Source organism: Caenibacillus caldisaponilyticus, from assembly GCF_002003465.1.
Classification (GTDB): Bacteria; Bacillota; Bacilli; order Bacillales; family Sporolactobacillaceae; genus Caenibacillus; species Caenibacillus caldisaponilyticus.
On sequence record NZ_BDDQ01000046.1, the window covers coordinates 1 to 44,769 of the forward strand.

A 44,769-nucleotide genomic window follows, 5' to 3' on the forward strand; every position below is an offset into this window, starting at 1 on the left:
ATCAACGGATCGTCGGACCTGGAGAAACCATCTCCTACCGAGGAAAAACGTACATCCTCGACGTCCCAAATTCCAGTCCAACCATTCCGGCCAAAACGCCGGTGGAAGTCCGAAAAACGCTGGATGGCAGACTGTTTGTCTGGTACAAAGGTAAGCCCTACCCCTTGATGGAAGCAACCCGGAACAAAGCGGCAAAAACTCCTGAAAAGAAAAAGGAGAGCTCAGAAAAGAAATCGTACAAGCCAGGACCTGATCATCCTTGGCGCAAATATAGGCCCACGAATTCAAAGGAACTGAAACCGGCTTGAATGAACTGAGGTCAAAGTAAATATATCAGTGACATATTCACTGACGCGTTAGTATGACATTTTCACTGACGCTTGACAGGGGTCCACAGGGAATTCCATCCCCGAACGGCCTTTTATTTATTTTTCCTCAAACGGCGGAAAAAATCGGTCAGCAATGCGCCGCACTCCTCGGCCAACACCCCCGGAACGACTTCCGCCACATGATTAAACCGGCCGTCTTGCAAAAGATTCATCAACGTGCCGGCGCAACCGGCTTTCGGATCGGCGGCGCCATAGACGACGGTGTCGACGCGCGCTTGGATGATCGCGCCGGCGCACATCGGGCACGGCTCCAACGTCACGTAAAGCGTGCAATCGCAAAGCCGCCACGTGCCGAGCCGTTCGCTCGCTTTTTGGATCGCCAACACTTCCGCGTGGGCGGTCGGCTGCTGTGTCGTTTCGCGCAAATTATGGGCCGAAGCGATCACTTCGCCGTCCTTGACCAGGACCGCGCCGATCGGCACCTCGCCGATCACTTCCGCTTTTTTGGCTTCGTCGATCGCCAGCCTCATGTATAATTCGTGATCGGTCATTGTAAGCTCCTATTCGTTCAACAAAATCGCAATCGGTTCAGCTGTAATTTTATTGGCAAAATACGATGTTGGCAAGCGGCGGCACGTCACCATCCTCCGCGTCTTCGCTTTGGCCGCCAAAAAACGTGCGAACCAGCGCTTATTAAAGGCTCTCATATGAACAGAGGGTTCCGTTCAATCCGGCGGAAGACCGCTGAGCAGAACGGCGCACAACCTTGACGTCCGCCGGCCATTTTTCCTAAATGATACACCGCGAACCCTTGATTCAACCGCGCCGGTTTTCATCGAACAAAAAGGACGGCCGGTGACTCCGGCCGTCCTTTTCCTAAACCAACGGGTTCGCTATTCCGCTCATCCGTTTTTTTCAATGGCAAGGGCGCGATCGTTTTTTATAATGAGCGGGAAGAAAACGACACCGGCGCAGATGAAGCAAACGCCCCACAAGAACGTGCTCAAATCGGACGTGCCGGCGATGATGACATAAATCGAATAGGCCATACCGAGAAATCCGACCAGCCCTTCCCGCCAGCGTTCGCGTCCGGTCGCCAAACTGCCGTCGATGACCCCCTTGACTTGAAATATAGTGGTCACCAAATACGGAAGCAAATAGGCCAAGGTTGCGATCGTGATAATGAAGCTGAAAGCGTCGGCAATCGATTTGGAAATCGTCGACAGCAAAAGGAATTGCGTCGCGATATTGGTGATCGTAAGCGACTTGACGGGCGTCCCTTTGGCGTTCTCCTTGGCAAAGGATTTCATAAACAAACCTTGTTTGGCCGATTGATATGGCACTTCTGCGCTGAGCAAGATCCAACCAATGGTCGAACCCAAAAGACAAATGATGGCGAGGACGGCGAGCAAATATCCCCCCGCAGGGCCGATCGCTTCCGTCAACGCGTCAACGAGCGGTTTCGAGGACGCGGTCAAGCGTGAATGGGTCAAAGAGCCCATCACCAAAAGCGTGATGGCAATATAGATCAGCATCGCGATCAAAAGACCGGCGATCGTCGAGCGCTTGACATCGATCATCCGCTTCGCCCTTGAGGAAAAGACCACCGCCGATTCAACGCCGACAAAAGCCCACAAGGTGGACAACGCCGCGTGGTTCAGCTGCCCCAAAAGCCCGACCTTGGCTCCGGTATCCGCATCCGTGATCGGTTCCGCAAAAGGAATGAGGTGACTGAGCTGAAACGTCGTGAGCGTCGCGAAAATGAAAAGCACGAATCCGGCGACCTTGGCGAACGTCGCCACGAAATTCACTTTACCCGCGCCTTCGACGCCGTTTAAAATCAAATAGTTAATGCCCCATAACAGCGCGGAGCAAACAAGAAACGTGACGAGCCGGCCGACGGTAAGCCGGATGCCATAACCTTCGGCGATTAAGGCGTCGCTGTTCAATATCGGGAAAAAAGTGGACAGATAGCCCGCCAATGACGTGATGACCGCCGCGTTTCCGGCAATGTTGGCCACCCAATATCCCCATGTCACAAAGTAACCGGACAATCGCGACAAATTCGTGCCTTCAGGGAAAATTCCCGTGGCATATACTTGCGGGCCCCCCGTCATATCCGGTCGTTTCACCGCGAGATGACCGAAGACCAGAGCGACGAACAAGATGCCGACACCGGTAAACATCCAAGCCAATAATACACCGGCGGGGCTGGCCGCTTTCGCCAAATCGCTCGGCAACATGAAGATTCCCGAGCCGACCATATTGCCGACCACGAGCGCCGTTAATACCCAAAATCCAAGTGATCCTTTCGCCATGGTCAATCTCCCCTCCATCGGAAAATGAAATATCCCGATCCACAAGCCGGTGGATGCATTTACTTTAATAATTTATTTCTCTAATGTACTAAAGCATAACACCGTTTTTTATTTTTTTCAACCGCTCTTCGGCCAAAAATTGATTGGAACATAATGGTTGCCGGATCAAATCTCCCTGCCGCGGAAAAAATGTTGAGGAATCCATGCGCGGAAAAAGAAAAACTCCTGAAGAGCGGCAGCCCTTCAGGAGTTTCAAACAAACAGAGGAAGTTATTGGCTTGTTTCCTTCTCGTCATTGGAAATCCCGAGGACATTAATGATTTTGAAGAAAAGGCTCAAAACGATCGCGGCGACGGTGGCCAACCCCATGCCTTTCAATGCGAAGTGGCCGATTTGAATCGTCGTCCCGCTGATGCCGATGACCAGCACAATGCAGGTAAGAATTAAATTTTGCGAACGGCCGTAGTCGACGTTGGATTCGATCAGCATGCGGACGCCCGATACCGCGATGACGCCGAACAGCAACAATGAAATGCCGCCCATGACCGGCGTCGGAATGGATTGAATCAAAGCCGCCAGTTTGCCAATGAACGACAGAACGATGGCAAATACGGCGGCGCCGCCGATGACCCACGTCGAATAGACGCGCGTAATCGCCAAAACGCCGATGTTCTCGCCGTAGGTCGTATTCGGCGTCGAACCGACCAAACCGGACAGGATCGTCGACAGCCCGTTGCTGAAAATGGAGCGGTCGAGACCGGGATCTTTAACCAAATCTTTACCGACAATGTTTCCGGTCACGATAAAATGGCCGATGTGCTCGGCAATCACAACCAGAGCCGCGGGAAGGATGATCATGGTGCTCGGCCAATCGAAATGCGGTGTGTAAAACGTCGGCAAGGAAATCCACGCGGCCTGTTTGACGCCGCTAAAATCGACCAAGCCGGCGATCGCGGCGATGATATAACCCGCGATGATGCCGATTAATATCGGAATGATTTTTAAAAAACCGCGGAACATGACCCAACCGACAACGGTGATGATCAACGTCAAAACGGAGACAGTGACCGCCGTCGGATCCGGGCTCCAATGCGCGCCGGCATCAGCTGGCTTGATGAATCCCGCCATTTGCGCCGCCGTCGGCACGAGTTCCAAACCGATGACCGCGACGATCGCACCCATCGCCGCCGGCGGAAAGATGACATCGAGCCATGCGGTGCCGGCGAGTTTTATGATCAAAGCGACGAGGACGAACACAACACCGACCGCAATGAATCCTCCGAGGGCGTCGGAATACCCGTGATCATGCAAAACGAACGTCACCGGAGAAATGAACGCAAAACTCGAACCCAAATATGCCGGGACCTTGCCTTGACAAATGAGCAGGTATAAGAGCGTGCCGATGCCGTTCATGAGCAAAATCGTCGCCGGGTTGACATGAAAATAAATGGGGACGAGGACGGTAGAGCCGAACATCGCGAACAAATGCTGCAGGCTCAGCGGCAAACTTTGCACGAACGGCGGACGCTCATTGACTTGAATCACACGTCCTGCCACGCGAACAACCTCCTTTGAGCAAAGATCTCGGTTTGTACACATCTCGTTCATTATAGCTTAACAATACTTAAGTAGGAATCCTTTTTTTGTACAACGATTTGGAAAAACGCATAAAAAAATGGACCGGGTTCGGAAAAAGAACCCGATCCGAATTTGAAGTTTCAGTCGCGGGACAGCGCCCCGATAAATTCGAGAATGTACAAGAAAAGGTTGACGATATCCAAATAGATGCAAACGACGAGCGCCGGGATGTCGCGCTCTTCAAATCCTTCGATCGTGAGCCGGCTGAAATCAAACAGCGTATAGCCGACGAAGATGAAAATGCCAAACGCGCTATAAATGAGATGCGCCGTGCCCGAAACGGGAAAGAAGATCTGCAGGATGCCCATGCCGATCAACGCGAGAAGGGAAATGAACAGGAAGCTTCCCAAAAAGCGGAAATCGCGCTTCGACACCATGGCATAGATGGCCGTTCCGCCAAAGGCGAACGCGGTGATGCCGGCCGCGCGCAAGACGACATCGCCGCCGAGCGTGCTCACATAATAGCTGATCGCCGGATACAGCGTCAGACCGGAAACAAACATGAACGCGAACATCAATGAATAACCGATCGCCCGGCGCTTGCGGGCGAACGCCATCATCACGATCATCACGATCTCAACGATGACGAGCGGGAAAAACAGCCGTTGCGGCACGTTTTGTCCGAAATAAAGGCCGGCCGTCGCCACCGCAATCCCCGCAAACAACGCGGTAAAAAATTTGGCATAGGGACGTTGGCTCGTTCGGATTACGGATTCCATTCTGAATCCACCCTTTCATAGGAATCGTCTACAAGTTATACGAAATGACCGCCTGATGGGTTTCTAAGGCGTTTCATCAAAAAATTTCGTCATATCCGTCTCAAACTCATTATAAACGATCGGAGCGCCGCACACAAACGGTTTTCACCGAACGGCATTGAAAAGGCACATGTAGGAGAAACCGCCGCCTGCATCAAGGCGCGCCACGGAACCGCCGGAACGCCCAATCCGAAAGCTCATCCTTCGACGCGGTCCGCCGCGTAGCAGGACCTTCGTCTTTTCAATTCCCGTTTTCGCCCACACCTTGCATTTTGCGGAAGACGCGCCCGACCGGCTTTTTCATGGAATATATTTTAAAGCCCTCGCCTCAAACAAAAAAAGCAGGAAGCCTTTACGGCTTCCCGCTTTTGATTAACTGAACGGAACTCGCTTGCGCGTTTGAATTTGCAGGATTTTGTTGTGCAAACTCTGTTCCGTTTCCCCATTGACTTGGTGGAAGGAACGCTTTGCATTGGCTCTAGGGGATTGAAACGGGTCCTTATATAAGGACGCCGCCGATATCCGGTTGTCCAACGTCAGTCCCTCTTTTCAGTCTCGTGGTCGCTTCTTGCCTGATTGGACAGGAACATGCGAGCCATCGGCCGATCTCTGATCGTGCCGTCCGGCCGCTTCGATGAAAAAACATCCCGCGCCCTCGGTTGAATGGTGTTTTCACTTTGGACGGAGTATTGCTTTTCACCGCGATCCACCATGCCTGATTCCACCTTTCGCATGGGGTATTCTTATTTTGCTTAAAAAGCGGTGTTTTATTTATTCCAATTTTTTCATTCTCGTACGCGGCACCGGATCGACCACAGCTCTTTCATTTAAAGGGATTCATGCGAATCCGCGCGGCAAAAGAAGACGGCCATCCAAGACAATCGAAACGCTCATAACGCCGACTCCCTGTTGGAACCAAAACACTTGCGTCACTTTGCCGATTCCAGCTCTTATCTTGAGCGTTTTTCCGATATTCCGAGTCCTAAATTATAAAAACGCGGTTTTCTTTGCGGACGTCTTTGACCCTTCGGCGACCGTCAAACCGCACCCGATGGGAAACCCTCGAATGGGGCACTCCATGCTTTTATCTTTTCATCGCTATACCGCGTCCTTTGATTTAAAGCCGGATGATTGGAATGCCCCGGGCGTCGGATAAAATTGCAAAAAGGGGGCCTTTGCACACTTTCATACCTAGATTTTCAAAAATGGGTTGGATCTTTAAAATAAGTGCGGCGGCCCGAAATGGCAAATGAAAAAGCAAGGGACTTCTGCGCGAAATCCCTTGCTGAACCTATGTTTATGGCGACCCCGGCAGGATTCGAACCTGCGACGCACGGTTTAGGAAACCGACGCTCTATCCCCTGAGCTACGGGGCCGAATTTTTAAGCATAAAAAACGGACATAGTTAATTATACAAAAAGCATCCGGCTTTGAAAAGACAAGCTCAACTTTCGGACCGAAAGTTGAGCGATTTTGCCATACTTTATCGTTTAAAGGGAAAAAGCGCTGAAAAGGACAAACTTAAAGATTTGGCAAGCGCTACCGCTTCTGACTTGCTCAAATCGCCGGCAATCGAGACGATGTCTTCCCCTTCCACGTAATAAAGAGATGTCTTGCCGTTTTGCGAAGAAATTCTGGCGCTATGGTTTCTGATTTTGATTTCGTCAAATCCTGCCGGCGGGCTTAACGGCTCTTCCCACGGATAACGGGCGATCGTAAATGCCTTTTTACCATCCGTAAACACCCAAACGGTGTATTGGTCATCGATGCTGTCGTCTGCGACATAATAAGATTTTAAAGGAATATTTATCCCTTTCTTATCACGGATGAGGTCGGACGCATTGATTGGCAGATCCATATAACCCTTTATTTTCCACGTTCCGTTCTGCCTCTCAAGAAAGGCGAAATTATACCAATCGGTCGATACCTTCGGCACTTTTAAAGCGACGATGGCGTAATTCGCCAATTGGCTACTCCATTTTATGGATTTCTCTGTCGGCTTTTCGATCGTTCCGTCGGATAATTCCCATTGGATTTCATTTTTGACGGTATCGTGAGGGGTGGCGGTTTCCGTCGAGTCGTTGGCGATGATTTTTTTCAAAATCACATGTGAACGCTGGGTCGACTCATGCGGATGTTGCCGGTTTTCCTTTCTTTGCGGCGAGGTTTCCCCCATTGAGTGGGTCGAGCACCCGACCAATAATAGAAGGAGCACAAGCAAAGCCATTTTGTTTTTCAAGCCGAACGCCTCCAAATTTAAAGCTCAAGGTCGAACGCGCGCTTCTAATCCGCGAGATCAGAATATCTTTTTTTAATTATAATTCTGAAAAAAACAAAGGGCCAACGGTTTTTTCGAGGATTTAAAATATCCCATTGCAGTTTTATTTGCACCGGTATCCCTTGATACACCGTTTGCCCAACACAACAAAAAAAGCAGCCCTTTGCGGACTGCTTTTTCTTCGATCATCGATGGATTATTTTTTTATAACATTCGCAGCTTGCGGGCCGCGGCTGCCTTCAACGATATCGAATTGAACTTGTTGGCCTTCTTCCAAGGTTTTGAAACCTTCTTCTTGGATGGCGGAGTAGTGGACGAAAACGTCGTTGCCGCCTTCCACTTCGATGAAACCGTAACCTTTTTCAGCGTTGAACCATTTTACTCTTCCGTTTTGCATGTGAAACCTCCTAAAACCTTGCGCCTTGCGCAACTGAAATTCTAACCATTCAACCACTTACATAAGGTCCATAAAGCAGTCAGGACCTCCGCATGGTGCAGGAAATAAAAACTACTACACTTCATGCGAAGGTCCTTCATTCTTACTTCCGCGCGCTTATATAATATAGTAAAATGGTTGATCTTACTTTATCACATCGGGCAACCGATGTCAAACACTTAAAAAAGTTTATCCATTTCCCCCGATCAAACGCCATTCGTCGCCTGGTTGGAACAGCCAAAGCGGGCCGCTACCGAATCCCTTCGCAAACCATTTTACGCTCCCCATGCTACAATTATTCATCGATCGCGCATTGAAGCATAAGTCTCTCCGGTAAAATTCCTCCTTTTTGCCCTCATGCGCGCATGTTACAATAAGTTTTGTGACACCGGCGCAAGTCTTGCCGCCGGGTCTGTCGATTCTTTTATGGAAAGCAGTGATTCCTTTGGCCACACCATATATCGCCGTTGAAGGTCCGATCGGCGTCGGGAAAACGACGCTCGCCCGGGCGATCAGTGAGGCGTTTCATTTTGAATTGATTGAAGAAATCGTCGAGGGCCATCCCTTTTTAAAAGCCTTTTACGAAGACATGGAGCGGACAAGCTTCCAGACCGAAATGTTCTTTTTGATCGACCGATTTGAGCAGTTAGAAAACGTCGCCCGCTTGTTGGCAAACGGCCGGCCGGTCGTCAGCGACTACCACATCGCCAAAAACCAATTGTTTGCCGCGCAAACGTTGAAAAAACGCCATCTGGAAAAATTCAATGCCGTTTTCCGCCTTTTGACGGACGATTTGCCGAAACCCAACATCGTCATTTATCTGAAAGCGCGACTGGACACTTTGCTTGAGCGCATTCAAAAGCGCGGCCGTCCCGAAGAGGCGCATTTAACGGTCGACTATCTAAAACGCATCGTTCGCGCTTATGAAGAATGGGTGCCGCGGTTTGCCGCTGAAAACCCGTCCGTTCAAGTGCTCACCATCGAAACCGACGATTGGGACATCGTCGGCGATGCACAAACAAGAGAAAACTTTTTGCACAAGCTTAACACCTTAATAAATGAGGCGTTTTAATATGAACGAAGTCACAGGAATGTTCCCGAAAAAAGCCTTGATCACGATCGCCGGCACGGTCGGCATCGGCAAAACGACGTTTGCGAAGGCGCTGGCATCCAAGATCGGTTATCAAACCTCGCTGGAAAAGGTCGACGGCAATCCGTATCTGGACGATTTTTACCGCGATTTCAAGCGCTGGGCGTTCCATTTGCAAATTTATTTTCTCGCCGAACGCTTTAAGGAACACAAGCGGATGGAAGAATCGCCATACGGTTTTGTCCAAGACCGCTCGATCTATGAAGACACCGGAATTTTTGCGCGGATGCATTATGAAAAAGGCAACATGTCCAAAACCGATTACGAAACCTATACCAGCTTGTTTGAAGCCATGGTGATGACGCCTTATTTTCACAAACCCGACGTGTTGATTTATTTAGAAGGGTCGTTTGAGAAAATTTTGGAACGCATCCAGCTGCGCGGGAGACAGATGGAAAAAGCGACGCCCGTTGACTATTGGAAGGAAATGTATGACCGCTACCAAGAATGGATTGACCGCTTCGACCAATGTCCGGTGCTTCGCGTCAACATCGATGAATATGATGTGAAAAACGATGAAGGCAGCTTGGATCCGATATTGAACAAAATCGCCGGCATTTTAAACAAGCCGGCGGCCCGTTAAACCCGATACGAAAAAAGCCATCCGGAATGACCGGATGGCTTTTTACAATCTCCAATTGCGCGATGGGTGTTCATGATGGTTCATGGCGGAGGAGGAGGGATTTGAACCCCCGCGGGCCGTGAAGCCCCTGGCGGTTTTCAAGACCGCTCCCTTCAGCCACTTGGGTACTCCTCCGCGACGAGAACCATCTTAACACAATCGTTGTGAGGAATCAAGCCTTCTCCACGAGGAGTCGGCCCCGCTCCGGCTTCCGCATGGCCGACCCCTCAACGGTGCGCATCGCCATTCGTTGCAAGCGGTGCCCCGCGTTTGTGCCGGCAAGAACCGCTCCCCGTTCATCCGAAATGGCCGCACCGATTGGACGGGATCCTTCATCCCCGCTCATTTCGGCTCGATCCGTTCAATGCCGCGCATGTACGGCCGGAGCGCTTCCGGGATGACGACGCTGCCGTCCGCCTGCTGATAATTTTCCAAGATGGCCGCGAACGTCCGTCCGACCGCGAGACCGGATCCGTTTAAGGTATGGACGTATTCCGGTTTTTTATTCGGTTCGCGGCGGAAACGGATGCCGGCGCGCCGGGCTTGGAAATCTTCAAAGTTGCTGCAGGAAGAAATTTCGCGATACGTGTGATAGCTCGGCAGCCACACTTCCAGGTCATATTTTTTCGCCGCGGCGAACCCGAGATCGCCGGTGCAAATGCTGACGACGCGATACGGAAGCCCGAGAAGCTGCAAAACGCGTTCGGCGTGTCCGGTCAATTTCTCCAGCTCGTCGTAAGAATCCTCCGGTTTGACGAAGCGGACGAGTTCGACTTTGTTGAATTGATGCTGACGGATCAATCCCCTCGTATCGCGGCCCGCCGCCCCGGCCTCGGACCGGAAATTGGCGCTGTACGCGCAGTAAGCGAGCGGCAGATCATCGGCATCGAGAATTTCGTCGCGATGATAATTGGTCACGGGCACTTCCGCCGTCGGAACGAGGAAATAGTCGTCCTCACGGATTTTAAAGGCGTCTTCTTCAAATTTCGGCAATTGCCCCGTTCCGGTCATGCTCGCGCGGTTGACGAGAAACGGCGGCCACATTTCCTTATAACCGTGTTCCTCAGAATGCAAATCCATCATGAAGTTGATGAGCGCCCGTTCGAGGCGGGCACCGAGGCCCTTGTAAAAGACAAACCGGCTTCCCGTCACTTTGGCGGCCCGTTCAAAGTCCAAAATGCCGAGTTTGGCGGCGATTTCCCAATGCGGCTTCGGCTCGAAGTCGAATTCCGGCAAATCGCCCCAGCGGCGGACTTCCACGTTGTCCTCTTCGCTTTCGCCGACCGGAACGCTTTCATGAGGAATGTTCGGGATCGACAACATCAATTGGTCGAGTTCTTCTTCAACCGCGCGCAATCGTTCATCCAAGTCTTTAATGCGTTCGCCGACCTCGCGCATTTCTTGGATCAACGCGTCAGCGTCTTCTTTGTTCCGCTTTTTTCTCGCGATTTCTTGGGAGACCTCGTTGCGCTTCGCCTTCAGCGCTTCGGTTTCCCGGATCAATTCCCGCCGCTTTTCGTCAAGCGACGGAAATTTTTCAAAATCGGCGAGGTCTTCTCCCCGCTTGTCCAGTTTCTTTTTAATTTCATCATAATTTTCCCGGACAAATTTTAAATCGAGCATCTTTGATGACCTCCCGTCTGAATGGATTAAAAAACAAAAACCCCCGCCCGAGAAGGGACGAGAGTTACCCGCGTTGCCACCCCAATTGTCCGCCGAAGGCGAACCGCTTGAGCGATGATAACGGCATCAGGCCGAAAACGCCTACTGGCATTCTTTGCGTTCAGCATTTTGACTCGGGGACGGATTCACAGCGCGCTTCGAGCGGTTCGCACCAGCCACCGCCTCTCTGAACAAAGCCGACCGCCGCTACTAGTTCCCGTCATGGTCTTTCCGAATGATCGATTTATTAATTAAACTTACACCATGTTTATCGGAAATGCAAGAGATCGCCGACATATTTTACGGACGGCGCGCGGCCGCCTCTTCGACCAATTCCACAAAATAACGATGGAAGCGGGCATCGCCGGTCAATTCGGGATGAAACGCCGCCGCCAAAAACCGGCCTTCGCGGGCGGCAACGATCTTATCTTCATACTTGGACAGCACTTCGACATTTGGACCTGCTTCCAGAATGTACGGCGCGCGAATGAATACACCGACAAAGTCGTCTGCCACGCCCTTGATTTCAAGCGGCGTTTCGAAGCTTTGCACTTGCCGGCCGAACGCGTTGCGCCGCACGTTGATGTCCATCAAGCCGAGGTGCGGAACCGCTTGCCCTTCAATCTTTTTCGCCAATAAAATCAGGCCGGCGCATGTGCCGAAGATCGGTTTTTCCTCGGCAAAGGCTTTGATTGCTTCAAAAAGACCGGACCGGTCCATGAGGCGGCGCATCGTCGTGCTCTCGCCGCCAGGAAGGATTAAGCCGTCGAGCTCCGCCAATTGTTCGGGCCGCTTGACGGTCGAACCTTCCGCGCCGACCGCCTCAAGCGCCTGCAAATGTTCGCTGACGGCGCCTTGAAGGCCCAAAACGCCAATTTTTACAGTCATGATGCATCCTTCCGTTTCTCTCCTTCATTTTTTGCCAAACCGGAGGATCAACCACAGAAGTTTTCGCCGCCATTCTTTTTAACAAATCCGGACCCCGTTCAAAATGAAGCTCATTCGCTTCGATCCTGCATGCGGTCGGACGGATCGAGCGCCGCCATGTCCAACCCGCGCATCGCTTCGCCAAGCCCTTTGGAAAGATGGGCGATGAGTTCATAATCCTCATAATGCGCCGTCGCTTCGACGATCGCTTTGGCGTACTTTTCCGGGTTTTCCGATTTGAAAATGCCCGATCCGACGAAGACGCCGTCCGCTCCCAATTGCATCATGAGCGCGGCATCGGCGGGCGTCGCCACCCCGCCGGCGGCAAAATTGACGACCGGAAGCCGTCCCCGTTTCTTGATTTCCAATAGAACGTCATACGGCGCGCCGAGTTCCTTGGCTTCGGTCATGAGCTCGTCCTCGGACATGCCGATGATTTTGCGAACTTGCGCATTGACAAGCCGCAAGTGCCGAACCGCTTCCACGATGTTGCCGGTTCCGGGCTCGCCTTTCGTCCTCAGCATCGACGCCCCTTCCCCGATGCGGCGCGCCGCTTCCCCGAGATTGCGGCAGCCGCACACGAACGGAACGGTAAACGCCTTTTTATCGATGTGATACCGGTCGTCCGCCGGGGTCAGCACTTCGCTTTCGTCGATGTAATCGACGCCCATCGCTTCGAGCACGCGGGCTTCAACGATGTGTCCGATCCGGCATTTCGCCATGACGGGAATGGAGACGGCGTTCATGACTTCTTCAATGACCCGCGGATCGGCCATCCTGGCCACGCCGCCGGCTGCGCGAATGTCGGCCGGGACTCTCTCCAACGCCATGACCGCCACAGCGCCGGCTTCTTCGGCGATTTTGGCCTGTTCAGCGTTGACGACGTCCATGATGACGCCGCCCTTTTGCATTTCCGCCATGCCGCGTTTGACTCGATCTGTTCCAACCTTTGCCAATGAAGACACCCTCTTTTCGGTTACGTATCGATTTAAAACATTGGCAAGCAAAGAGCCAGAAAATCATCCCTGAACGCGCAAAAATCTGGCCGCGCGTGCCCGAGGAAGCGATTGAACAAATTCTCCGGATGAGTCACCGGTTGCGTCCAAGCTTAGAACAAACCTTTGATCAAATCGAACGCCCCAGTAAAGATACCGGCGATAAAGTGCCCGATCGCTCGGAAAAAGCGGACAAACCAATTGGCCTTATCGACGTCTTCAGTAGCAACGACGGGAATTTTCGGCTCGCCGTACAAGTATGCCGAATCTTGTTTTTTGCCTTTATAGCTCAAGGTCACATAGCCGACTTTTTGACCTTTTTTCACCGGAGCGGTCAGCTGGCCGTCCTTGTTGAGCAAGGATTTGTCAAGATGGAGCACCGGCTTATAATTTTTCTCATCGCCGATTTCGACCGGAATGGTGATCGGCTCTTTGACGGCGATGGAAACGGAACCTTTTTTGCCTTTGGTGACGGGCAGGCTCTCTTGATTCTTAAATCGATAGCCCGCCTTGACGATCGTCTTGTCTTCCGTTTGTTTGAAACCGTAATCATAGAGTTTTTTGGTCTCAAGGAAACGGGCTTTCTCCGATTTCGTCCCCATCACGACGGAAATGAAGCGACGATCTCCCTGCTTCACCGTTCCCGTAAAACATTCGCCGGCGGCATCGGTAAAGCCGGTTTTCAATCCGTCTACGCCCGGATACTTGAATTCTCTCATATTATCGCCAAAACCGGGCAACATCCAGTTGTAATTCACCATATGGACCTTTTCCCCAGGACCGGCGATAAAATCTTTTTCCGTAATGCTAGAAACCTTCAACGCTTCGGGATATTCATTGACAATGTGATAGGCAAGTTTGGCGAGCGAGCGAGCGGAAATTTCATTCGTGTCTTTCGGGCCGCCCGCGGCTTTATATTTTCCAAGATCGACGTTGTCGAGGCCGGAGCTGTTGATGTATTTTGTCCCTGTCATCCCGAGTTTTTTGGCGGTTTCGTTCATCTGCTTGACAAAATTCGCTTCGCTTCCACCGCCAAGCAGTTCGGCGAGCGCCACCGCGGCGCCGTTAGAAGAGTAGATGGCCAACGCTTCATAGAGATCTTTTACCGTGTAATTAAAATCTTTCCGCAAAGGAACGCCGGAAAAATCCGGATTATGGGAGATGGCCGACGCTTTGTCGCTGATCGGCACCGTTGTCGTCCACTTTATTTTTCCATCGTGCACCGCTTTTTGCACGAGATATTCGGTCATCATCTTCGTCATGCTGGCGGGCGGCAGCATTTCATCCGCGTTCTTTTCGTAAAGAATCTTGCCCGTTTTCGCATCGACGAGGATGGCGGATTTCGCATTAATATTTAATGAATCCGCGGCCGTTTCCGCTTTCGCGCCGTTCGGATGCCATAGCGTTGACGCAGCCAAGGCAAAGCCGAGGACTAAAGCGGAAATTCGGCGGCACTTTTTTAACCCATTCACCAAGCACACCTCCGATGGACTCACACAACCGCTATTTTAACATAGAAAGACGGGCGCGGAAATACGGGGATTATTGGCGAAAATCCCCACCGTCCGGGCGCCCGTCCGTTCATCGATTGCTATCTTGGAAGAAAGGCCGAAACCGTCACAACCAATAGTTCGGCGCTTCCTTCGTAATTTGAACGTCATGGGGATGGCTTTCCACCAACCCGGCATTCGTGATTCTTGTAAATTGGGCGTTTTCCCGCAAATCTTCAATGGTTGCCGCACCGCAGTAACCCATGCCGGCGCGTAATCCGCCGACGAGCTGATAAATCGTGTCGGCCACTTTTCCTTTGTAAGGCACGCGTCCTTCGATCCCTTCAGGCACAAGTTTTTTCTGTCCTTCTTGGAAATAGCGATCCTTGCTACCGCGTTCCATTGCGCCGATCGACCCCATGCCGCGATAGACTTTATATTGCCGTCCTTGATAGATTTCCGTTTCGCCGGGGCTTTCTTCGCAACCGGCGAGCAGGCTGCCGAGCATGACCGCATGACCGCCCGCCGCGATCGCCTTCACGATGTCGCCGGAATATTTGATGCCCCCGTCGGCAATGATCGCAACGCCGTGTTTCCTCGCCTCGGTCGCGCAGTCGTAAATCGCCGTGATTTGCGGAACCCCGACGCCCGCGACGATCCTCGTCGTGCAAATGGAACCGGGACCGATGCCGACCTTCACGACATCGGCACCCGCTTCGATCAAGGCGCGCGTGCCTTCGGCGGTGGCGACGTTGCCGGCGATGATGTTCAAGTCGGGAAACGCTTCGCGAATCGCCCGGACTTGATCGAGCACGCCTGTGGAATGGCCGTGGGCGGTATCGATGACGATCGCGTCAACGCCGGCTTCGACGAGCTTCTTGACGCGCGTCAACGCGTCTTTTGTCACGCCGACCGCGGCCGCCACGAGCAGGCGCCCTTGTTCGTCCTTTGCCGCATTGGGAAATTCGATGACTTTCTCGATGTCCTTAATCGTGATCAAACCTTTTAACACGCCGTTTTCGTCGACGAGCGGCAGTTTTTCGATCTTATGTTTTTCCAATATTTTTTCCGCTTCTTCCAAAGTCGTGCCGACCGGCGCGGTGATCAGGTTTTCTTTCGTCATGACTTCTTTAATTTTTACGGAATAGTCTTGCACAAAGCGGAGATCGCGGTTCGTGATGATGCCGACCAGCTTTTGATTTTCATCGACGATCGGGACACCGGAAATGCGGTACTTCGACATAAGATGTTCGGCATCATAGACTTGGTTTTCAGGGGTCAAATAAAAGGGGTTGGTGATGACGCCGTTTTCCGAGCGTTTGACGCGATCGACTTGCTCGGCTTGCTCCTCGATGGACATGTTTTTGTGGATGACGCCCAATCCGCCTTGCCGGGCCATGGCAATCGCCATTTCTGCCTCCGTCACAGTGTCCATGCCGGCGCTTATAATCGGGATGTTCAGCTTCAACGTTTTCGTGAGCTCCGTTTTAACCGATACATCTTTTGGCAATACTTCCGATTTAGCGGGAATCAGCAGCACGTCATCGAACGTCAGCGATTCCTTTTTAAATTTATCTTCCCACATGGGCTTGTACACCTCTTTTAAGTTTGGGATGTAGACCGTTTGTCGAAAAATTTTTATCTAGCTTATCAATCGGCGGTGAGACGTGTCAAGGAAGCCACTAAAAGTTCCATTTTTCAAAACTGCGGGAGAGATGTTCGGTGCGAAATGAAGCGATTTGGGAACCCTTTACTCCTTATAAATCAGCGGGATTTGTGCAACGTCTTTTAAAGAAACTTTACGAGGCGAAGGGGCTGGACGAACCGCTGACCAAAAGTTACCAAAACGGCTCGACCTTCAGCTATTACATTGAACACGGGCAAAAATTTTTCAGCAAGCGCTCCGTGCCCCGTACGAGATCAAACCGGTTTTATTATTTTACGGAGCGGCCCAGCTTTTAAAAGCGTGTCTTTTGACGGAGGCGCCCGAATATCCGGAATCCTCGCGCGTGCTCGCCCACGGCGTCTCCACGCGTAAGAAGAAAAAAAGCCGTTATGAATTCATCCAAGATACCGTCCAAATCCAAAAAAGCGGACTTTTTTCATACGCCGGTAAAAAACTGTATCAAATGGCGCCGATGGAAGGCGCCAAATTCAAAATGGAAGACTTGTTTTTTCAGATTCCCGAACTCCGTGAGCTCTTTGTGCGCATGCGAAACAAAACCATCTCTTATCCGATCGGTGTCGCTGAAGACGGCACGCTTTTCGTGTCGGCGCAAATCCTCAACGATCTGCAAATGTCGAAAACCCGTTTTTTTCATTTTTTAGAGGACTATCTCCATCCGGCAGCTTCTGATACGCCCGATGTCTTGCACTTTATGGCCGGTTCCGATGGTCTTTCCGACCGCTTTCCATTCCTCACGGACATGGACGGCATCCATTATCTGCCGGCGGTCAGGGCGGGGTATATCGAGCTGCCTGAACCGCTCACCCATTATCTCATTCTCTACAATCTCAGCATGATCAGCCGGTATGAAACCGAATGGTGGTCGGTGCTTCACGCGGAACGGTCATCACCCGATCTGGCTTTTATTCACGCCTTTATCGATGTGACCCAAAGAAAGTTTCCCTTCATGACCGCCCGCTGGCTCTCAAAACAGGAACAGCAAACCCATTGACATCGCCTACGGCAACACTTCCTCAATGTACACATCGCGGTGATCCAAAAGGGAAAAGGTTTCGCCGTCATCCAGGCGGATGAGCGGCCTGGTCGGCGCATTGGCATAAATAAACACGATTTCGCCGACCGTGTCGTTTGACAGCAGCACTTTTTTCCCGACCGAACGGTTCGCGACTTCATCGGCCAAAAGGGAAAGCACCTTATGATCAAGCTGGCCAAAATGGTCGTGCCGCAGCAAGTCCAATGCGCTAAAAGGCGAATGTTTCTTCCGGTACGGCCGCTCGCATATTAAGGCGTGGAAGGTGTCGGCCACCGCTACGATTTTCGCGTACGGATGGATGTTTTCCCTGGAAAGACGCAAGGGATAGCCGCTTCCGTCTTCCCGTTCATGGTGCTGCAATACCGCCAGAAGCACCCCTTCCTTGGCCGCGGAATGGTCTTTCAACATCTGATAACCGTAAATGGTGTGTTTTTCGATTTGGCGGCGTTCGAGATGGGTTAAAACATCGCGCTTTTCATAGAGACGAGGGGGAAGTTTGGCCATTCCGCAATCGGCCAATAAACCGGCCAAACCGATCTCCAAGATTTGCCTTTTGGGATGTTTCATTTTATGCGCCAAATAAGCGCTGATCAGTCCGACGCTCACCGAGTGATCGTACAAATAGCCGGACGGCTTTGAAAATCGGTAAAGACCGAAGAGCGCATCGGGCCTTTCCAAAAACGGATGGACGAGCTGAGTGATCATATTGAAAGCCGAAAAAATGTCGACAGGTTTGCCCTGTTGCCAATCTTGAAAATACCCTTTGAATTTTTGAACCGCATCTAAAAATGATTCAAGCAACGGATCCTCGACAACACCGCTTTCGGGCGACTGCGTGCGATCGGGGCGGCGCTTGAACGGTTCTCCGTTGTCGAGCACGGGCTCGATATCGACGCTATCGATTAAAAAAGCATTCAGAACTTCCAAATGCCAATCGGTCAGCACCGTCTTTTTCTTCATAAGCGGCACGGCGGCTTTCGAATAAACGTCCGCGGCCAAAACGCATCCTTCGACGAGTTCCGCTCTGTTCACTTTCATTGGATTCCATACCCCTTATATTTATTTTGACGGTGAGCCATGTGCCTCCATCGAACTCACGGTTGATCCTTCACCGTTCTATGCGGGGAGCGGGAAGGAAAAAGCGAAAGATCAAGCGGTGTCCATCTTCCAAAAGCCGTTTCTTTTTATAAAACCGGGAACCAAGCCTTCGCCTGATTCCCGGATGTTCCATCTGGATGCCATTAATCTTTGCTGTTATCTTCTTCGACCATTTCCGAATCGTCCTCAGAAAGAACGCGCGCCACGGTGGCGACTTCATCTCCTTCCGAGATGCGGATGAGCTTGACGCCCATCGTAATCCGACCGAGACGGGGAATGCCGGGGACCGCGGTGCGAATGATGATGCCGTTGTGGGTAATGATCATCAAATCTTCGTTTTCCTTCACCGTTCTTAAGGCGACCATTTCCCCGTTTTTCTCCGTGATGTTGCACGTTTTAATGCCTTTGCCGCCCCGCGTCTGAATCCGGTATTCTTTGATCGGCGTCCGCTTGCCGTACCCTTTTTTCGTCACGATCAAAATGTCTTCATCGTCTTCGATAATGCCCATGCCGACGACTTCGTCGCCGTCCGTAAGCGTGATGGCTTTGACGCCGGTCGCCGCGCGTCCCATGGCGCGAACGTCGGTTTCATCAAAGCGGATCGAGAAGCCGTTTTTCGTCCCGATGATGATTTGTTTTTCCCCGTCCGTCAAACGAACGGAAATGAGTTCATCCTCCTCGCGCAGATTGAGCGCGATGAGCCCGCCTTTTCGGATGTTGGCGAATTCAGACAGCGGCGTCCGTTTGATGATGCCGTTTTTGGTCACAAAGACCAAGAACGCCTTCTCATCAAAACCGCTGATCGGAAAGACGGCGGTGATGTGTTCATCCTTTTCGATTTGAACCAAATTAATGACGGGAATGCCCTTGGCCGTCCGCCCGTATTCGGGGATTTCGTAGCCTTTTAAGCGGTACACCTTGCCCTTGTTCGTAAACAACAGGACGTAGTGGTGGGTGTTGGTCGTAAACAGATGTTCGACGAAATCATCTTCATTCGTCCCCATGCCTTGTACGCCGCGGCCGCCCCGGTTTTGGCTTTTATACGCGTCAACGGGCATCCGTTTGATATAGCCGTTATGCGTGAGCGCGATGACGATTTGTTCGCGCGGAATGAGGTCTTCGTCTTCGATCGCATGGATGCCGGCGGTGATTTCGGTCCGCCTTTCATCGTTGTATTTTTCCTTGATTTCGAGAAGCTCTTGGCGAATGATCGACAATACTTTTTCTTCATCGGCTAGAATGGCCTTCAATTCCGCAATGCGTTCGACTAACTCTTTGTATTCCGTTTCGATTTTTTCGCGTTCCAAACCCGTCAAGCGCTGCAGGCGCATATCGAGAATCGCCTGCGCTTGCTCATGAGTGAGCTGAAAGCGAGACATCAAAGCATCGCGGGCGATATCGGTCGTCTCCGAACCTCGGATGAGCTCGATGATTTCATCGATGTGATCCAAGGCGATGCGCAGCCCCTCCAAAATATGGGCGCGCGCTTCCGCTTTTTTCAGTTCATAGCGGGTCCGCCGTTTGATCACATCTTTTTGATGATCGAGATAAAGAGCCAAGCACTGTTTGAGATTGAGCACTTTCGGGCGGTCGTCGACGAGCGCCAGCATATTGATGCCGAACGTCGTCTGCAGCGCCGTATGTTTGTATAAATTGTTTAAAAGCACGTTCGCATTGACATCGCGGCGGACTTCGATGACCACGCGCATGCCGCTGCGATCGGACTCATCCCGAAGATCCGTGATGCCGTCGATTCGTTTATCGCGGACGAGCTCGGCGATTTTTTCGACCAGCTTCGCTTTGTTCACTTGATAAGGCAGCTCGGTGACGATGATCGATTCCTTACCGTTTTCCGATTGTTCGATGTGGACTTTCGCGCGCAACGTAATCGTGCCGCGGCCGGTATGGTAAGCCCGGCGGATCCCTTCGCGCCCGAGGATGAGGCCGCCTGTCGGAAAGTCCGGACCCGGAATGTATTTCATCAACTCGTTAATGGAGATGTCCGGATTTTTGCTCAAGGCGAGAATGCCGTCGATCACCTCGCCCAATTGGTGGGGCGGAATGTTGGTCGCCATGCCGACCGCGATGCCCGACGCCCCGTTGACGAGAAGGTTGGGAAAACGGGACGGCAAAACGACCGGTTCGGTTTCCGAACCGTCATAGTTGTCGCGGAAATCGATGGTCTCTTTTTTGATATCGCGGACCATTTCCATGGCGATTTTCGACATTCGCGCTTCGGTATAACGCATCGCTGCCGCCGCGTCGCCGTCGATGGAACCGAAGTTGCCGTGGCCATCGATGAGCTCGTAACGATAGTTAAAATCTTGCGCCATGCGCACCATCGTATCGTATACCGCGGCGTCGCCGTGCGGGTGGAATTTGCCGATCACCTCGCCGACGATGCGGGCCGATTTTTTATAAGCTTTATCCGCCGTCATGCCGAGCTCGTTCATGGCATATAATATCCGACGATGAACCGGTTTGAGGCCGTCGCGGACGTCCGGAAGAGCGCGGCTGACGATGACGCTCATCGCGTAATCCAGAAAAGACGTCCGCATCTCTTCACTGATATTGACCGGTCTGACGCGTGATTCTTCATTTTGTGACATGACAAGCCCTCCGTCCTTCTCGCCGGTTGTCTAAAGGAAACACCGGCTTGCCGTCTGCCCCGGCCTCCAATGATCGGCTGATCAAGCGGTCGCCGGTCAACGATGCTCCGCCGCATTGGATGAGCGGCCGCTTGCCTAGCCCGGCCGCCGTATCCGGGGCACTCCATGGTTTTATATATCAAGATTTTTTACAAAGTGTGCATTTTCTTCAATAAATTGTCTTCTCGGTTCAACATCGTCGCCCATTAATATTTCGAAGACTTCGTTGGCTTCGATCGCATCGTCCAATGTCACCTGTAAAATGACGCGATTTTTCGGATCCATGGTCGTCTCCCACAACTGTTCCGCGTTCATTTCGCCCAAACCTTTGTAACGTTGGATGACCGGTTTCGGATTGGGGGGCAATTGTTTCAGGCGATGGTTTAATTCGCGGTCATTATAGACGTATTCGACATGTTTGTTCTGGGTAATTTTATAAAGCGGCGGTTGCGCGATATAAATGTACCCTTTCTCCAACATCGGCCGCATGTAGCGGTAGAAGAACGTCAACAGCAGGGTGCGGATGTGGGCGCCGTCCACGTCGGCGTCGGTCATGATGATGATTTTGTGATAGCGCGCTTTCCGAATGTCAAAATCTTCTCCGACACCCGTGCCGACGGCGGTGATGATCGCGCGGACTTCATTGTTGGACAAAATTTTGTCCAATCGCGCTTTTTCCACGTTCAAAATTTTGCCTCTGAGCGGCAAAATCGCCTGAAAATGACGGTCACGCCCTTGTTTGGCGGAACCTCCCGCCGAATCGCCCTCGACGATGTAAAGCTCCGAAATCGATGCGTCTTTCGATGAGCAATCCGCGAGTTTCCCGGGAAGGGAGGAGACATCCAATGGCGATTTTCTGCGCGTCAGCTCGCGGGCTTTTTTGGCGGCGATTCGCGCCCGCGCGGCCATCATGCCTTTTTCAACGATAAGCCTCGCGATGTCGGGATTTTCATATAAAAACCTCGAAAAGGCTTCGGCAAACAGCGATTCCGTAATCGTCCGCGCATCGGCGTTTCCCAATTTCGTTTTCGTCTGCCCCTCAAACTGGGGATCGGGGTGTTTGATGGAGATGATGGCCGTCAACCCTTCGCGCACATCTTCGCCCGTCAAGTTCGGATCCTTCTCTTTAAAAATTTGGTTTTTCCGTGCGTATTCGTTAATGACCCGGGTCAAGGCAATTTTAAAACCGTATTCATGGGTGCCGCCTTCATGGGTATGAATGTTGTTGGCAAAAGAATAAATTTGGCTTATGAATCCGGTGTTATATTGCATGGCGATTTCGATGGCGACACCGTTTTTTTCGCCTTCCACGTAAATCGGTTCTTTGTGCAGCACGTCCTTCGTCCGGTTTAAATAGCTGACGAAAGACTTGATGCCGCCTTCATAATGGAATTCCGCCCACTTGCTTTCTTCCTCCCGCTCATCTCGGAGAAGGATGCGGATGCCTTTATTTAAAAAGGCCAACTCCCGCAAGCGCGCGGTCAACGTATCGTACTCGAAAGTCGTCGTTTCCTTGAAAATTTCCGGATCAGGGATAAAGTGCGTTTCCGTGCCCGTCTCTTCCGTTTCCCCGATGATGCGAATATCTTCATCAGGAGTGCCGCGGTGATATTTTTGAAAATAAATGTGACCGTCCCGATAAACTTTTACCCATAATTCCTTCGACAAGGCGTTGACGACCGATGCGCCGACGCCGTGCAGGCCGCCGGAGACCTTATAACCGCCGCCGCCGAATTTTCCGCCGGCGTGCAACACCGTCATGATGACTTCCAAAGCCGGGCGGCCGACCTTTTCCTGAATGTCCACGGGTATGCCGCGTCCGTTATCCTTGACGGTGATGCCGCCGTCTTTCGTGATCGTCACTTCAATTCGATCGCAATAACCGGCTAATGCTTCGTCGATGCTGTTGTCGACGATCTCCCAGACCAAATGATGCAAGCCCCGGCTACCGGTGGAACCGATGTACATCCCCGGTCTCTTCCGAACAGCTTCCAATCCTTCCAATACTTGTATTTGACTGGCATCGTATGTTTCTCTCGCACGTTCCTCATTCATGACCATCACCTGCTTTCTCTTTGCCGTTCGCCATGCTTGCACGTTTAATAGAAGTGCCGGGAGCGCTTTTTCAATGTGGTCGGAGAAAAAGGTGAAAAATATATATATTTATCGGTAATAACCACGGATTTCGTCATTTGGCGCCCGATGTCGCGGAGTTTGTTTTCCATTTTGGCCCGTTCGATGAGGGCTTTGTTTCCCTCGTCCTTAAGAAACAAGCCATAATTTATGATCGCGACGACTTCGTCTATCCGGATCACGGTGTCTTCGCCCAAGTGTATGAACATCGGCTACCCTCTCAATCCACAGTTTCGACGATTTCCCCGTTCTTCACCCGATAGGAGCGGGCCTCCCGGATCATTTCATGATCAATGCCGGCCACGCTTGTCGTCGTGACGATGGTTTGGACGCGCTCTTTAAACGTGGACAACAAATGCGTTTGGCGAACGTCGTCCAATTCGCTCAAAACGTCATCGAGCAAAAGCAGCGGATATTCCCCCACCTCGTCTGCAATTAACTCGATTTCTGCAAGTTTTAAAGATAACGCCGTCGTTCTCTGCTGTCCCTGTGACCCGTATGTTTGTACGTTTTTGTCATTGACTGCCAAATCCAAGTCGTCGCGATGAGGTCCGATGAGGGTTAAACCGCGTTCCATTTCCTTTTTCCGCACGTCGGCGAAAGCCTTTTCATACACTTCTTTTATCCTTGACAATTCCATGTCTTCTGATACGTCGCCGACGCTGGAGCGATAGTCCATCGAGAGCCGTTCACGCCCGTCCGTAATGCTTTGATGAATGTCCGCCGCCCAATCCCTGAGGAGCCGAATGAAACGCAAACGGCGATGGACGAGATCGGCGGCCAATTCTATCATTTGTGCGGTGAGAATGTCGAGCATGGACTGAACCGACCGATCCGAGCCGTCGGCATTTTTCAATAAGGCGTTGCGCTGCTCAAGTACTTTTTGGTATTGGGATAGGCGGTGAAGATATACGGGTTGTATTTGACCGATCTCCATGTCGATGAACCGGCGGCGGAGGCTGGGGCTTCCTTTCACGAGTTGCAAATCGTCCGGTGTGAACATGACGACATTGCACAAACCGACATATTGACTGAGCTTTTTCCTTTCGATGTGATTGGCTTTCGCCTTTTTCCCTTTCTTGGAAATCGTCAATTCCAGCGGAATCGTTCCGCTCTTTTTGTTCACTTTACCTTCTATTTTAGCATAATTCCGGCCCCATTGAATTAATTCTTTGTCGTGAGACGTCCGATGGGATTTGGCCATGCCCAAGACGTATACGGCTTCGAGCAAATTCGTTTTGCCTTGGGCGTTTTCCCCGATGAACACGTTGATGCCCTTCGACAGGGCGACGTCCAATTCGGTGTAATTGCGAAACTGTTTCACCTTTATGTTTTCCAAATACAAAAGGGTTTCCCCCTGTTCCAGCGGTACCGGAATAGATTTTGATGGCTCTTATTTCCGATCGACGATAAAGGTGCCGGCACCGTCCACCTCTACTGTGTCGCCCGGCACGAGCTTTTTGCCGCGCCGGGATTCCGGTTGTCCGTTGACGGTCACGCGGTTTTCCGAGAGAAAACGCTTGGCTTGTCCGCCCGTTCTAATGATTCCGACAAGCTTTAACAGTTGTCCCAACGTGATATAGGGTTCGTCGCGTTCAAGCCATACTCTTTCGCGCTCCGGCATACGCCTCTCCTTTCTCCTTTTCGGTAGATGGTTGTTTTTATTTTATCCGCGTAGCTCCCATTGCTTCCCCGAGAGATGCTGGACGCGTGCGGCCTGTAACTGCCGCGCCGCTGCCTCTCTAAAAAAGAAAAGGCCTAAACGCCTTTTCTTCCGCAAAGACTCAGTTGGTGCGAATCGGCAATATGAGCATGAGAATGTTGTCGTCATCCAACGGCCGGATTAAAAACGGCTTCATCGCGCCGGTGAACGTGACTTTGATTTCTTCCGCATCGATTCGCGTCAATGCATCCATCATGTATTTTGAACTGAAAGAAATCCGCATTTCTTCGCCGCTATGATCGATGACCGGTACGCTTTCATAAACCCGGCCGATTTCGGGCGATTGGGAAATGATTTCCACTCGTTTTTCCGCTTCGAACGTTTTCAATTTCACGACGTTGTTGCGTTCCTCGCGGGCCAATAACGACGCGCGATCGATCGCTTGTAAAAATTCCTTGGTATTTAAAATGATTTCGGTTTTGGCGTCTCTCGGAATGAGTCCGTCCGTTTCCGGGTAATTGCCTTCAAGCAACCGGGAAAAAAATTGAATGTTGTCGGTCTTGAATAAGATTTGATTCGAAGTGATGGCGATATCCACCCAGTCGTTCCCATTGTCATCGAGGATTTTTCCCAATTCGTTCAGGCTTTTCCCCGGTATGACCACATTTTTATATTCGACCGCCGGATCGACATCGACGGCTACCACCCGTTTGGCCAAACGGTGGCTGTCCGTTGCGACGCAAGTCAGGCGTCCGTTTTTGATCGCCCAATTTGCGCCCGTCAACACCGGCCGCGTTTCGGACGTCGAGACGGCATAAACGGTTTGGCGAATGACTTGTTTCAGCAAATCTTTTCGGATCGGCACGACGTTGTCCGCGCGGATCACGGGAAGCCTCGGATATTCTTCAGCATCCAATCCATTTAAGCTGAATTCCGCTTGTCCCGAGCGAATACGCGTGACAAACCGGCTGTCGACCTCGATGTCCACTTGATCGTTCGGAAGTTTTTTGACGATATCCGCGAAATAACGAGCGATGAGCACGATGCTTCCCGGTTGATGGATCTCAATCTTTTGCACGCCGTCTTCTTCGAGCGGAATGAAGGCTTGGATGGAGACATCGGAATCGCTTCCGGTCAATGTCAAACCTTCCGGCGTCGCCTCCAGTTTTATGCCGGTCAGGATTGGGATGGTCGTCCGTGGCGAGACTGCTTTCATCACGTGGTTCACGTTTTCCGCCAAGGCGTCGCGATAAACGGTCAGCTTCATGAGCAAACCGCTTTCACCCGCGATGGATGATGTAGCGAGAGCCAATGGAATTCCTCCTAGTGTATTTCTTTATTATTAAGTAATAAAAGCAGTAATAATAGTAATAGGCGTTGTGAGTTTGTGAATAAATGCCGTAAAACAAGAAAGATAGCGTTATCCACATGTGGACAAATTGTGAATAACGCGATCGCTAGGCCGCGAATTCTTAACAGGTCTGTGGATTATACCGGCGATTTCAAGTGCTCGGTGATCTCTTGGATTTCCCGGCGAAGATTTTGATCGGTTTCCAATAACTTTGAGATTTTTTCATGGGCGTGAATGACCGTCGTATGGTCCCGACCGCCGAATTCATCGCCGATTTTCGGGAGGGAGTAATCCGTCAATTCCCGAGCGAGATACATGGCGATTTGACGTGGAAAAGCGATGGATTTTGTCCGTTTTTTCGCGATGAAATCTTCGATTTTGACGTTGTAATGTTCGCCGACAGCGGCTTGAATGTCTTTAATGGTGATCGACTTAGGTTTGGAAGACGGAATGATATCCTTTAATGCTTCCGCCGCCAGGTCGACGTTAATGTCTTGGTTGATCAGTGAGGAATAGGCGACGACACGAATCAAGGCGCCTTCCAATTCCCGAATGTTGGTGTCGATTTGGTTGGCGATGTACAACATGACTTCGTTCGGCAAATCGAGACCTTCCGCCTTCGCTTTTTTCCGCAAAATCGCGATCCGCGTTTCCAGATCCGGCGGCGTGATGTCGGTGATCAAGCCCCATTCGAACCGCGAACGCAAGCGGTCTTCCAGCGTCGGTATTTCCTTAGGAGGGCGGTCGCTGGAGATGACGATTTGTTTCATGTCCTCGTGCAAGGCGTTAAAGGTATGGAAAAATTCTTCCTGGGTTTGTTCTTTTCCCGCCAAGAATTGAATATCATCTATTAATAAAACGTCGACGTTGCGATATTTGTTGCGAAAATTGTCCGCTTGATTGTCGCGGATCGCGTTGATGAATTCGTTGGTAAATTTTTCGGAGGACAAATAGACCACTTTGGCGTCGGGGTTGTGCTCCAATACATAATGACCGATGGCGTGCATCAAATGGGTTTTGCCCAGTCCGACCCCGCCGTAGATGAACAGCGGGTTGTAGGCCTTGGCCGGCGCCTCTGCAACGGCCAGCGATGCCGCGTGGGCGAACCGGTTGCCGGCACCGATCACGAAGGTATCGAACGTATATTTCGGATTCAGCATCGTCTTTCTCGTTTCTTTATTGTTGCGGTCGTCCCGGTGCGTATAGGCCGGCTTATGCTTCGGAATGTCGTAATAATCGTCATTTTCCTGATTGGATTGGGGGATGATGAATTTGACGCGGATATCCGTTCCCGTCAGGTCCTTGAGCGTCTCCATGATCAACCCGGTGTAATGGTTTTCCAGCCAGTCCCGCGCAAATTCGTTGGGCGCGGCAATGACGAGCACGTCGTCGCGGTATGAGTCGGCCGTCGTCGCTTTGAGCCACGTTTCAAAGCTCGGTTTGCTCAATTTCTTTTGTATCGACGCCAATGCCCTGCTCCATAATTCTTGAATGTCTTCCACATTTTGCCCCTCCTTGTCGAAGCGCAAGTTATCCACAGGGCTGTTCGACACCATTCAAGGTTTAAAAGGATTTATCGACACCTGCACGAGACTGTGAATAAAAAAATAACAGACCCTGAACAATGTCCACAAATTCATCCACAATCTGTGGAAAAGTATATGTTTTCAAGTGGTTATACAGCGACTAAAACACATTTAATCATATCAAAAACCCCTTGGTGGTGCAATGGATTTCGAAGATTTATCCACAGTCTTAAACGGCTGTGGGTAAATCTTGTAAACAGAGAATGAACATGTGAAAAATTTGTCGATAAATTGTTGGCGGGCAAAATGGATTAATCACAAGTCATCCACATGTGGATAAATTGCCGTCCGAATGGCGTTTAAGGTGGCGGCGGTGTCTATCATTCACTGGGAAAGATGGGCGAAGTAATCATTGGTTGTGGATTTTGGAAAAAAGGGAGGCACGGTTCGTAAAGCGGAGGGGGAAACGATGCGTATAGAGCGGAAGGCGATGAAGCGGGGTTTCCTTGCATTCGGACGGGCGGGCGTCGGCGCTCATCTTTCCGGGCGAAAGACGCCTTTTTAAGCGATGGGAGTGCCGCTATGCGCGGGAAGTCACCTTGACATTTTCCCCTGTGCAAATTATAATGAATCAGACTGTTTTTCATGTAGCGATCTCCCTGGGAGGTGTAATAGATGAAACGCACTTATCAACCGAATAATCGCAAGAGGAAAAAAGTGCACGGTTTTCGTGCCCGCATGAGCACTAAGAACGGACGTAAAGTGCTTGCGCGTCGCCGTCGCAAGGGTAGAAAAGTTTTGTCCGCTTAAGGCCACTGTCAGTCCGCAGTGGTCTTTTTTCCTAATGAGTTGGACAAAGCTTAGTCGCCGAGGTGCGCATATTTTGGGGCGATGTGCCGATGAAAAAGATCCAGCGTTTAAAGAAGAATAAAGATTTTCAAGAAGTCTTTAAGAACGGGCAGTCGACGGCGAACCGCCAGTTTGTCGTTTATGTGTTAAAAAAAGAGGGACAAGCTTATAACAGAGTCGGTTTGTCCGTAAGCAAAAAGTTGGGAAAGGCCGTCAAGCGCAATCGCATCAAGAGGTTGATTCGCGAGTCGGTTCGTGCGCTTGAAAACCGTTTCATCACGGGCGTGGATTGTGTTATCATTGCAAGGAAACCGGCTGCCGAGTTGGATTTTCATGAAACCTTGAGCTCTATCAAACACGTATTAAACCGCGCGGGGGTGCTTCAACCCCAAAGGGATGACCGCTCTTGAAGCAGATTGCCTTGGCGTTGATCGCCTTTTATCAAAAAGTGATTTCGCCCATGAAACCGCCGACGTGCCGTTTTTATCCGACTTGTTCGCAATACGGCATGGAAGCGATCCAACGTTTCGGCTTCTTTAAAGGCGGCTTTTTGACGATAAAACGCCTGGTCAAATGCCATCCGTTTCACCCGGGCGGTTTTGATCCCGTACCTGAACGATTTCCCGAAAAACGTTCCGCGAAAACTGATCGGTAGGAGAATAGGAGGTTAAATCGGTTGCGAAAAAAGGTTGTTTTTGCCTTATTCCTTATTTTGCTCATCGGTTTATTGACGGGCTGTTCGGACCTGCATAAGCCGATTACTCCGGAGAGCACCGGCATTTGGAACGAATGGTTTGTTTGGCCGCTCTCTTGGTTTATCACGAAAGTCGCCGATTTCTTCGGAGGGAGCTACGGCATCTCCATCATCGTCTGTACGATTTTGGTGCGGCTCGTCATCCTTCCTTTAATGATCAAACAATTGCAAAATTCGCGGGCGATGCAAGCCTTGCAGCCCGAATTGATGAAACTCAGGGAAAAGTACAGCTCCAAGGATGCGGAAACGCAAAAGAAATTACAGCAGGAAACGATGTTGCTTTTCCAAAAGTACAACGTCAATCCGCTGGCGGGTTGCTTTCCGATTCTTATTCAAATGCCGATTCTCATCGCGTTTTATCATGCGATTTATCGGACGCCTGAAATTCGGGAACACACCTTTTTATGGTTCAGCCTCGGACATCCCGACAAATTTTTCATTTTGCCTTTAATCGCTGCGGTGACGACTTTTATTCAACAGAAGCTGATGGTTGGACGCATGGGAAATGCCAATCCGCAGATGGCGGTCATGACCTATATTTTCCCGATCATGATTGCGATCGCCGCCATCAATTTCCCATCCGCGCTTGCGCTTTACTGGGTCATCGGTAACATTTTTATGATCTTTCAAACCTACTTTATGTACGCTCCCATGAAAAAGGAATCGAAGGAAACGGGAGGAGCTAAAAAGTGAAAGAGGTAACCGTCAGCGGGAAATCGGTGGACGAAGCCCTGGCTCTCGCCCTCGATCGGTTGCGGGTGGCGAGAGATCAGGTCGACGTCGAGGTTCTCGAAGAGCCGAAGAAAGGGTTATTCGGCTTTATCGGGTCGAGACCGGCGACGATTCGGGTTGCGGTGAAAACGGATCCCGTTCAAGAAGCCGCGGACTATTTGCTGAACATCGCCAGGAAAATCACCGGCGACGCGTCGATCGACGTTCAAGAATTAGGCGGTCGTGAATATGTGTTCAACATAAAAACGTCCAAACAAGCGATTTTGATCGGAAAAAAAGGCCAGACGCTCAATGCCCTCCAATACTTGGTCAATTTGCTTTGCAATCAACATGCGCAGCATAGAATCCGCATCGTTGTCGATGTCGAGGACTATCGGCAACGGCGTAAGGAGGCGCTTGAAAATCTCGCCCATCGCTCGGCGGAGAGAGTCGAACGGACGAGACATGCGGTGAAACTCGAGGCGATGCCGTCTTTTGAAAGGAAAATTGTACATAACGCCTTGCTTAACCATCCTTCGGTGACGACCCGTTCGGTCGGAGAAGAACCGAACCGCTCTGTCGTGATCGATTTAAAAGAAGCGTTAAAAGACGAGAAAAACTGATCGACGAGTTTGAGTGCCCGCCATTGCGCGGGTGTTTTTTTTTGCCGTTTGGTTAGACGGTTTTCCCGCTGCGTTTGGCTGCGTTTTAAACATGCGTCCCCCAGGCGCTCCGTTTTTCTTCTTCAGGATTCTCCGATTCGCCGCCCACGACCATCCTCATGCGCTTCCGCTTTTATTCCGGTTGAACGGCGGCCCATTTTTGGCCGGACAAGACGGCCAATGCCCCTTGCCGATAACAGCATGTCTTTTCCCAAGCGTTGATCACGGTCCGGCGGTTGAGCGATCAGGATTATCCTCATGTGAATAAAAACGGCAAAGCAAAACTTGTCCACATGGAAAAACATGAACGGCTCCGAAACTTTATCCACAGTTGATTTTGTGTTATCCTATACCTTTAGGAGACTTATCCATTGTGGATAACTCCCCGCGCCCCGAGTGTTCTCGGGCGCCGGGTCCGGACTTTGCTTGAAAGAGGGTGAAGCAAGTGGAAGCTGATACCATTGCGGCCGTCTCTACGCCCATGGGGGAAGGAGCGATTGCCATTGTCCGCGTCAGCGGCGATGAAGCGATCGCCATCACGGACCGCATTTACAAGGGTAAAAAGCCGCTTGTGGAAGTCCCATCACATACGATCCACTACGGTAAAATCATAGATCCCGCGACCGGACAGGCGGTCGAAGAAGTCATGGTTTCGGTGATGAAGGCCCCGAAGACGTTCACGAGGGAGGACGTCGTGGAAATAAACTGTCACGGCGGACTCGTTTCCGTGAATCGGGTGCTGGAACTCGTCTTGAATGCGGGCGCGCGCCTCGCCGAACCGGGCGAATTTACAAAGCGTGCCTTTTTGAACGGGCGCATCGATCTGTCGCAGGCGGAAGCGGTGATGGATCTGATCAGGGCGAAAACCGACCGGGCGATGAAGATCGCGATTGGGCAGATGGAGGGAAGATTGTCGAAGCTTGTCAAAAGCTTGCGGCAAACCTTGATTGAAATGATCGCCGCCGTTGAAGTCAACATCGACTATCCCGAATACGACGCGGAAGAAGTCACCCATCCGCTTTTGCTGCGGCAAGCCCGTTCCGTTCGCGAGCAAATTGAATCTTTATTGACGACCGCAAAACAAGGTAAAATCCTGAGGGAAGGTTTATCGACCGCGATCATCGGCCGGCCGAACGTCGGGAAATCTTCATTGTTGAACAGCCTCGCCCACGAAAATAAGGCGATAGTGACCGATATTCCGGGGACGACGCGCGATGTCATTGAAGAATACGTGAACGTGCGCGGCGTGCCGTTAAGGCTTATCGATACCGCCGGCATTCGGGAGACCGATGATGTCGTGGAAAAAATCGGCGTCGAGCGCTCGCGGCAGGTGTTGAAAAAAGCGGATCTCATTTTGTTGCTGTTGAACAACAATGAACCGCTCACCGAAGAAGATCGGCGCTTGTTTGCGGCCATTGAGAACATGGATGCCATCATCATCATCAATAAAATGGATCTGCCGACGGCGCTCGATCATGACGAAGTGCGGAAATTGGCGGCCGGCCGGCCGGTCATTACGACCTCTTTATTAAAAGAGGAAGGGATAGACCGGTTGGAAGAAGCGATCGCTTCGTTGTTTTTCAGTGAGGGTGTGGAGGCGCAAGATGTCACGTATGTGTCCAACACGCGCCACATCGCTCTCTTGAACCGGGCGCTTGCGGCCATCGACGATGCGATCGGTGCCATCGAATCGGGGCTGCCGATTGATATGGCCCAAATTGATATTCGCAAGGCTTGGGAAATTCTCGGTGAAATCATCGGAGATACCGTTTCTGAAAGCTTGATTGATCAATTGTTTTCACAATTTTGTCTCGGCAAATAAAATTTTTATTGGAAAAAGGTGACTAAAAAATGACGTATTTGGCAGGAGAATACGACGTAATCGTTGTCGGTGCCGGCCATGCCGGGTGTGAAGCCGCTCTTGCCGCCGCCAGAATGGGTGCGAAAACCCTTGTGCTCACGCTCAATCTGGACACGATTGCCTTCATGCCGTGCAACCCGTCGATCGGCGGGCCGGCGAAAGGCGTGGTAGTTCGGGAAATCGATGCGCTCGGCGGTGAAATGGGGCGGAACATCGACAAAACGAATATCCAAATGCGGATGTTGAACACCCGTAAAGGTCCCGCTGTTCGCGCTTTGCGGGCGCAAGCCGACAAGTTTTTGTATATCCGGGAAATGAAGCGGACGTTGGAGCGAACCGAAAATCTTACCTTGCAACAAGGCATGGTTGAACGGTTGATCGTTGAAAACGGCGTCTGCAAAGGCGTGATCACGAAAACGAACGCCGAATATCGGGCGAAGGCGGTCGTGCTGACGACCGGAACGTTTTTGCGCGGAAAAATCATCATCGGCGATCTTTCGTACGACAGCGGTCCGAATAACATGCAGCCGTCGATCAATCTTTCTTACCATTTGCAAGAACTCGGGTTCGAATTGGTCCGTTTTAAAACCGGGACCCCGCCGCGCGTGAACAGCAACACGATCGATTACAGCAAAACGGAAATCCAACCCGGCGATGATGAACCGCGCGCTTTTTCGTACGAAACGACGGAATACAATACCGACCAAATCCCGTGTTGGCTGACGTATACGAGCCCGAAAACCCACGAATTGATCAGTGAAAATCTGGACCGCGCGCCGATGTATTCCGGAAAGATTAAAGGCACCGGCCCTCGGTATTGCCCGTCGATCGAAGACAAGGTGGTGCGGTTCAGCGACAAGCCGCGTCATCAAATCTTCCTTGAACCGGAAGGTCGGGAAACGGATGAGGTGTATGTCCAAGGGTTGTCGACGAGTTTGCCGGAAGACATTCAAAGGGAAATTTTGAAGACGATTCCGGGACTTGAAAACGCGACGATGATGCGGCCCGGTTACGCGATTGAATACGACGCCATCGTCCCGACGCAATTGTGGCCGTCTCTCGAGACGAAAAAGATCAAAGGATTGTTTACCGCCGGGCAAATCAACGGAACATCCGGTTACGAGGAAGCGGCCGGACAAGGCATCATCGCTGGGATCAACGCGGCCCGTTCGGTTTTCAACCAAGATCCCATCATCCTCGACCGGTCGCAGGCGTATATCGGCGTGCTGATCGACGATCTTGTCACGAAAGGCACTAACGAACCTTACCGGCTGTTGACGTCGCGGGCGGAATACCGTTTGCTTCTCCGCCATGACAACGCCGATTTAAGATTGACTGAAATCGGTTATCAAATCGGTTTGATTTCCGAGGAGCGTTATCAACGGTTCCTGAAAAAGAAACAACTGATTGAAAAGGAAAAAGAACGGTTGGCCAATCTCACGATCAAGCCGACCGATGAGGTGCAACGATTGATCGAAACCAACGGCGGACAACCGTTGAAAGAACCGGTGAGCGCCTCCCAATTTTTAAAACGGCCGGAAATCACTTATCAAGATATTGCGGCGATTTGTCCCGCCGATGAAGACATCCCCGCCGATGTCGCCGAACAGGTGGAAATACAGATTAAATACGAAGGTTATATCGCCAAACAAATGCAGCAAGTGGAACGCATGAAGAAAATGGAGGAAAAACGCCTGCCTGAAGACCTCGACTACTATGCGATCAATGGGTTGGCGACGGAAGCCAAGCAAAAATTGAGCCAAGTTCGCCCGCTTTCCATCGGTCAGGCGTCGCGCGTATCGGGCGTCAACCCGAGCGACATCTCGATTCTTCTCGTTTATTTGGAACACGGAAAGTTGGCCAAAGTGGCCGAATGAATCGGAGGCCATCCATGGAGGAATTTGCAATATTGTTGGAGGAGAAAGGCATCGGCCTTTCTCCTCTGCAAAAAAAACAATTCGATACATACTACGAAACACTCATCGCCTGGAATGAAAAAATGAATTTGACGGCGATTACCGACCGCCATGGCGTCTATTTGAAACACTTTTATGATTCGCTGACACCCGGTTTTTTTTATGATTTCAGCGGGACTTCCAGCTTGTGCGACGTCGGTTCGGGAGCGGGTTTCCCATCGATCCCGTTAAAAATCGTTTTTCCGCATCTCAAGGTGACCATCGTCGATGCGCTGAAAAAGCGGCTCGTTTTTCTTGAAGCGTTGATCAATGCTCTCGGCTTAGAGGGGGTTGCGCTCCATCACGATCGTGCCGAAACCTTTGGCCGCCGGAAGGAATTTCGGGAATCCTTCGATGTCGTCACCGCCCGCGCGGTCGCCCGTTTAAACGTGCTGTGTGAATATTGCCTGCCGTTGGCGAAAACCGGGGGAATGTTCATCGCGATGAAAGGGGCGAGCGGCGAAGAAGAATTAAAGGAAGCGGGACGTGCCGTGGCGACGCTCGGCGGAACGGTCGATAAAGTTGAAAGGTTTACGCTGCCGCAAGAACAAAGCCAAAGGCATCTCATATTCATTGAAAAGATTAAATCGACGCCTAAAGCCTATCCGCGCAAACCGGGGATACCGAAAAAAGATCCGTTATGAGATGTTCCACGTGGAACATCGGCGGGTTGCAGGAAATTCCCGACGGCATAACGAATATAATAAACGTCTTCCTATCAACCTTTTCACCTTTAATTTCAGCGGGAAGATACAAGGGTGGTGTTCCGCATGAGGCATCCTTTCTCCAAGCTCTTTGGTCAAGGGGAAAATCAAGAAACGGAAGAACAACTGCAAAATGAAAAGGTAGAAGAACTTGAGGTTTCGGCGATTGTCCCCAATCGGTATCAGCCGAGAACCGTTTTTAACGACGATAAAATTGAAGAGTTGGCGCAAACGATCGAAACGCACGGCATGATCCAGCCCATCGTCGTCCGAAAATGTGAAGACGGGAAATATGAGATCATCGCGGGCGAGAGGCGGTGGCGCGCTGTATCCCATTTGGGTTGGGAAAAGGTGCCGGCGATCATCAAGGAATATGATGATAAGCAGACCGCGGCGGTCGCCCTCATCGAAAATTTGCAACGCGAGGAATTGACGCCGATTGAAGAGGCGATGGCGTATGCCAAATTGTTGGACATTCACGGGTTGACTCAGGAAAGTCTTGCCCAACAACTCGGCAAAGGCCAATCGACGATCGCGAACAAATTGCGGCTTCTTAAATTGCCGGCCTCCGTACAGAACGCTTTATTGGAGAAAAAGATCAGCGAGCGGCACGCGCGTGCGTTGCTCGCTTTGAAAGATTCCCCTGAAAAGCAGGAAAAATTGTTGCAGGAAATTATTGAAAAGCAATTGAACGTCAAGCAGACCGAGATGCGGATCAAAAGCATGCTCGGCACCAAACCGGAAAAGAAACGAAGCCGGAAATCGGTGGTTTTAAATAAAGATGTGCGCATTGCGGTGAACACGATACGGCGCTCCGTGAACATGGTGACGGAAACCGGCATTCAAATCGATACCGACGAAGCGGATATGGGTGACTATTACCAATTCACCATCCGCATTCCGAAAAAATAAGAGGCAGAGGATCAGCAAAGGGAAACCGATACGGGTTTCCTTTTTTCTTCCGGACATGTGTGAATGGATGTCAAGAGCGAGCCATTCAAATAAGGTCAAAGAAAAAACGGCCGTTTGCACGGGTTCAGTCTGATTTTCTCTGAACTCTTTTTTTTATTTTATGAAGACGTCTGTTTTTATCCTCTATAAAACTATTGTTTATGTATTTGCGGAAAATCGGATTTTTAAACTTTTTGCTTTCAACTATAAAACTCGTGTCTGTTCATGCTAAAATGATATTATATGAGGAAGTGCTTGGGTAGGTGAATGGTGTGGGAATGGTATTATCGGTAGCCAACCAAAAGGGGGGAGTCGGAAAAACGACGACTTCCGTTAATTTAAGCGCCTGTATGGCGTATATGGGCAAAAAGGTACTCTTAATCGATATCGATCCCCAAGGCAATGCGACAAGCGGAGTGGGTATCGACAAAGGGGAAGTCGATGAATGCATATATAATGTTTTGGTTGAAGACGTTCATCCGAAAGACGTGATCAAGCCGACCGATGTGGAAGGGCTCGACGTCATTCCGTCCACCATTCAGTTGGCCGGTGCCGAGATCGAACTCGTGCCGACGATTTCGCGTGAAGTTCGGTTGGCGCGCGCATTGGAAAAGATTAAAGACGAATACGATTACATCATTATCGACTGCCCACCGTCTCTCGGGTTGTTGACGATCAACGCGTTGACCGCCTCCGATTCCGTCATCATACCCGTTCAATGCGAATATTACGCGCTCGAAGGGCTGAGCCAACTGTTGAATACTGTGCGTCTCGTGCAAAAACATTTAAATCACGACTTAATGATCGAGGGCGTGCTCTTGACGATGTTGGATGCACGAACCAATCTCGGCCTGCAAGTCATCGATGAAGTCAAAAAATATTTTCGCGATAAGGTTTATCAAACGATTATTCCGCGAAATGTACGGTTAAGCGAAGCGCCGAGCTACGGGAAACCGATCATCATCTATGATCCGAAATCGCGCGGTGCGGAAGTTTATCTAGAGTTGGCGAAGGAAGTGATGAACGGGTGACGAGGCGTTTAGGCAAGGGGATCGACGCGCTGTTTCCCGAATCCGCTCTCGATGATTTGTCATCGGTCCATGAAGTAAAGTTGAAGGATTTGCGGCCCAACCCTTACCAGCCGAGGAAAAGCTTCGACGAAGCCGCCATTCAAGAACTGAAGCATTCGATTGAACAGCACGGTATCATTCAACCGTTGATTGTCAGGAAAAGCATAAAGGGCTATGAGATTGTCGCCGGTGAGCGCCGCTATCGGGCGGCCATTGAAGCCAAATTGAAAACCGTTCCCGTTGTTATCAAGTCGTTAACCGATCAACAAATGATGGAGGTCGCGTTGATCGAGAACTTGCAACGGGAGGATCTCAATCCGATCGAAGAGGCGCAAGCCTACCGGAAGCTTATGGATGAACTCGGGCTGACGCAAGAGGAATTGGCGAAGAAAGTTGGAAAGAGCCGGCCGCACATCGCCAACCACTTGCGCTTGCTTCAGCTGGATCGCTCCGTTCAGTCGCTCATCGCCGAAGGCAAATTGTCGATGGGCCACGGCAGGACGTTGCTGTCGTTGAAGGATAAAAAGAAATTGCCGCTCGTCGTCGATCGGGTCATCAAGGAAGAAATGAATGTCCGCGACTTGGAAAAGCTCGTGCAAAAGCTGAATCAAGATGTTCCACGTGAAACATCGAAGAAAAAGAAAAAAGCGAAGCTGGATCCGATTTTAAAAGAAAAAGAAAAGTTGCTTCAACAACGGTTCGGAACCGCCGTGACGATCAAGCCGACTTCGAAAAAAGGTAGAGGAAAAATTGAGATTGAATATTATTCCTCCGATGATTTAAACCGCGTTCTGGAATTGCTGGAAGGATGACCGAAGAACCACGGAGCCGAGCGGTTCTTTTCTTCTTTTCCGGCATGAAAGAAAGAATTCTCTTTTTTATTTATGAATACCTTGGCGCAACAGTGGCTGACATACTATCTGTTGGGTTGTATGCCACATAAGGTGCAAAATTGAAAAGCGCAGCTGCCTTCGGCGCGAGGCTGGTTAAACTTGGGCACCTATCTCTTTCATCTTGAAAAGCGGAGCGATGCCATCGATGGTTTTATTAGGAACGATTGTGAACGCCGCTGCCATCGTCATGGGCGGTCTGATTGGAACATTATTGCACAACATTCCGGAGCGCATGAAGACGACGGTGACCCAGGGAATGGCGCTTGCGGTCGTCGTATTGGGGCTGGAGATGGCTTTTCAAAGCAAACAATTTTTGATTGTCATCGCAAGCCTGGCAATAGGCGGAGTAATCGGTGAATGGATCGATCTCGATCATGTTCTTAACCGGCTGGGGCGCTGGTTGGAAAAAAAGATCGGTGTCGCCGAACAGCAAGAAGCGGGCGTCGCCAAGGCGTTTGTGACCGCGACGCTCGTGTTTGTCATCGGAGCCATGGCCATCATTGGCGCGATCCACAGCGGAATGAACGGGGATCATCGGGTGCTCTATACGAAGTCGATGCTCGACGGTTTTTTTGCCGTTATTTTTTCCACGACGCTTGGGATCGGCGTGATCTTTTCGGCCATTCCCGTCTTCCTTTACGAAGGGTCAATCGCATTGGCGGCGACGGCTATTATTCAAAAAGTGCCTGATCCGTTGCTGCAAAGCCTCATCAAAGAGCTTACTGCGGACGGCGGCATTCTTATCGCGGCGATCGGGCTAAACCTTTTAAACATCGTGAAGATCAGAACGGCCAATTTATTGCCGAGCTTAGTCATTGTACCGATCGCGGCCGCGCTCCTTTATGTTTTAAAGTGACGCCGCTTCATTATATCCGGAGGCGGCGTCTCATTGAATGTTGATTTTGGCGTAAGGCACCCGGCGTCGTTGCAGGGCACCGTGCAGGCAATCGCCGATGATTTCGGCCATTTTCATGACGAGCGACAATCTCGTGTTTTGAAGAACGAAATATTCCATATAGCCGCTTGCGTTGACGACGCCGGTCACGTGCATGTCGCCGACCGGCGGCAAGTTTTTTTTGACGCCCGCACCGGGTAAGACCGGGCCGTCGGCAACGGTGATGAAGCCGATGTTGTTGGCGCGGCCGAGACAAGCGTCAACGGCAATGACATACGGTTCCTGAAGCTCTCGGTATATGCCTTCCAACGCGTCTTGCAGATTAACGGCGTGCACCGGATCGTCCAATGTGCCGTACAATCGGTAGGTGCGGTCATGGTACCCGGTCATTCGGGAACCGACGAGGGGGCCGAGGGAATCCCCAGTTGAACGGTCGGTGCCGATGCAAACGACCGCGATGGGCCGATGTTCATTAACAGCGGCAATTTTCCGCTCAAGCGCTCTGGTCAGCTTTAACCGGGAAATGGGGTCATTATAGTGGATTTTGAATTCGGAGCCTTTGATGAACATCTGAAACGTTTCCTTGAAATTCATAGATTTTCCCCCCTTTCGGATAACATTAACAGTATACGGACAATAAAACATTTCTATACGTGGGACAAATCCAAATATCTCCTCTTGAAAAACATCACCTAACGTAAAAAATAGTTTCCGTCCTTTATTTCCCATTTGATGCTTCTTCCATATTTAATGGCTTTAAAGCGGCAAGCGATCGGCAACAAGCAATTTCCATAAAATGATTAAAAATACAAGTATAGTAAATCAACCGTGACATGACCGTCATGATAGGTCTTAGGTTGTACGTCGATTACAACCATTTCGGATGAAGTCAGCTGAAAAGAGAATCTGAAGGTTAATATTGTAGTCCATCCGGCATAGAAATTTGCTCCATTTGGATGACAGAATGCGTTTCATCCATTAAAATGTTAATTAAAATATCATTAATAATATTTTGTCATAGTCTGCCGCTCGAGCGCATCGGGAGCTCATCATTCGCTTCGGTTGTCCTCTGACGCTTATTTTCTCGCGTCTGAAATACGGTATATTTCAGCATGTCTTGTCGGCGTGAAAAGGGCATGGTTTTCATTTCCTATGGCCGAAATAGACGCAATTTTCCATAAATGGGAGAGAACAGAAAATGATCAACGTGATGCTTGTCGATGATCACGCCATTCTCAGGGACGGTTTGCGATATATTTTGGATCGGGAGACGGACATCCGCTTGATGGCAGAGGCGGCCTCGGGAGAAGAAATGGTGGAAAAGCTGGAGAGTTTACAAGAAAAACCCGATGTCATCATTATGGACATCAGTTTGCCGGGCATGGACGGCTTGGAAGCGACGGGTTATGTGAAGCGAAAATATAAAGGCATCAAAGTGTTGATCTTGACCGTATCAAACCATGACGACAGTTTAATGCGGGCGCTGGCAAAAGGGGCTGACGGCTATCTTTTAAAAGAGTCGCCGGCCGCGGAGCTCATCGAAGCGATTCGCACCGTCGCGAAGGGTGAGTCGATCCTTCATCCGAGTTTGACGAAAAAATTGTTCCAATACCACCGCCAAGGCGAAAATAAAGATATGGGGCTGACGCAAAGAGAAAAAGAGGTCCTGCTCTGTTTGGTTCAAGGATTGAGCAATAAAGAAATCGCCCGGAAATTGTTCATTAGCGACAAAACCGTGAAAATCCACGTCAGCCGCATTTTTAAAAAGTTGAACGTGAAAAACCGGGCCCAGGCGGTGATCAACGCGGTCAAATACGATCTTGTCGACCTGCCTCAAAGCAAACCGGTACGTAAAACAAAGAGATGAGCAGAACGGCGATCACAAAAAAGCGCGGGCATGCCTTGGGCTTTGGCGAACGAGGAACGGTTTTGGCGCGTGAAACGTTGGGCTTTTCTTTGTTTTCGCACGTTGATCGCTCGGCGGGAAAGCCGTATAATACAAATAAGATCTCTCTGCGCGTTCAGATTGGCTTTTTATGAGAACAGGGTTTATCATGGCATTACAATTGAATCATCCAGGGTGATGAAGGAAAGGAGTACCCTTCAGGCTCCGACACAGCGACCCGGAGGCGGTGCGAGTCCGGGCGGAAGCGAAGGGGAACGGCAGTCCTGAGCCTTTATTAAAATAAGCGGACGCGTGTTAAGGCGCGTCAATTAGGGTGGAACCGCGGGCATGCTCCCGTCCCTAGGCTATGTGCGGCCTACGGACGGGAGTTTTCATTCATTCGGAAAAAGTTTGAAAACAATACAGAGGTGAAGACGTCATGGCGAAAAGTATGGAACAAATCGTCAATCTGGCCAAGCAAAGAGGCTTTGTCTTTCCGGGTTCGGAAATTTACGGCGGGCTCGCCAATACCTGGGACTACGGGCCGCTCGGTGCCGAATTGAAAAATAACGTCAAACGCGCCTGGTGGAAAAAATTCGTTCAGGAATCGGAATTGAACGTCGGCCTCGATTCGGCGATTTTGATGAATCCGAAAACGTGGGAAGCGAGCGGCCATTTGAAAAACTTCAATGACCCCATGATCGATTGCAAACAGTGCAAATCCCGGCATCGCGCCGACAAGCTGTTGGAGGCCGCCGTCGATCCGGCCGAATTGGGGCGCCCGATCGAAGCGTTGACCTTTGATGAGATGGATCAATTGATCAAGGAACGCGGCATCAAATGCCCGCACTGCGGCGCCCAGGATTTCACGCCTGTGCGGCAATTCAATCTGATGTTCAAAACCTATCAAGGCGTCACGGAGTCAAGCGCGGATGAAATCTATTTGCGTCCGGAAACGGCGCAAGGCATTTTTGTCAATTTCAAAAATGTTCAACGCGTCATGCGGAAAAAGCTTCCCTTCGGCATCGCCCAGATCGGAAAATCGTTTCGGAATGAGATCACGCCGGGGAATTTCACGTTCCGCACGCGGGAATTCGAGCAGATGGAACTCGAGTTTTTCTGCAAGCCCGGCGAGGAATTGGAATGGTTCAACTACTGGCGCCAGTTCAGCAAAGACTGGCTGCTGTCGCTCAACATGAAGCCGGAAAACGTCCGGCTGCGCGATCACGAACCGGAAGAATTGCCGCATTACAGCAATGCCACGACGGACATTGAATACCAATTCCCGTTCGGTTGGGGCGAGCTGTCCAGCATTTCCTCGCGAACGGATTACGATCTGAAGCGGCATATGGAACTGTCCGGCGAAGATTTACAATACATCGACCAAACGACGAATGAACGCTACATTCCTTATGTCGTCGAACCGTCGCTCGGCTGCGATCGCGTGACACTCGCATTTTTGATTGATGCCTATGACGAAGAAAAATTGAACGACAATGAAACGCGGACGGTCCTGCGCCTGCATCCTGCCCTTTCGCCTTACAAGGCCGCGGTTTTGCCGCTTTCGAAGAAGCTCGGCGAAGAAGCGGTCGAAATCTATCGCGAGTTGTCCAAACGGTTCATGGTCGATTATGATGAAACGGGATCGATCGGCAAGCGTTATCGCCGCCAAGACGAAATCGGCACGCCCTATTGCATCACCTATGACTTTGATTCGAAGGAAGACGGCAAGGTGACGGTGCGGGATCGCGATACCATGGAACAAGTCCGCCTTCCGATATCGGAAGTCGCGGCGTTCCTTGAAGAAAAACTGGCCTATTAATCGACGAGTCAGATGTTGGGGCAAAACATTCGGTTGAGTTGCCAAGAAAATGAATTCCGCTCTGCTTGCAAAGGTGAACAGCGAAAAACGATGGTCTGTTTGGATCGTGGACATGGTTATAAAAAAGCAGTTCAGCGGAGGGACGAGGGATGACTGTCGATAAAACGTTTCAATTGTATGACATTGTGGAGATGAAAAAACCGCATCCTTGCGGGGAAAACCGCTGGCAAATCATCCGGATGGGCGCCGACATCCGCATCAAATGCCAAGGATGCGGGCACAGCGTCATGATGCCGCGAAGCGAATTCAAGCGCAAATTGAAGAAAGTCATCGCGCAGCAAGAAGAATAAAAACGGCGGGCGGTCCCGCCGGATCGCAGAAGATTGGACGCGTCCGGGGCGGCCGCCGCGCCCGACAGAGTGGTTCGGGATAACGATGGGAGGTAGACACGATGGGTTTGACGGCAGGAATCGTAGGTTTGCCGAACGTTGGGAAATCGACGTTGTTTAACGCGATCACGCAGGCTGGAGCTGAATCCGCCAACTATCCGTTTTGCACGATCGATCCCAATGTCGGCATCGTCAACGTACCGGATGAGCGGCTGCAAGTGTTAACCGACATGTTTCAACCGAAACAGACGATTGCGACGACGTTCGAATTCACTGACATCGCCGGCCTCGTCAAGGGAGCGAGCAAAGGCGAAGGCTTGGGCAACCAGTTTCTTTCCCACATCCGCCAAGTCGATGCGATTTGCCACGTCGTCCGCTGTTTTGAAGATAAAAATATCACCCATGTCGCGGGGAAAGTCGATCCAATCGACGACATTGAAACGATCAACTTGGAATTGATTCTTGCCGATTTGGAAACGGTCAACAAGCGGATCGGCCGGGTCGAAAAAATCGCGAAGCAAAAAAACAAAGAAGCGATGACGGAATTGGCTGCCTTGGAAAAACTGAAAGCCGCCTTTGAAAACGGGCAACCGGCGCGCGGCGTCGACCTGACCGATGAAGAAAAAGCGAGCATTAAACCGCTCAACCTGCTGACGATCAAACCGATGCTGTACGTCGCCAACGTTTCGGAAGACGACATCGCCAGCGGCGAAGACAACGGTTTTGTCGAGCAGGTCAAAGCATATGCCGAAAAAGAAGGGGCGGAAGTCGTCGTCATTTCCGCGAAAATCGAAGCGGAACTTGCCGAGCTTGAGGGCGATGAAAAGGAAAGCTTTCTTAAAGAGCTCGGCATCGAACGGTCGGGGCTGGATCAATTGATCGAGAAAAGTTATAAGTTGCTCGGGCTCGCCACCTTTTTCACCGCCGGAGAAAAAGAAGTGCGGGCATGGACCTTTAAGCGCGGCATGAAAGCCCCGCAAGCGGCGGGCATCATTCACAGCGATTTCGAGCGCGGGTTTATCCGCGCCGAAGTGGTGTCTTATGACGATCTCGTCGCGGCCGGTTCGATGGCGAAGGCAAAGGAAATGGGGAAACTGCGCCTCGAAGGCAAAGACTATCTCGTTCAAGACGGGGATATTGTGCATTTCCGGTTTAATGTATAAAAGAAAACCGAGGACGGGCAGCGGGTGAAGAAGCGTCGGCGTCCGTCATGGCTTTTCCCGGTTGATCAAAGGGCACCGGCTGTCAAGCGTCAGTGAAAATGTCATACTAACGCGTCAGTGAATATGTCACTGATATATTTACTTTGACCTCAGTTCATTCAAGCCGGTTTCAGTTCCTTTGAATTCGTGGGCCTATATTTGCGCCAAGGATGATCAGGTCCTGGCTTGTACGATTTCTTTTCTGAGCTCTCCTTTTTCTTTTCAGGAGTTTTTGCCGCTTTGTTCCGGGTTGCTTCCATCAAGGGGTAGGGCTTACCTTTGTACCAGACAAACAGTCTGCCATCCAGCGTTTTTCGGACTTCCACCGGCGTTTTGGCCGGAATGGTTGGACTGGAATTTGGGACGTCGAGGATGTACGTTTTTCCTCGGTAGGAGATGGTTTCTCCAGGTCCGACGATCCGTT

General features: G+C 50.9%; 42 protein-coding genes, 2 tRNA genes, 2 pseudogenes and 2 other annotated features. Of the genes and pseudogenes, 21 read left to right on the forward strand and 25 right to left on the reverse strand.

Annotated features, from left to right (window positions below):
• Positions 1-308: pseudogene (locus CCB157_RS17665) on the forward strand (ISNCY family transposase); the annotation flags it as partial.
• 113 nt (positions 309-421) lie between these two features.
• Here the strand turns inward: CCB157_RS17665 and tadA are convergent.
• The 9 genes from tadA to CCB157_RS12390 all read right to left on the reverse strand — a co-directional run bounded on the left by tadA (position 422) and on the right by CCB157_RS12390 (position 7,718).
• The gene (tadA, locus tag CCB157_RS12345; protein WP_077616190.1) at positions 422-880 is read right to left on the reverse strand and encodes a tRNA adenosine(34) deaminase TadA; all 459 of its coding nucleotides are present in this window, start codon (positions 878-880) and stop codon (positions 422-424) included.
• 351 nt (positions 881-1,231) lie between these two features.
• Positions 1,232-2,647 (reverse strand): amino acid permease, encoded by a 1,416-nt coding sequence (locus tag CCB157_RS12350; protein ID WP_077616191.1) that lies wholly within the window; start codon positions 2,645-2,647, stop codon positions 1,232-1,234.
• Between the two features lie 270 nt (positions 2,648-2,917).
• Complete coding sequence (gene uraA, locus CCB157_RS12355; RefSeq protein WP_143287037.1) at positions 2,918-4,204, reverse strand: uracil permease; 1,287 nt, start codon at positions 4,202-4,204, stop codon at positions 2,918-2,920.
• 161 nt (positions 4,205-4,365) lie between these two features.
• Positions 4,366-5,004, reverse strand: a complete 639-nt coding sequence (locus CCB157_RS12360; RefSeq protein WP_077616192.1) for a Bax inhibitor-1/YccA family protein — start codon at positions 5,002-5,004, stop codon at positions 4,366-4,368.
• A 411-nt stretch (positions 5,005-5,415) separates the two neighbouring features.
• Entirely contained in the window at positions 5,416-5,577 is a 162-nt protein-coding gene (locus CCB157_RS12365) for a YpzG family protein (RefSeq protein WP_193432299.1), read from the reverse strand.
• 2 nt (positions 5,578-5,579) lie between these two features.
• A complete protein-coding gene (gene sspK / locus CCB157_RS12370) occupies positions 5,580-5,777 on the reverse strand; it encodes a small acid-soluble spore protein K (RefSeq protein WP_077616193.1) in 198 nt (65 codons plus the stop codon).
• A gap of 566 nt (positions 5,778-6,343) precedes the next feature.
• Positions 6,344-6,419, reverse strand: a tRNA-Arg gene (locus CCB157_RS12380).
• A gap of 107 nt (positions 6,420-6,526) precedes the next feature.
• A complete protein-coding gene (locus tag CCB157_RS12385; RefSeq protein WP_077616195.1) occupies positions 6,527-7,282 on the reverse strand; it encodes a DUF4367 domain-containing protein in 756 nt (251 codons plus the stop codon).
• Between the two features lie 235 nt (positions 7,283-7,517).
• Positions 7,518-7,718, reverse strand: coding sequence for a cold-shock protein (locus CCB157_RS12390; RefSeq protein WP_077616196.1), 201 nt, complete (start codon positions 7,716-7,718; stop codon positions 7,518-7,520).
• Positions 7,719-8,202: 484 nt separating this feature from the next.
• Between CCB157_RS12390 and CCB157_RS12395 the strand changes: the two genes are divergently transcribed.
• Positions 8,203-8,829 carry a deoxynucleoside kinase gene (locus tag CCB157_RS12395; protein ID WP_077616232.1) on the forward strand — a complete coding sequence of 209 codons (627 nt, stop codon included), beginning with the start codon at positions 8,203-8,205 and terminating at the stop codon, positions 8,827-8,829.
• Between the two features lies 1 nt (position 8,830).
• A complete protein-coding gene (locus tag CCB157_RS12400; protein ID WP_077616197.1) occupies positions 8,831-9,490 on the forward strand; it encodes a deoxynucleoside kinase in 660 nt (219 codons plus the stop codon).
• 83 nt (positions 9,491-9,573) lie between these two features.
• Here the strand turns inward: CCB157_RS12400 and CCB157_RS12405 are convergent.
• From CCB157_RS12405 to guaB, 6 genes are all read right to left on the reverse strand, one after another.
• Positions 9,574-9,664: transfer RNA gene (locus CCB157_RS12405), tRNA-Ser, on the reverse strand.
• A 207-nt stretch (positions 9,665-9,871) separates the two neighbouring features.
• Positions 9,872-11,152, reverse strand: coding sequence for a serine--tRNA ligase (gene serS, locus CCB157_RS12410; RefSeq protein WP_077616198.1), 1,281 nt, complete (start codon positions 11,150-11,152; stop codon positions 9,872-9,874).
• Positions 11,153-11,202: 50 nt separating this feature from the next.
• Positions 11,203-11,424, reverse strand: a binding site (T-box leader).
• Between the two features lie 67 nt (positions 11,425-11,491).
• Positions 11,492-12,079, reverse strand: coding sequence for a pyridoxal 5'-phosphate synthase glutaminase subunit PdxT (pdxT, locus tag CCB157_RS12415; RefSeq protein ID WP_077616199.1), 588 nt, complete (start codon positions 12,077-12,079; stop codon positions 11,492-11,494).
• Positions 12,080-12,189: 110 nt separating this feature from the next.
• The gene (pdxS, locus tag CCB157_RS12420) at positions 12,190-13,074 is read right to left on the reverse strand and encodes a pyridoxal 5'-phosphate synthase lyase subunit PdxS (protein ID WP_077616200.1); all 885 of its coding nucleotides are present in this window, start codon (positions 13,072-13,074) and stop codon (positions 12,190-12,192) included.
• Between the two features lie 152 nt (positions 13,075-13,226).
• The gene (locus CCB157_RS12425; RefSeq protein ID WP_077616201.1) at positions 13,227-14,585 is read right to left on the reverse strand and encodes a D-alanyl-D-alanine carboxypeptidase family protein; all 1,359 of its coding nucleotides are present in this window, start codon (positions 14,583-14,585) and stop codon (positions 13,227-13,229) included.
• Between the two features lie 145 nt (positions 14,586-14,730).
• Positions 14,731-16,188, reverse strand: a complete 1,458-nt coding sequence (gene guaB, locus CCB157_RS12430; RefSeq protein WP_077616202.1) for an IMP dehydrogenase — start codon at positions 16,186-16,188, stop codon at positions 14,731-14,733.
• A gap of 137 nt (positions 16,189-16,325) precedes the next feature.
• Here guaB and CCB157_RS18385 point away from each other — a divergent pair, with 137 nt between their 5' ends.
• Complete coding sequence (locus CCB157_RS18385; RefSeq protein ID WP_158077303.1) at positions 16,326-16,565, forward strand: YaaC family protein; 240 nt, start codon at positions 16,326-16,328, stop codon at positions 16,563-16,565.
• On the forward strand, positions 16,523-17,281 hold the full coding sequence (locus CCB157_RS12440; RefSeq protein WP_369688677.1) for a YaaC family protein: 759 nt from the start codon (positions 16,523-16,525) through the stop codon (positions 17,279-17,281). Before CCB157_RS18385 ends, CCB157_RS12440 begins: the two co-directional genes overlap by 43 nt.
• Positions 17,282-17,287: 6 nt before the next feature.
• Here CCB157_RS12440 and CCB157_RS12445 read toward each other — a convergent pair whose 3' ends face one another.
• The 8 genes from CCB157_RS12445 to dnaA form a co-directional block, all read right to left on the reverse strand.
• The gene (locus tag CCB157_RS12445; RefSeq protein ID WP_077616205.1) at positions 17,288-18,361 is read right to left on the reverse strand and encodes an HD-GYP domain-containing protein; all 1,074 of its coding nucleotides are present in this window, start codon (positions 18,359-18,361) and stop codon (positions 17,288-17,290) included.
• Positions 18,362-18,564: 203 nt separating this feature from the next.
• On the reverse strand, positions 18,565-21,030 hold the full coding sequence (gene gyrA, locus CCB157_RS12450) for a DNA gyrase subunit A (protein ID WP_077616206.1): 2,466 nt from the start codon (positions 21,028-21,030) through the stop codon (positions 18,565-18,567).
• A 171-nt stretch (positions 21,031-21,201) separates the two neighbouring features.
• Positions 21,202-23,124, reverse strand: a complete 1,923-nt coding sequence (gene gyrB / locus CCB157_RS12455; RefSeq protein ID WP_439951325.1) for a DNA topoisomerase (ATP-hydrolyzing) subunit B — start codon at positions 23,122-23,124, stop codon at positions 21,202-21,204.
• Positions 23,125-23,168: 44 nt separating this feature from the next.
• On the reverse strand, positions 23,169-23,411 hold the full coding sequence (gene remB, locus CCB157_RS12460) for an extracellular matrix regulator RemB (RefSeq protein ID WP_077616208.1): 243 nt from the start codon (positions 23,409-23,411) through the stop codon (positions 23,169-23,171).
• 11 nt (positions 23,412-23,422) lie between these two features.
• The gene (gene recF, locus CCB157_RS12465) at positions 23,423-24,547 is read right to left on the reverse strand and encodes a DNA replication/repair protein RecF (protein WP_077616209.1); all 1,125 of its coding nucleotides are present in this window, start codon (positions 24,545-24,547) and stop codon (positions 23,423-23,425) included.
• Between the two features lie 48 nt (positions 24,548-24,595).
• Entirely contained in the window at positions 24,596-24,826 is a 231-nt protein-coding gene (gene yaaA / locus CCB157_RS12470) for a S4 domain-containing protein YaaA (protein WP_077616210.1), read from the reverse strand.
• Between the two features lie 160 nt (positions 24,827-24,986).
• Positions 24,987-26,132, reverse strand: coding sequence for a DNA polymerase III subunit beta (dnaN, locus tag CCB157_RS12475; protein ID WP_077616233.1), 1,146 nt, complete (start codon positions 26,130-26,132; stop codon positions 24,987-24,989).
• 221 nt (positions 26,133-26,353) lie between these two features.
• The gene (gene dnaA / locus CCB157_RS12480; RefSeq protein WP_077616211.1) at positions 26,354-27,718 is read right to left on the reverse strand and encodes a chromosomal replication initiator protein DnaA; all 1,365 of its coding nucleotides are present in this window, start codon (positions 27,716-27,718) and stop codon (positions 26,354-26,356) included.
• Positions 27,719-28,417: 699 nt separating this feature from the next.
• Between dnaA and rpmH the strand changes: the two genes are divergently transcribed.
• From rpmH to CCB157_RS12545, 12 genes are all read left to right on the forward strand, one after another.
• The gene (gene rpmH, locus CCB157_RS12485; RefSeq protein WP_077616212.1) at positions 28,418-28,552 is read left to right on the forward strand and encodes a 50S ribosomal protein L34; all 135 of its coding nucleotides are present in this window, start codon (positions 28,418-28,420) and stop codon (positions 28,550-28,552) included.
• Positions 28,553-28,641: 89 nt separating this feature from the next.
• Complete coding sequence (gene rnpA / locus CCB157_RS12490) at positions 28,642-29,001, forward strand: ribonuclease P protein component (RefSeq protein WP_077616213.1); 360 nt, start codon at positions 28,642-28,644, stop codon at positions 28,999-29,001.
• Positions 28,998-29,246: a membrane protein insertion efficiency factor YidD gene (gene yidD / locus CCB157_RS12495; RefSeq protein ID WP_077616214.1), complete on the forward strand. Its 249-nt coding sequence runs from the start codon at positions 28,998-29,000 to the stop codon at positions 29,244-29,246. Before rnpA ends, yidD begins: the two co-directional genes overlap by 4 nt.
• Positions 29,247-29,267: 21 nt before the next feature.
• Positions 29,268-30,038, forward strand: a complete 771-nt coding sequence (spoIIIJ, locus tag CCB157_RS12500) for a YidC family membrane integrase SpoIIIJ (RefSeq protein ID WP_077616215.1) — start codon at positions 29,268-29,270, stop codon at positions 30,036-30,038.
• Positions 30,035-30,679: an RNA-binding cell elongation regulator Jag/EloR gene (gene jag / locus CCB157_RS12505; RefSeq protein WP_077616216.1), complete on the forward strand. Its 645-nt coding sequence runs from the start codon at positions 30,035-30,037 to the stop codon at positions 30,677-30,679. The genes spoIIIJ and jag overlap by 4 nt, the downstream gene beginning before the upstream one ends.
• Positions 30,680-31,163: 484 nt before the next feature.
• Positions 31,164-32,540 carry a tRNA uridine-5-carboxymethylaminomethyl(34) synthesis GTPase MnmE gene (mnmE, locus tag CCB157_RS12515; protein WP_077616218.1) on the forward strand — a complete coding sequence of 459 codons (1,377 nt, stop codon included), beginning with the start codon at positions 31,164-31,166 and terminating at the stop codon, positions 32,538-32,540.
• Between the two features lie 29 nt (positions 32,541-32,569).
• The gene (gene mnmG, locus CCB157_RS12520) at positions 32,570-34,456 is read left to right on the forward strand and encodes a tRNA uridine-5-carboxymethylaminomethyl(34) synthesis enzyme MnmG (protein ID WP_077616219.1); all 1,887 of its coding nucleotides are present in this window, start codon (positions 32,570-32,572) and stop codon (positions 34,454-34,456) included.
• A 14-nt stretch (positions 34,457-34,470) separates the two neighbouring features.
• Positions 34,471-35,178, forward strand: a complete 708-nt coding sequence (gene rsmG, locus CCB157_RS12525; RefSeq protein ID WP_077616220.1) for a 16S rRNA (guanine(527)-N(7))-methyltransferase RsmG — start codon at positions 34,471-34,473, stop codon at positions 35,176-35,178.
• 126 nt (positions 35,179-35,304) lie between these two features.
• Positions 35,305-36,150, forward strand: a complete 846-nt coding sequence (gene noc / locus CCB157_RS12530) for a nucleoid occlusion protein (RefSeq protein WP_077616221.1) — start codon at positions 35,305-35,307, stop codon at positions 36,148-36,150.
• A gap of 317 nt (positions 36,151-36,467) precedes the next feature.
• The gene (locus CCB157_RS12535) at positions 36,468-37,220 is read left to right on the forward strand and encodes a ParA family protein (RefSeq protein WP_439951326.1); all 753 of its coding nucleotides are present in this window, start codon (positions 36,468-36,470) and stop codon (positions 37,218-37,220) included.
• Positions 37,217-38,071 (forward strand): ParB/RepB/Spo0J family partition protein, encoded by an 855-nt coding sequence (locus CCB157_RS12540; RefSeq protein WP_077616223.1) that lies wholly within the window; start codon positions 37,217-37,219, stop codon positions 38,069-38,071. The genes CCB157_RS12535 and CCB157_RS12540 overlap by 4 nt, the downstream gene beginning before the upstream one ends.
• 226 nt (positions 38,072-38,297) lie before the next feature.
• Positions 38,298-39,008: a DUF554 domain-containing protein gene (locus CCB157_RS12545; protein WP_077616224.1), complete on the forward strand. Its 711-nt coding sequence runs from the start codon at positions 38,298-38,300 to the stop codon at positions 39,006-39,008.
• Between the two features lie 30 nt (positions 39,009-39,038).
• Here CCB157_RS12545 and yyaC read toward each other — a convergent pair whose 3' ends face one another.
• Entirely contained in the window at positions 39,039-39,641 is a 603-nt protein-coding gene (yyaC, locus tag CCB157_RS12550; RefSeq protein ID WP_077616225.1) for a spore protease YyaC, read from the reverse strand.
• A gap of 604 nt (positions 39,642-40,245) precedes the next feature.
• On the opposite strand from yyaC, the gene CCB157_RS12555 reads away from it, so the two are divergent.
• From CCB157_RS12555 to ychF, 4 genes are all read left to right on the forward strand, one after another.
• Positions 40,246-40,914, forward strand: a complete 669-nt coding sequence (locus CCB157_RS12555; protein WP_077616226.1) for a response regulator — start codon at positions 40,246-40,248, stop codon at positions 40,912-40,914.
• Positions 40,915-41,121: 207 nt separating this feature from the next.
• Positions 41,122-41,297 (forward strand) — a binding site (T-box leader).
• A gap of 74 nt (positions 41,298-41,371) precedes the next feature.
• Positions 41,372-42,754 carry a glycine--tRNA ligase gene (locus tag CCB157_RS12560; RefSeq protein WP_077616227.1) on the forward strand — a complete coding sequence of 461 codons (1,383 nt, stop codon included), beginning with the start codon at positions 41,372-41,374 and terminating at the stop codon, positions 42,752-42,754.
• Positions 42,755-42,903: 149 nt separating this feature from the next.
• Positions 42,904-43,104: a DUF951 domain-containing protein gene (locus CCB157_RS12565; RefSeq protein ID WP_077616228.1), complete on the forward strand. Its 201-nt coding sequence runs from the start codon at positions 42,904-42,906 to the stop codon at positions 43,102-43,104.
• A gap of 101 nt (positions 43,105-43,205) precedes the next feature.
• Entirely contained in the window at positions 43,206-44,306 is a 1,101-nt protein-coding gene (gene ychF, locus CCB157_RS12570) for a redox-regulated ATPase YchF (RefSeq protein ID WP_077616229.1), read from the forward strand.
• Positions 44,307-44,464: 158 nt separating this feature from the next.
• Here ychF and CCB157_RS17670 read toward each other — a convergent pair.
• Positions 44,465-44,769 (reverse strand): annotated as a pseudogene (locus CCB157_RS17670) (ISNCY family transposase); the annotation flags it as partial.

Excerpts from the sequence above, each read along its gene's own strand:
- tadA (WP_077616190.1), bottom strand. The coding sequence starts at position 880 with ATGACCGATCACGAATTATACATGAGGCTGGCGATCGACGAAGCCAAA.
- CCB157_RS12350 (WP_077616191.1), bottom strand. The coding sequence starts at position 2,647 with ATGGCGAAAGGATCACTTGGATTTTGGGTATTAACGGCGCTCGTGGTC.
- CCB157_RS12360 (WP_077616192.1), bottom strand. The coding sequence starts at position 5,004 with ATGGAATCCGTAATCCGAACGAGCCAACGTCCCTATGCCAAATTTTTT.
- sspK (WP_077616193.1), bottom strand. The coding sequence starts at position 5,777 with ATGCGAAAGGTGGAATCAGGCATGGTGGATCGCGGTGAAAAGCAATAC.
- CCB157_RS12390 (WP_077616196.1), bottom strand. The coding sequence starts at position 7,718 with ATGCAAAACGGAAGAGTAAAATGGTTCAACGCTGAAAAAGGTTACGGT.
- CCB157_RS12400 (WP_077616197.1), top strand. The coding sequence starts at position 8,831 with ATGAACGAAGTCACAGGAATGTTCCCGAAAAAAGCCTTGATCACGATC.
- serS (WP_077616198.1), bottom strand. The coding sequence starts at position 11,152 with ATGCTCGATTTAAAATTTGTCCGGGAAAATTATGATGAAATTAAAAAG.
- pdxT (WP_077616199.1), bottom strand. The coding sequence starts at position 12,079 with ATGACTGTAAAAATTGGCGTTTTGGGCCTTCAAGGCGCCGTCAGCGAA.
- guaB (WP_077616202.1), bottom strand. The coding sequence starts at position 16,188 with ATGTGGGAAGATAAATTTAAAAAGGAATCGCTGACGTTCGATGACGTG.
- CCB157_RS12445 (WP_077616205.1), bottom strand. The coding sequence starts at position 18,361 with ATGAAAGTGAACAGAGCGGAACTCGTCGAAGGATGCGTTTTGGCCGCG.
- gyrA (WP_077616206.1), bottom strand. The coding sequence starts at position 21,030 with ATGTCACAAAATGAAGAATCACGCGTCAGACCGGTCAATATCAGTGAA.
- gyrB (WP_439951325.1), bottom strand. The coding sequence starts at position 23,124 with ATGAATGAGGAACGTGCGAGAGAAACATACGATGCCAGTCAAATACAA.
- remB (WP_077616208.1), bottom strand. The coding sequence starts at position 23,411 with ATGTTCATACACTTGGGCGAAGACACCGTGATCCGGATAGACGAAGTC.
- yaaA (WP_077616210.1), bottom strand. The coding sequence starts at position 24,826 with ATGCCGGAGCGCGAAAGAGTATGGCTTGAACGCGACGAACCCTATATC.
- dnaN (WP_077616233.1), bottom strand. The coding sequence starts at position 26,132 with ATGAAGCTGACCGTTTATCGCGACGCCTTGGCGGAAAACGTGAACCAC.
- rpmH (WP_077616212.1), top strand. The coding sequence starts at position 28,418 with ATGAAACGCACTTATCAACCGAATAATCGCAAGAGGAAAAAAGTGCAC.
- rnpA (WP_077616213.1), top strand. The coding sequence starts at position 28,642 with ATGAAAAAGATCCAGCGTTTAAAGAAGAATAAAGATTTTCAAGAAGTC.
- mnmG (WP_077616219.1), top strand. The coding sequence starts at position 32,570 with ATGACGTATTTGGCAGGAGAATACGACGTAATCGTTGTCGGTGCCGGC.
- rsmG (WP_077616220.1), top strand. The coding sequence starts at position 34,471 with ATGGAGGAATTTGCAATATTGTTGGAGGAGAAAGGCATCGGCCTTTCT.
- noc (WP_077616221.1), top strand. The coding sequence starts at position 35,305 with ATGAGGCATCCTTTCTCCAAGCTCTTTGGTCAAGGGGAAAATCAAGAA.
- CCB157_RS12535 (WP_439951326.1), top strand. The coding sequence starts at position 36,468 with ATGGTATTATCGGTAGCCAACCAAAAGGGGGGAGTCGGAAAAACGACG.
- CCB157_RS12545 (WP_077616224.1), top strand. The coding sequence starts at position 38,298 with ATGGTTTTATTAGGAACGATTGTGAACGCCGCTGCCATCGTCATGGGC.
- yyaC (WP_077616225.1), bottom strand. The coding sequence starts at position 39,641 with ATGAATTTCAAGGAAACGTTTCAGATGTTCATCAAAGGCTCCGAATTC.
- CCB157_RS12555 (WP_077616226.1), top strand. The coding sequence starts at position 40,246 with ATGATCAACGTGATGCTTGTCGATGATCACGCCATTCTCAGGGACGGT.
- CCB157_RS12560 (WP_077616227.1), top strand. The coding sequence starts at position 41,372 with ATGGCGAAAAGTATGGAACAAATCGTCAATCTGGCCAAGCAAAGAGGC.
- CCB157_RS12565 (WP_077616228.1), top strand. The coding sequence starts at position 42,904 with ATGACTGTCGATAAAACGTTTCAATTGTATGACATTGTGGAGATGAAA.
- ychF (WP_077616229.1), top strand. The coding sequence starts at position 43,206 with ATGGGTTTGACGGCAGGAATCGTAGGTTTGCCGAACGTTGGGAAATCG.